The sequence below is a fragment of the Methanolapillus millepedarum genome, assembly GCF_032594115.1.
Lineage (GTDB): Archaea > Halobacteriota > Methanosarcinia > Methanosarcinales > Methanosarcinaceae > Methanolapillus > Methanolapillus millepedarum.
In genome coordinates this window covers 1,727,901-1,785,571 of the sequence record NZ_CP131060.1, presented here as the reverse complement: position 1 = coordinate 1,785,571, position 57,671 = coordinate 1,727,901, and the positions used below count along the sequence as shown (strand labels likewise).

Sequence of the window (57,671 nt, the reverse complement as noted above, 5' to 3'; positions counted from 1 at the left end):
GCCACCGTTGACCATTTTTGATGTTAAATTCACGGTCGAGTTTTCACCCACTTCAAACTTTACCGCGTTAGTTGCCTCACCGGAATAAGTAAATAAATAATCATTCAAAAAAGTAAAATTTGAATTATTTCCAACTATAAAATTATATTTGACTGAACCCTGTCCAACAAAAGGGTCTTGTCGAGAATAAATATCGTCCGGATGATGATAACTATAAATTTTAACATCAGCGTTATCACTCACTCTAATTGTACCGGCTTTCCATATTCGGAAAACACCAATATTAACCGTATCTCCGTTAAAATTTGACTTATAAATTCGAACTTTCCCTGACATCGTGGCATCGACCGTTTCGGCAGCTTCACCCCAATAACTGGTTCCATAAGAACGGTTGTCTGTCAAATTTAATTTTATAGTTTGTAGAGTTCCGTTTTCGTCAGTATAATTAATTTGGCTATTATTTTTGTAGCGGGGGTCATCAATGACAATTGTGACATCTTTGAAATTAGTAGTACCGTTAGCATTCCAAATAATTTGAGGACCAACATAAAATATATTTTCATAAGTATGGACATAGTTCGTGTTTACATACCCTGAACAGATGACACCATACCCATTCGCGCCAATGATGTATGTGTTTTTCCATGTAAATCCGGTAAGTGGCGCATTTGAATTATTGAATACGCCAAGCCCATCTTGCTCGTTTAAATGCATAACTTCAGTGCGAAGGGCACCATACATACCGCCAATGAAATATTGGACATACTTATACCAATCTTCTTCCGAAGAGCCGGGATTTGTCGGGTCTCTTGCGCCGTCAATGGTTAAACTTGGTTTTTTTCTGTTAATCCAGAATGTACCGTTGGGTCGGTCATCTCTTTGATTGATATCGGCACCCAACCGGACGTAAGTGATATGAGAATTGTCAAAATTGTTAGGACGTTCGCCGTCACCTGATTTCGCCATGACTTCAAACCAACCACGGCTGGTATAAACAATAACCTTGGAAGAATTACCGGAGGCAATTTCACTCGGAGTTTCCAATACATATTCCCAATCGGGCGGCGTAAAATAGAAACAAATCTCGCCACCCGGAGCGCCGTCGGTGTTAACGATCATATTGGCATTGGCAGCACCCGCGGCACCCTCGGCACCAACGGCAGTCGCGGGACGAACATAACTTTGGGCGAAAGTCCACTGATGGGTTGGATCTTGATTAATTTTGGCCACGTTCGGCGTAAAATCAGTCGAGTTGACCGTAACAGTAGTTCCGACCGGAGTTAACGGTTTTGTTTCAACCAAGGTAATTTCATCAACCATGGATGCCGGATTCGATGATGTATTCAATTTTTTTGTCACTTTATACCATTTGGCAACCCATACGTCGCCGCCGGGAATAAGGATGTCATCAGAACCGGAGGCAACCCATCCGTCACCGGCCCCCCCCCCAACGATGAGGTCATCCGAACCTGTTTTTGCCGTGATGTAAAACGTAACTTCCGAATTAAGTCCGTATGTAACGTTTAACATTCCGTTGGAAGAACCGGTCTTGGGGTCATCGGCCTTATAATCGTCCCACGAAAACCCGGATTGATTAAAGTTTTCCGAGAAAACAAAACCGTCGGAAATATCAAAAGCGCTGATTTCAGCCGTTCCTCCGCGAGGACCGCTGAAACTTTGAGTACCGAGTAATCGGGAAGACTCTCCGCCTTCCCCGTCATAAGTAACAAGATACCAAGTCGCTGTCAGACCGGGGTCTGAATCAGCTGCAACCACATCTGCCGTGACAATCGATCCTGTAAACAACAGGAAGACCATAAAAATGGATAAAATGTTCATATTTTTCATAGAATAAACTCCACACACATTAATAATAAAATGAGATAGATGTAATACTAATGATAGAATCGTATTAGATGCTATGTAGATTATTATAGAAATTTATTACTAATAAACTTTTCTAAATGAAAACAAATATTATATGATAAATATTCTTTGAAATAAATAATAATAAAGAAATAATTAAATATAAATAAGGATGAATATTTAAGAATCAATGGCAATGACAGTGTTGACTGTTTCAAGAAAAGATGAAAAAATAATGTTGTATAATTATTTCAAAATTAAATTTAAGAGTTAAAACCCGAATTAAAAACAAAAAATTGAATTTAACAACATACACCAACACAAAAATAAAATATCATCGTGCGTTTTTTGTCATCCATGACAAACATATGTGAAAATAAAGAGGGAACCAAAAATAAAGAAGAGAAAAATGAAGAATTATCTCTTCCGCGTATTCGTGTCGTTCTGGTGGAGCCGCTCTATCAGGGAAATGTTGGATCAGTTTGCCGCGTCATGAAAAATTTCGGATTTTTAGAGCTTTATTTGGTAAACCCCTGCCCGCTGGAAGGCGAAGCGCGCGCTATGTCTTCGCACGCAATCGATGTTCTTCAAAACGCAAAGATTTGCAAAACAATTGAAGAAGCGATTTTGGGTTGTGACGTTGTGATCGGAACAACCGGCTCACGCGCATTTAAGAAGTGCGATCATATTCGAACGCCGGCTTATTCGCCGCAGATGCTGAAAAAAAGAATGAGCGACTATCATCCGGAGACAAAATTCGCCATTTTATTCGGCCGGGAAGATACGGGATTCACAAACGAAGAACTTTCCGGCTGCATGATGATTGCCACCATTCCGACATCGCATATTTATCCGGTGATGAATTTATCGCATGCAGTCGGCATCATGCTCTATGAGCTTTCGGATTTGAAAATGATGGGAACCGTAAAAACCACCGATTTTGACAGTTTTGAGGCACTTTGCAATCATTTCGCTGATGTTTTAAAAGACATCGAATTCACCCCGCACAAACAAGACAAAATGGAACTCATGATGCGGCGCATTTTCGGGCGCGCCGACCTGACACTGTGTGAAGCGCAAACCCTTCGCGGCATATTCCGGGTGATTCAATACCATGCCAAAAAAGGAAAAGGCGAAAACATCGAAAAGATAAAAATTGAAATTGAAAATCAATTTGAAAAAGAAGAATTTACATTCTGAAATGATATAAAATGCGTGGCGGGAGAGGAATATCGACCATCTGAATCCTTTTAAAAGGCGGATGACAACCGTACAAACAGTCTTTTTGTTTTTATCCCACCACAAATTCCTATTGGAAAAAATAGTATAAAGAACTATTGTTAACCAAAATATTTTATGAGCAGAGAAAAAGACCTAAATAGTAAAAATTACAATTAGAAAATAACGTTGATAAAATTATATTAAGAATGATAAATACGAATCATACATTGAAATATAATTTTTGACAAATCAACACAAAACGGTTGGGCCAAAACAAGAAAGGATGACACAAAAACAAACCAACAATAAGCAAATTGATAAGTTTTTGAGTACACCCTGAAATGTTTAATTTTTGGAAAAATATAAAAAAGTTATTAGTTGCAGCGGTTGGACAGATCAAATATAAAAAACGACAAATATTAGAGTTAATATCATTTAAACAATTAAAAAGAGTTGATTTTGTCTGATGGAAAATGAGAAAATAAATAATAAAAAAACGCCGGTTTCAATATCAATCAGCGAAGATTTATTGGCAAAAGTGAACCAGTTGGTGGAAACGGAAGACTTTGCGTCAATCTCAGATATCGTCTTTACATCTTTGTGTTCCTTTTTCGGAAAAATCGCTGTTTATGAAAATAACCCGGATTTCGAATACAAAATGATTTTAGCCGCGTCAAAAGAAGACCGTTCTCCCAAAAAACAAATATCTGTCTCACTAAACCGGTATCTAATAAAAGAGTTGAGATTTTTGTCTCAAGTTTTGGAAAAAAACCAATCTTTTATCATCCGAATCGCCATCGTCGATTATATTGAAAGCTACACCACCACCCGGAAGCTGCGCGACAACACCCTGCAGCTATCCGTCAAATCAAAAACGGAAAAAATGGTTTTGATTTCGGAAAAGGAGTTGGAAAAAAGTATTCGGGAAATCATCGAAAAAATGTACAAAAACAATAACAAGTCGTAAAAGAACGAAAAAAACATCATAAAAACGAAAAAACCAAAACGAAACCGGAAAAATCATAAAAATATAAATAATTCAATTTGAAGAGGTCAGACTTCAAATTGACTATTTTCAATAAAATTTTAAACCAATCAATTGCCGGAAAAATCTTTAGAAATTCCGGTAAAGCATATAATCGGCGATGTCGAGCAGCACTTTTTTGGCATTACTGTCGGGCAGAATATCTAATTTAGATTTGCCTTCTTCAACATAAGAAACCGCCAGATTTTTCACGTAGTCCAAAGAACCGGACTTGGTCAAAACATCAATCGCTTCCTGAATTTCTTCCGGCGTCGCGTCGCCTTTTCCAAAAGCCTTCGGTTTTGCGCCGTGTTCCAGCGCGTGAATCATCAAAAGCGTGCGTTTTCCCTCAACAATGTCGCTTCCTTGCCGTTTTCCAAGAATCTCAGACGGCGTCGTCAAGTCTAAAACATCGTCATAGATTTGAAAACCCAATCCGGTTAAGCGCCCGAAATCATAAAGCGCTTGTCCGGTTTTTTCATCCGCGCACCCGAGAACCGCGCCGATTTGAGCGGCGGCGCCGAAAAGAACCGCTGTTTTTTTCTCAATCATTTCCAAGTATTCTTCCTTAAAAACCGAATCGCGGTTTTCAAAATCAATGTCAAGCCATTGGCCTTCGCAAACTTCCACACAGGTTTTCACCAAAATATTGGCAGCCTTTAAAAGCTGCTTCGGTTCGGCGTCCGATTCTGTAATGATTTCAACCGCTTTGGAATAAAGCGTGTCCCCCGCCAGAATACCGCCGGCTTCTCCCCAGATGGTGTGAACGGCCGGAAGTCCGCGGCGCACCGGATCATTATCCATAATATCGTCGTGAACAAGGGTAAACGTGTGCATGAGCTCAACCGCCACCGCCGCAGAAACGGCTTTGTCGGGATTTCCGCCAACGGCTTCGTTCGCCGCAAGCAAAACAGCCGGACGAAGGCGTTTGCCGCCGGCTTTGACAATATGGCGGGACGCTTCATAAAGACCGGGCGGATTTTTGACCGGAAGAAGCGTGTCAATGGCGTTGTCCACCGGAACAGACCTGTTTTTTATTTCATCAATAACCGTCATGGTAAAACATCCGATAAATCCGAGAATTGTCTTTTTTAAGGATTCTCAAAAAATGAAGAATCAAAACAATAAAAATGAAAAAACATTGAGCTTAGGGCTCAATGTATAAAATTTCTCCATTTCGGAGCAAGTGAACCGTTTCGCCGAGAACGTATCCGGCATCTTCCGCCATTTCGATGTAAGCGCTGTGCATCGCCAAATCGCCGTGGGCCGGAATGACGTGAACCGGCTGAACCATCCGGAGAAGTTCCCAGTGGTCTTCGCGGTAAGCGTGTCCCGATACGTGAACATCATCGTAAATTCTTGCGCCGCGCATTCTCAGTTTGGTTTCAAGCGCGTAGCGGTTGGCGCGCGTCATGGGACTTGGGATAATGTTTGCCGAGAAAATGACCCGGTCGCCGGATTCCACTTGGAAAGGCGTTTCTCCATTCGAGATCCGAACCAAAATAGATCCGGGTTCACCCTGGTGTCCGGTCACGACCGGCAAATATTTTTCCTTGCCTTCCGTCATGATTTTTTTAAGCGCCTTATCGATATCTTTTCTCTGCCCGTAGATTTCCACGTTTTTCGGCAAATTGATAAATCCTAAATCGTGAGCGGCCAAAAGATACTTTTCCATGGAACGGCCCATGAAAACCGGAATCCGGCCCATTTCTTCCGCGATTTCAATAATCGCGTTCAAGCGGGCGATGTGAGACGCAAAAGTCGAAACAATCATGCCGACATGCGATTCTTCCGTTCCGAGCAAAACGTCGCGGAGCATTTCTTTGGCGATGGTTTCCGACGGCGTCTTTCCGGACCGGCTGCTGTTTGTTGTTTCGGTGATCATGGCCAAAACGCCTTTTCGGCCGAGCCGTTTTAAGGCGCTGAAGTTGGGAGAATCCCCAATTGTCGGCGCGCGATCCAGTTTAAAGTCGCAGGCGTACATCACGGAACCGTACGGCGTATGAAGAACAGCAATCACACTGTCCACAATGCTGTGCGGAATCGGAATAAATTCAACCGTAATCGAATCGGTGATTTCATACGAATCACCGGCTTTAAGCGCCACCAGCGGGTTGTTCACTTTGAATTTCTTCTCTTCCTCAATCTGTCCGCGGATGAGCGCCGTTGTGTAAGGCGTTGAGATAATCGGCGCGTTGTAGCGGTGCGCCAATTTCGGAATCGCGCCGATGTGGTCCAAATGCCCGTGCGTACAAACGATGGCTTTTACCGTTCCGTTAATGTCGCGCATAATGGTGTCATCCGGAATCGCGCCCATGTCGATCAATTCAAGAGAGTGCATGCGGTCGATTTCCGCGTCTTCGTGGATCTGAACCCGGTCAAGACGGATACCCATATCTAAAATAACAATTTCGTCACCGACGACAACGGCCGTCATGTTACGGCCCATTTCATTATAGCCGCCAACGGCGACAATACCTATTTCTTCCATTTTTATTTTCCTCAAAAATACACAATTGTGTTTTATTTTTTTATTTGTTGGTTTTTTATTTTTTAATTATGATTATTTCTAATTTAAATTCCCGTTTTTTAGTTTTGTTATTTTTGTTAAAGATGATGTGATGAATATGAAATATTTTGGTTGTAAACACACCTTTAGGATTTAAAGCATCTCTTTGTTCGCGTAGTCACGGACATTAAATCCGCGCTGGTTCAAATACTCGTAAGTGCGCCCGGTAATGGCGATATTGGTTCGGGACAAATCCGCAACGGTGTCACAGCCGGTCAAAAACATGGCGGCTTTGAGTTCCTGACGGATGAGTTCCAATTTATTCAAAACAGCGTTTGGTCCCTCTAAGGCCGCGCCGACAAATGGAAGCGCCGCGCTTCCAACCGTCGCCCCAAGCGCAATCGATTTAGCGACATCAATTCCGGTCCGGATGCCGCCCGTTGCGATCACCGGCACCGACACTTTACATTCCACAATGCTTGACACGGTCGGGATTCCGAAATCCCAAAAAAGCTCGCCCAAATATTCACCAAGCGTGTCCGCTGTTTGCCGGGCCCGGTAAACTTCAACGCCTGCCCAACTGGTTCCGCCGACACCGCCAACATCTATCGCGCTCACGCCGGCTTTTTTGAGCATCAAGGCGTCTTCCCGGGAAATGCCGGCGCCGGTCTCTTTAGCAAAAACAGGGACGGATGAAACCGAACAGAGCTCTTCAATTTTCTCAAGGCAACCTTTTGCGTTTCGGTCGCCTTCCGGCTGAATCGCTTCCTGAAGGAAATTAAGGTGAACCGCAATCGCGTCCGCGTCAATCATCTCAACCGCGCTTTCGATTTTAGATAAACTGTATTCCAAAAGCTGGGCCGCGCCGATGTTGGCGTAAACAAAAGCGGTCGGCGCTTTCTCGCGGACAACTTTAAAAGAGGAAACTTGAGTTTTGTCATCAATGGCCGCCCGCTGGCTACCAACCCCGATTCCAATTCCGATTTTCTCGGCGGCTTCGGCCATCGCCGCGTTGACGGGCGCTGTTTCCGGGTGTCCGCCGGTAATCGACGCAATCAAAAAGGGAAAAGAAAGCGTTTTCCCGAAAAAATCAACGGACATATCAATATCATTCATGGAGATTTCCGGAAGCGCCCGATGAATCAGCATGACATCTTCAAAACCGGCGCTGACTTTTCGAGACTCGACATGGCTGTGTGCGCAAAGCTCAAGGTGCTCCATTTTCCGTCTTGATGTTTCATATTCCATTTTTGATGGCCCGCTTGTGTTGAATAAAAAGGATAAAAATAATGTAAAAACAGAACCGGAAAAAACTCCGGGTCAATCGCAACAATTCGATTCACTGAAAAAGAAAACCGAAATGCAAACTCAGATTCGCAGCGAATTTTTATTTAACCTACTCGGTAATAGTATATAAATAATTCATTTTTTGCTGCGCCTCAAAACCATTTTAATTGAGTCACGGACAAATAATTTTGTGAAAAATTCATTTCGACGGTTATGCTTTTAAGAAAAAGTCAGTTCCGAGAAATCCGCGTCCCGATTGTCTTTCCGTTTAAGTAATCCGCCACGTTTCCGGGCGTGTTCGCGTTAAAAATACAGGATTCAATCCCGGTTCGTTCGGCCAGTTCCAAAATTTCAGAGACTTTGCCCAGCATTCCGCCGGTCACGTCAGTCCCGGCCGAGCCGCCAATATGCTTTTTGACCGATTCGAACGTTTGGGGCGTAATTTGAGGAATGACTTGCCCGTTTGAATCCAAAACACCGTCTGCCGCCGACCCGAGGCCGACCCTTTTGGCCGAAAGCGCCGCCGCCACATACGGCAAAGATTGGTCCCCCGAAAGGATACAGGATCCGCGAACGGTATCCATGCAAACATCGCCATGGAGCACCGGCACGAGCCCGTGGTCTAACATCAACTCAATTTGCTCGACAAACATCGATTGAATCCGTCCGTCCGCGCATACGGAAAAGGCAAGCGGTTGAAGCGGAACAGCCGGGATGCTTTCTGCCCGAAGTCCTTTGACAATCATATCGTTGAGAAGGCGGACAGAGTCGTGCGTGATTAAAAAACCTTCTTTGTGAAAGCCTTTGTCAAGCCCGTATTCTTTCGCATACGTATGGCCGTACGAACCCGCGCCGTGGACAATCACCAATTTTCCCGAAAAGGTTGCGATTTCCTTAAAAATCCGGCGCATTTCCTCTTCTTTGGCCAACCCCGCTTTGGCGTTTTTGTCCGTCACGGCGCTTCCGCCGATTTTTAAAACCGTAATGCCGGCATCAGCATTTGATTTTTTGAATGTTTGCGTCATAAAAACAATCCTGAAAATGATAAAAATAATTCCGAAATTGATAAAAAAATGAAGGTCAATCTGACAATCTTATTTTGAAAATCTTATTTTTCCTTTTCCACACGGACACCCGAATTAGAAGTCCGGCAAATAAAAGAATCGCCGCCGGCCCGTTTGATAGAATGCGCCACCCGCGATAAATTTTTATGTTCGCACAGCGCAATCATGCAGCCGCCGCCGCCGGCACCTGTTATTTTTGACCCGAGAGCGCCCGCTTTTCGGGAAGCGTAGACGAGTTCAGACAGTTCGAAAGAGCCGACACCGATGGAATCCAAAAGTCCTTGGTTGATGTTCATGAGTTCACCGACGGTTGTAAAATCATTGGCGGTAACGTATTTGACGCCGGTTTCGGCAATGGTTCCGATGGTATCCATAATTTGATTGATCACTTGCGGATGGCGTTCTTTTAAAGAAGCGACGTTTGAGACTAACTTTCGAGTGGAAGAGAATTTGCGTGTGTTTCCAATCACAATCGGCGCGTCAAAAAAATCCAATTTGACGCGGTCCGGAATGCGGACAAGACCGCCGAAAGTGGAGACGAACGTGTCGGTCGGGCTGGCGCGTCCTTGGACTTCTTCTTCAACTTGATGCCCGAAGCGCGCGATTTCATCCGGCGACAGATGGGTGCCGTAAAAAACATCCAGAGATTTGAGGGTTGCAATCGTGACGGCAGACGACGATCCGAGGCCGGAGCCGACCGGAATTTCAGAATGGATGTCGATGCAAATACCGGAGCCGGACGCCGAAGTTGGGTTTTCGGGCGGCAAGTCCGCCAAATTTCGGAACTTTTCGACAGCGGCGTAAATGTACGGGTGTTTGCGTTGGTTGAGATCAACGTTGCCGCCCGGCCCTTTCATTTGAACCGCGGGGACATGAACTTCTTCCACCGTGACATGCGCCCGAATGTCAATCGCGCAGGCAATCGCCGTTTTCCCATAAACCACCGCATGCTCTCCAAACAAAAAGATCTTTCCGGGAGCCGAACACGTAATCATTGAAACACCATGATAATTGTAAGAATTGTCAACTTAATAACGAATAAGCTAAATATTGAATAGAAATTGCAAACTTAATTTATAAATCCATTCCCATGATTAAAAAATGAAGAGAACATGGATGGTTTTTTTCGGAGGTTTTTAACAAGATTATGATAACATGCTGACGCCGCCGAAATCAAAAATGAAGAAGAAAAAATTGAAATTTGAAAAATGAAAAATGAAAAGAAAAATGAAAAGAAAAATGAATTGAAAATTGAAAAAGAAAAATGAAAAAGAAAAATGAAAAATGAAAAAGAAAGTCTGAACTTGCTTTTTAATTTTTAATCACAGCTGCAATTGCAGTTGTTTTTATCGTTTAAAATAAAACTGAATGCGGCGTATCCGACAACATTTGTCCGGGATTCCGTTTCGTCGTTGCTGGTTGTGTATTTCAAGAATTTGGGCGTTGCCAAAACGGTTTTTGAAACCATCATCAGTGTGGCAATCGGACCGTAACCGCAAAGCGACGCATCCTCTCGTTTGAGAGTTTCATAAAAACCATCAACATCCATGTCTTCAATTTTTTGAATAACTTTTTGGTCGGCTGATTTCGCTTTTTCCGGCGAGACATAATGTGAGAAATCGCTGGAGGCGATCACGGCGAGTCTTAATTTTTCAGAGTAGCCTTTCTTTTGAATGGTAACGTCTTTGATGAGAATGTTGGAAATAATGGAAGCGACAAGAGTAGCAGCTTCCTTGCTTTGGTCGCCCATGCAAATGGATAAAATTTTGAACTTGCGACCTTTCATTTTGCGTTGCAAAAACGGTAAAATGACTTCAATGGAGTGTTCGTGCGTGTGGGCGGATTCGTCTTTGACGATATCGGTTCCTTCGAAATAGGAGGCCAAGAATTCATCTGATTCAACGGTTCCGAGCGGTGTTTGCCAAGAAGCGGTGGAAAGAGAAAGCGGGTGTCCGAGTCCTGTGTGGTTGGGACCAAGAATGATGTAAGTGTCGGCGTCCTACAAGGATTCAATAGCGAGCGCCGAGACTTTCCCGGAAAAGATGTAGCCGGCATGCGGGCTGATGGCGCCGAATGTTTTGTCGGACGAAGTCACTTCTTTTTGAGCGGCAGCAAGGGCGGCGTCAACTTCTTTGGTGAGCCCGTTGGGGTTTGCGTCATAAAAAAGACCGGAAACGGTCGGCTTTCTGAGTGTCAAATCAATTCCTCCGAATGGTTTTTTATAAATTGGATCAATTTTTTAAACATCTGCTGTCTATTCAACAAACAACATTGTATTATTTATTAAATAATATTCAAATATTTTTTTAATAATGACATAAATAATACAATATATATATAATTGAAAGAGTTTTATAAATAGTTTATTCTCCGTCCTTTTTCAAACCGGTCCGGTTTATTCATCCGGCTCTTCTTTAAACTCATCCAATCCGAACTCTGCCAATGCTTCTTTATCGTTTAAAACCTGAAATCCCATCGCGGAAATCATGTCAAAAAGACGCCTCCGGTCATCGCCTTTCATGGATTTTTTGTCAAAGAAAGCAACATTTGCGCCGGTTTTCAAAAACGCGTCTTTGACAACCGGTTCCGTCAAAAATTCCAACTGATGCTTCGGAAAAATGTGGCCGAAAGCCAGACGCGTCCGGAATAAATATTTTGTCGGACGCTGTGCATAATGCCCCCCGCCAAACCCGACCGCAAAAACGGGATCGGAAAGCAATGGAGAAAAGTCGTTCATTGGAACAAAATCAAAATCGGAAGATAGCGATAAAATGGATTTGGCGACAATTTCGCCGGCCAACGGAATTCCCCATTCGTTTTCCGTGCTTCCGATTTCTGCAAACATAGACGGGACAAGAAGTTCCGTCGGCCCGTGATGAGTAACTTCCATCGTCACATCAAATAAGAGACCAAGGCGCTGATTCAAATCGTTCAGAGCAAGAATCATTTTTTTCATTTCAAGCGGCATCGGAATGGACAAAGCCTTTGGATATCCGCCCAGCGCCGATTCTCCTGCGTTTCCGGTCGGGTGCACGGTAAGAGCTCTCGTTTCACTTTTGCTTCGGTGTTTGGACGCAAAAATAATCAGATCGGCCGGAATGTTCAGATGTTTCAACCGCAGATCCAATCGATCTTGAAAAATGTGTTTGCCGTCAAGAAAAATCAGCCGGAAAAGAAGGTCGGATGTTTGAAGTTCAAAAATTCCGGTCAAAAGGTTTGTTCCGGTCATTTCGTGCGCCGACGGCATGGAATCTTCGGACGGCGCCGTCGGCAAAAAGAGCGACAAAGCCTCCTTCATTCGTTCGGCCGTCGGCAATTCCTTCGGTTTCCAGTCTGCGATTTTGAGCAAATTGTCTTTGATGTTCACACTTGCCGCATCCGAAAGCGAACAAATAACGGCAACAGTTTTTTGATTTGTCATAAAATTCACCTGATAAATAAGAAAAGATGAAAATGAAATATAAAAAGAATTGCCAAAACGCCTTTCAAAACCACGATTTGAGACGAGTGATTTTACGGATCAAGAAAATCAAAAGCACCATCATCATCACGAAAAAGAAAAAAGTAAATTTTATGAAAACGGCACAAAACCAATTTCAAACGGACCGGAGTCGGAATTTGCCGGAACAAAACCAATCGGAATGCCGGTTTCCTTAAAATCGATAAGGACGCTTGATCCGACATTTCCCGACGAAACACAAGTTTCTCCAACCCGCTCATCGTTATAATAGTCGTAGATTTCATCCGCAGCCAGCAATGCAAATAAAATAATCAGAACAAGAACAACGACTTGTCCCATGGTTTTGGGTGTGATTTCCAAGTGAATTCCTCCGTTTTAACTTATTATGGTTCATATATATTAAAAAATATAAAAATGTAACTATAAGTATGAAATCAATTTATTTATTAAGAAAAAGAAGCCGCCAAATAAAAGAGAATTGCAAAAATGATTCGGGAAAGTAAAGCTAAAATAACACAGATCAACGCAACAGCATTATTGATTCTTCTTTTCTTTTTATCGTCTTCATTTTTGGCGGCAAACCAACCGGAAAGAGTAATGAGAAGAATCATTAGAAGAGAAGGGCCGCAGAAATGAAGAAAACGCGTGATTGAATCCCAAGGCATGAAAGGGTCGACTTCATCGAATGTTGCAAATGTTGCAATGCTGTAAACGCTTGACAGAACAAACCCGAGAAGAGCGGATTTTATTTGATCTTTGGATAACAAACCATAAATGAAACTGGCAAAAAAAGCCATCAATAAAATGAGAAAAGACCAGATGAAGCCGAACAGATCATATTGTAGCTCATGCGTGTTAATGTAAGAATTAATATGCGGCATCAATAGAACCATAAAAACAAATAAAGTAGAAATTCCAACGAGTAAAATAATATTGTTCTTCGAGGTTGGTTTGTAATACTGAGTCATTTTAACACCTTTTAATTTTATTGAGACTTATGAGATTAATGATATAAAATATTTCTTGCAACTAAAATAAAAAGAGAATAATTTTAAATGAATAGTATATTTTTAGTTTTAAAAAAAAATATTAATACAATAAAAATTATTTTTGCTACCGCTTCATGCTTAAGTTATACAAGTCCGTTGTTTTAAAATTTGTTTTTTTGGGTAAAAATCAAAGCGTAAACGGAATAAATGCAAATATTTATATGAATTTAGAGTATCTGCACACTCATATTTCTGTATATTTTCGTTATTTTGAAAATTTTATAATGATAAGAATCCGGTGATTTAAATGCAGGAAAAAATTGTTGAAATTGCCAATCGCATTCGGGAACTGCGCGAACTTTCGGACGTGTCTCCCGAAGAACTCGCAGCGGCGATTGGAGTATCCGTTGACACTTATTTGAAATACGAAACCGCAAAAACCGACATTCCGGCCAGCGAACTTCTTGAAATTGCCAATTTCTACAAAGTCGATATGTCTCTTCTGCTGACCGGCGAAGAGCCCCGGATGAATGTGTTTACGGTGACACGGTCCGGAAAAGGCGTGAACGTCGAGCGCCGCAGCCAATACAAATACCAAAATCTGGCGGAGAAATTTATTCACAAAAAAATCGAACCGTTTATCGTCACGGCCGAACCCAAAGAAACCGAACCGTCGCTTCATTCCCATCCGGGACAAGAGTTTAACTACATTTTGGAAGGCAGCTTGAAAATTTACATTCACAACAATGAAATCATTTTGGAAGAAGGCGATTCCATTTACTTTGACTCGAACTATCCGCACGCGATGAAGGCTTTAAACGGTAAGCCCGCAAAATTCCTGGCGATTATTGCCTGAAAAGGCAGCGTTAAACTATTCATCCAAATCCTTTTGCAAGAACCTAAATTCGTTCTGCAAAATTAAATTTCAAGATTGATTGTCGTTATTGGTTTATTTGTTTCAATAATTTCAACACGCTTTTCATTCGACCGTTCAAAAGAATATCAAAATTCATTATCCCGATTATCATTTCATTTGAGAGAATATTATGAGTACAAATCATGAAACTGACGCGGACCAAGGCGGAAACTTGGTTCATCGTTTTGTCCAAAAAACAAAATTTGAGTCCTACGAGGATTTCAGAGACAATTTTAAAATCAACATTCCGGATGATTTCAACTTCGCGTACGATGTCGTCGATTGGTACGCCGCAAACGACCCGAAAAAAATCGCAATCGTCTGGTGCGACGATCAGGGCGGGGAAAAAATCTTTTCATTTGCCGACCTGAAGCGCGAGACGGACAAAGCCGCCAACCTTTTCGTAAAACACGGCGTCAAGAAAGGGAGCGCCGTCATCTTAACCTTGAAAAGCCGCTATGAGTTTTGGGTTTGTTTGGTCGCGCTTCACAAAATCGGTGCGATTGCCGTTCCCGCCACGCATATGCTCAAAAAGAGGGACATTATTCACCGGTTAGAAAAATCAAAGGCTTGCGCCATCGTCAGCATTTCCGAAAGCGGGCTTGACTTGATTTTTGACGAAGCGGCCAAAGAAGCCGGCCTATCCAAATTCAAAAAATTCATTGTCGGAAAAAGTTCAGCCGGTGCCGTGGACTGGATTGATTACGATAAAGAAATGGCGGAAGCGTCCGATGCCTTTTCCCGTCCGGCGGGAAAAGACGCAGTGACGGCCAACGATGACATGCTTTACTACTTTTCCTCCGGAACCACCGGATTTCCGAAAATGGTCGCCCACAAATACGCGTACCCGCTCGGCCACATCATCACCGCCGGCTATTGGCAAAACGTTCGAAACAACGGCCTTCATTACACGATGGCCGACAGCGGCTGGGCAAAATGCGTCTGGGGAAAAATCTACGGCCAATGGATTTGGGGAACCGCCGTTTTCGTCTATGATTTCGATGAATTCGACGCGAAAAACATGCTCGAAAAAGTGTCCAAATACGGCGTCACCACCTTTTGCGCGCCGCCGACCATCTACCGATTCTTCATCAAAGAAGACCTTTCCCAATACAATTTCGGAACACTTCAATACTGTACCGTTGCGGGCGAACCCTTAAATCCGGAAGTTTATGAAAAATTCCTGCTCTACACCGGACTTCCGCTCATGGAAGGATACGGGCAAACCGAAATTATCGCGTCAATCGCCACTTTCCCGTGGATTTCCGCAAAACCCGGATCCATGGGAAAGCCGGCTCCCGGTTATGATGTTGTACTCATCAATGTTGACGGCAGAGAATGCGACGTCGGTGAAGAAGGCGAAATTGTCATCCGAGTCAACAAAGATGCCGACAAATCCAGGCCAAGCGACCTGCCGCCCGGATTTTTCGCCGGTTACAAGTACGACGATGAAAAAACCAAAGATTCATGGCACGACGGATTTTACCATACCGGCGACACCGCTTGGAAAGACGAAGACGGCTACTACTGGTTTGTCGGACGAACCGATGACATCATCAAAAGTTCCGGCTACAAAATCGGTCCGTTTGAAGTTGAAAGCGCGCTCATTCAACACCCCGGTGTTTTGGAATGCGCCATTACCGGCGTTCCCGACCCGGTCCGCGGCCAAGTCGTAAAAGCGACGATTGTTCTCACAAAAGATTACAAGAACAAAGCGTCCGACGCTCTTAAAAAAGAGCTTCAAGAGCATGTCAAAAAAATAACGGCGCCTTACAAATATCCGCGTGTCATTGAATTCGTGGATGTCTTGCCAAAAACCATCAGCGGAAAAATCCGGCGGGTAGAAATCCGGGAGCAAGATAAAGAGAGAAAATGATCATTCGCCAATAACAGCCTATTGGATATTATCTTAATTTTTAAGATATAATTCAAACATATTTAAAAAGTATTAAATGCAAAAACAACAAACTCCATTGTTGCCGGATTATGACCATGGAGTTTTCAAATCTTTTTTTTGAAAATTTTCCAGCTCCGGTGCACGGAGGAAAAATGTTGCAAACACTGTGGGCATCTGCCAAATTCAATTTGTTTTGTTTTTTCCTTCTGATTTTGTCCGCATTGATATCCGGACTGATTATTACAATTATTGCAGCGATGGATTATATGATTTTAGCCATCATGATGTTTTTCGGACGAGAGAATTCTCTGTTATGTTTGGCGTTAAGAACATCATCCGATGCAGGTCTTGTAATTGTATTCATATTTACAGTATACTACACAGCGCTTTCATCTGTCAAAGATATGAAAAAAGAATTTGAAAAACTAAATTAAGAGGAAATAGAGCAAACAAAAAAATGATAAAAATATAGATAGCGAGGAGATGATAAAAATATGGAGAACATGATAATGAAAAGAGAGATGGAGGAAAGCATAGAGAAAAATGCAGCGAACACTGTTTTTAACACATTTTTACTTGCAGTCGCCATCATGACGATTTACCTGTCCGTCGTCTTCATAATCTGTTATTTTGCTGCCGTTATTTTAGCGGTCGTTTTAATTACCGTCTTCGGTCCGGCTGACCCGCAATTGAGTGTAACGGTTGCCGTATTGATTTCATTTTCAATTTTGGCCGGTCTTGATATGTACCGGGCATTTAACGAAAAATGGTCACCGGCAACATTTCTAATGTCTGTCATCGTTTTTGCCGGAAAGTTATCGAAATCCATTCTCAGCGGAAATAAGACGTTTGATTATAAAATCAATCGTCCGCCCGAAATCAGAAATGCGTTCCGGAACTTGAACACAAGATTGCATTAAAAAAGCAGTCAGTAAAATGACAGATATTCAAAAACAACAAATGAAAAAAATTAAAGATGGAACAAGAAAAACAAAAAACGTTGAATAAAAACAAAAAGAGAAAAGAAAAGAGTAGAATTTACTCTTCCGCTTTTTCCTCAGCCGGCTCAAGTCCAAGGAGTTTTTCAACGGTTGCGTCGCCGAATGTGGTCAATTTCGCATTGACTTGAATTATGTCGGAGGAAACTTCGTTGCCGCGGATGAATTTTCGTCTTCTTTGACCGTTGATCTTTGGTGTAAATCCGACACCGGTCGCATCCAAAATTTTTCGTTTAGCCGGTCCCGGAAGGTCGGCACGCATCACGAAGCCGCTTTTGTCGCATCCGCCGGTGATTTTAAATTTGTAGCCGGGAAGGCCGACAAAAAGAGCGTCCATTTCGGTTCCGATTGTCTTTCCGACAATTGCTTTTTCTTTTGTTGCGTCAAAATCGATCTTGTACGATTTACCTGTTCTCGGGTCAGCAAGGACCATTTTAATTGCCATAATTATTCTCCTGAATATGAATTGAAAAATATAGATAACATAAACAGATGCGTGAGGCCGCCGCCGTTAAACTTTAATCGTTTCGTTTTTTCGAGTCGCTTTTAGTCCGTCATCGTGTAAGGCTACCATAAATCCCGTTATAGTTTATAAATCTTATTCGTGAACGACATATTTAAATGAAAATTGAAAAAAATCACCCGTGTTTTGGACGAAACATGCAAAAATGACCGCTATAACGCGCGCATCGGCGCCCGCCTAAAAAAGAAGAGGAAAAATAACAACGTTATTTTCCCCAAAACGGTTTATCTTTCCGGCGAATCGCCAAATACTTTTCAAGCGTTTCTTTTTCATCGTTGGAAAGCGTGTCAAAAATTTCAAATTCAAGAACTTTTGAATCATGCTCCGGAATGTGAACATACAAAATATCTTCTTCTTTGATTTGGCGGCCGACCGTCACACCATCAAGCGCCATCGCCACTTCCATACCGACCGTTGCTTTTGGAATTTTTTTGCCGTTATTTTCAATGCCTTTCACGGTTCCGACCACCGTTCCGTCCGGCAGCATCACGTCCGTGTTGTTTTTGACAACGCCGCCCAAAATGCGGACGCCGACCACAGCCGGTTTGCTTTGCCGAAAGACGCAGCCCGGCAAAATCTTAAATTGACCCGGCTTGATAAGGGTGTCCGCCCGAAGCTTTTCTAACTCTTCTTCCTGCGATTTTACATAATCTTTGTAATCATCCAAAATCCGGTAAATCACATCGTTGGTAAAAACACAGACATCCGGCGTCGTGTCTAAAAGTTCAAGCGCGTCCGGCGTTGTTTTGACGTTAAACGCCAAAATGACGGAGTGCATCGGGTCTCCGATCGTCGACGCTTCCATGATATCACGTTTTGAGACGTCGCCAACTTCGGCTTTTCTGATTTTGATGTCGGCCTTTCTGAATTCATGAACCATCGCTTCCAGGGAGCCGAGCGTATCGGCTTTAATCATCACGCCGTCCGAATCGGTTTGGATTTGGACGTCCGCAATTTCTTTTTTGACTTTTTCAAGAACGGATTCAATGGTTTCCGTCGTTGCCTGAATCACGGGAGATCCCGCAAGCGCTTCTTCAATTCCCGGCGCCGAAATTTTAACACCGCAAGCGGCAACGGCTTTCGGCACTTGCTTAAATTTGCTTTCGTACCGGATTTCGCTGAGTTCACGCGGTTTTAAAAGAGCCCGGATTTTGGTTTCAATCGGTTCGCCCAATCGGCCGACAACGATCGTGTCACCCTTCTTGAGCGTTCCGTCGTATAAAATCACGTCAATCGTAATTCCAAGACCCTTTTCCTCTTTAACTTCAAGAACCGTACCGACTCCGGGACCGTTGACATCATAGTGCAGCGACGATTCCAAGAAGCGCTGCGCCAGACCCAAAAGGATCATGAGAACGTCTGAAACACCTTCACCGGTGAGACCGCTGATCGGAACAACACCGAGCGTTTTTTGAAAATCCGTAATCCGGTCAAAACGGTCAGCGCTAAACCCTTGTTCATAAAGGCGACCGACAACTTCGTAGAATTTTGTCTCAAAAAGAGCCTGCGTTTCCGGCGTTTGTTTTTTATAAGTCGATAAAAACGATTCGCCTTTGTGGGATTTCCAGCCGTAAAGCTTATCGATTTTATTGGTGACGACGATAAACGGTGTTTTAAACCGCTTCAAAATGTTTAAACTTTCAATCGTCTGCGGCTTAAATCCTTCATTGATGTCGACGACCACGACCGCTAAATCCGCAAGTGACCCGCCCCGGCTGCGCAATGTCGTAAATGCGTGGTGCCCCGGCGTATCGATAAACAAAAGTCCCGGAACAATAAACTTGTCGCGCAAGCGTTTATCGCCGCACCGCTCCACAATCACATCAATCGGAACTTCGGTCGCGCCGATATGCTGCGTAATCGCGCCCGCTTCTCCCTTAACAATCGCAGTCCCTCTGATTTGGTCAAGGAGCGTCGTTTTTCCGTGATCGACGTGTCCCATCACACAAACAATCGGTGTTCTGAGATTCTTCTTCTCATTCTCGCTCATAAAAATCACCCGTCAAAATGAAAACTAATTAAAATTATAATGAAAAACAAATGAAATGATACGACATGACCACATATGAATTCCATTATAAAAATATGTTTCCTCACGGTCGAACGTATTTTTTCAAATCATTGAATTGAATAGGTTAGAATGGATTCATCGAACACTTGTTTTCAAAAAAGAGATGTAAAAGACCCAAATCAACATTTATAAATGATCGAATCATCTAAAAATTGACCATTCTCGGCGAGTATATACATTTCGGGAAGCGTTTCTCCGACACCGCCGGATTCGGGCGGAACCCATTTTTTAGAATAAAAAACAACAGGGAGATTTTCAATACCGTTTTCTTCCGCCTTTTGTTCAATAATTTGGACAATCCGTTCTAAATCTTCTGCCGTTAAGTTATCCTGTTTTTCAGAATTAACATAAATGACCATAAATCCGAAAGAAGAAACTTCTTCCCCGATAATCGGACCACCGTTTTCTCTTGAATAATGAGTCAATTCGTAACCCGTATTCACGAGGCGGGCCGAAGTCCACCAATGATATAAATCTTCACCGGTTTTGGGAGAAAGTTTCCCAAAAACCGCAAGAATATTCTTGTTTGAATGAGGACCAAATGCTTCAGGGTCATTCTTCCAGCATTGATATATTTCAACTTCTTCTTTTGTCAAATAGACATAATTGTTTTGAATATACCGATAAAAACAATTGCAATCGACATTATTGTCGGATCTTTTTTGAATAATTGAAGGAATCATCATGACACTTAAAATAACAAATACTATAAAAACAAATGAAAGCATGATCTTTGTTTTTTGATTCATTCCGATTCCTTCTATTATTGAATGCTCCGATCATTTGTTTAAGTTAATCCATGTTTTTGTCGGTTTTGGTGTTCAGTTTTTATATTTATGAATAACAGAATCATCTACAAAATGACCATCATCGGTGATGATGTAATAACCAACCAAGTTATCAAAAATATCCCTAGGTTCATATTTTTCAGAATAAAATATGATTGCTAAAGGTTCAAGACCATTTTCAATTATGGTTTTTTCAACGTGATCTGTAATTATTTTAAAATCCCTTGACGACAACTCATTGGATTTTTCAAGATCTACATATATAATTATAAATCCAAAAGAAGAGAGAGAATATCCCGTGATAGGGCCGCTATTTTGCCTTGAATATTCTTTCAATTCATTATTGAATAAATCTCCAACACTATGATAGGAAGAATTTTTCCACCACTCATATAATTCGTCGCCTGTTTTTGAATTGAAGTCTTTAGAAACGTAAAGAACATTCTCATCAATGCACTTGTTCTTGAAATCAATTGGATTTTCCTTCCATTTTTCATAAATTTTAACTTCATTCAGAGACAGAAAAACAACTTCATTGTGAATGTACCGGAATAATGCCTCATTCTTATCCGGCTGTTCTTCATGGATTATTATTGGAATATTTTTTATTCCCTCTTTTAGAGCATATTTTTCAATGATTTGTTTTATTTTTTTGAAGTCTTTTTCCATCAATTTACTTTTTTGAGATGAACTGATTGTAATATTCATATATCCGGAGGCAGTATCGCTGAAAAATGTAATGGGCCCACCATTTATATCTAAATATTCTTTGAGAAACGGATCTTCGCGAGCATTGGATGCAACTGTATGAATTTGAACACGCCATTCATAAGCTTCTTGTCTGTTTAATTCAGGAACAAAACCGGCATGATAAAGGGTGGAGTCTTCATGAATATTTTTTTCAAAAAACGAGGGATTAATTGGCGGCTCTTGATCGTAGATCTCTTGCATTTCTGTATGAGTTAAATTCAAATCATTTGGTTTTCGGATATCTTCCGTTTTATTAAGGACAAAGGGAACTATTGCAATCCCTGCAACTATTACAATTATAAAACAAAGAAAAAGAACCATTTTTGATTTTGGATTCATACAATTCCTCATTGAAATGAAAGATAAGATGAATATAAGAATATATTGGAATGAATTTAAATTCATCTATATAGCATGATTTTATAATTCAAAATTCTAAAAAACAATTTTATTTAAGTTAAATGAATTAGTGTTCATTTAAAAAATAAAAATATACAATAATTATTAGAATTATTCTAAAATTAAAAAAGCAAAGCTGATCAATCAACAATAAAAAAAGAAACGAAGCCGGAAAATCCGGCTGAATATTTAAAATTAAGTCTTTTGTGTCGGAATTATACTTGACAGAGTTAAATCACTCGTACAAGTAAGCGTCCTCAGAGCGCTTGTATTCCAAAATTTTGTCGTTTCCGAAGTGGATTTTAATTTCACGTTCGGCCGCTTCCAAAGAATCGGAGGCGTGAACAATATTTCGGCCGGTGTCCATCGCGAAATCGCCGCGAATGGTTCCGGGCGCGGCTTCGGCCGGCTTTGTGGCGCCGTTAATGGCCCGCATAATTTTAATCGAGTCCCGGCCTTCGACCACGAGGGACAAAGACGGAGCGGACGTGATAAACGACACAAGTCCCGGGAAAAACGGGCGTGCGGCGTGTTCGGCGTAGTGCTCTTTGGCTTTGGACTCTTCCATCACGGCCAACTTCATGGCGGCGATTTTCAGTCCTTTTTTCTCAATCCGGGAAATAATTTCTCCCATGAGTCCGCGGGCAACGCCATCGGGTTTAATCATGACATACGTGCGTTCCATGACAATCCCTTACTTTCTCTTTTGTTCGGCGCGTCCTTTTTCGGTCCAAATGGTTTTTCTCGGAAGACGTCCGAGGTCCAAGTTGCTTTGGCACTTGGAGGAGCATAAGTAAAACGCGGTTCCATCTTTCTTAACATAAAGACGTCCGGTTCCGAGTTCGATCATTTTTCCGCAAAAACTGCATTTTTTCTGATCCATTGCAATCACCGGTTTATCTCATCGTTAATTTCTTGGCTTCACGCGATGTTTCAATCAACATCAAAATGTCGCCGACTCTGACGGGTCCCACGCAGTTTCTCGTGATAACCCTTCCCTTGTCACGGCCTTCCAATATTTTGCATTGGATCTGCTTGGCCTCACCATGCATTCCGGTGTTTCCGATGATTTCAATCACTTCGGCCGGAAATCCGTTTGTGTTATTTTCGTCTGCCATTATTTCTCTCTCCTCAATCGGTTAAAATTAGTTTTTGAGAGCGGCAAGTTTCTGAGCGAGGTCGGATAACATCTCGGAAGCTTTTCCGGCATCTGCGACGGCAACAGCCGCACAGCCGACGGAAAGGCCGCAAGCGGCTCCGAGCTCCTTTTGCTCATTAATAAAAATATATGCAGCGCCCTTTTCTTCACAGAGAGGACCCAAGTGGGCAATGATTTCAGCCGGTTCCACGTTTTTCGCGATGACGACGAGTTTGGCGGTGCCGCGCTCAATTGTCTTTGTGGCTTCGTTGGTTCCTTTCTTAATCTTTCCACTGTCTCTTGCGGTTTCAACAACATCAAGAGCGATCTTTTGAAGTTCTTCGGGGGCGTCGAATGTAGCGAATTTTGCCATATAAATCAATCTCCTTCAAGTTTGGCCGGCACGGATTTAATCGGCGCGTCAAACCTTCATTATTCATAGTTGTTTTATGACTCGCTTGAAAAATATCGGAATCAGTTTTTGAATTAATGAATCGGTTAATTTAAAAAATGATTAAAGGTCAAGTCTGAGCTTAAAACAGACCATAGAGGCAAATATAGGTTATAAACCTTTTTATGCGTTTTTTGATGACGATTACCGTTTGGTTCATTTCGTTTTTGTAAAAACCGGCGGATTGGGATAACGCGCGTAAGCGGCCGGCGATGAAAAACCGACAACATTCATTTTGTTCTCATTTTATTTTTGTTATCTTAATGGCTAATATTTATTATTCAAAAAAATAGCCTTTTATTCTTTGTTGCTGTTTAGAAAAACTTAATTTGATTTGCAAATCCGATAAAAAGCAAATCAATCTCTTTGAAAACAAGTTTATTTGACTAAAATATTTAATATTTTAAATTTTTATTAATATTTTTCGATATATATTAGTAATTCATAAAATTGAGGGAAATACACGATGAAAAAAATAAATACTTTTTTTGTATTGCTTCTGCTACTGTTTTCTATGATTCCAATGACAGGACTTTCTGTTGCGGCCGGCGATAGTGAATGGAACGGTTATACACTCATCGCAAAAACAACAAGTAACGACAGCGTTGCAAGCCCGAATTATAAGTTTGAAAATGTTCCGGCCGGAAAATATTTAATCGTTGCACGATCGGTGATGGGATCGACCGAATATGTACAAGCCGCTGAAATAACAATCACTGATAATGCAACAGCTTCTGATATTCATGTTTTAAAACTCGCCGACAACCCCGGTCTTCAACCTTATTTTGATATTTACACCAACACCAAAGATTTATCTCCTGCCGGAGGCGGGTCTTTAGCGGTGACAGGTGCGATATTTCGATCAGATTCGATTCGAAAAGATGCGACCGTTCTTTTACTTAAAGAACCACCAATTATTGACATCAGCAATTACCGCTTGATTTCAGTCACCGAAAGTACAGAGACCAATCCGGGACCAAACTTCGAATTTAAGAATGTTCCGGACGGAAAATATGCGATTGTTTCTTACTGGCTGATGGGAAGTACGCCTTACGTCCAAATGACCGAAGTAACGGTCTCTTCATCAAGCGTCACCACAGAGGACATTATCATTAAAAAAGCGGCCGACAACGGATTAATGCCGGTTTGCGACATTTATACCGCCGCCAAAGACCAAACGCCGGCAGAAGGCGGTTTATACAAAATAAATGGTACAATTAAAACATCGCCGACGGCAAACCCCCGAAAAGAAGCAAAAATGCTTTTGCTTCAAGGGCCCGTTGTGACTGATGTTTCCGAAAAAACAGAAGACACAACCTCAAAAATAAACGTCACCGTGTTTGGCGACGAATCCGTGACCATTTCATATACCGATAAAAATGGACCGGCGACGTCGACAAAAACTCCGGATTCAAAAACAAATGGAGTCTACACATTTGCAATCGACAAAACCAATCTTCCATACGGACGAACGGACGTGACAGTCACCGCCAAAAGCGGCAACTACATTTCAACCAAAAAAGTCTCCGTTGTGAACCCGGACCCGGCGCTCACGGACGTTCCGCGAAAAGTCGTTATCATCAGCGGTTATGAAACGCACAATAAAATCATTCAGGAATTAGCGGCCGATTACGCCGGTAAAAATGTCACATTAATGTCGATTGAAACCAAAAAAGTTCCAAGCATGACTCAATCGGAAATTGATTCGATACTAAACGGCGCCGATGTGATCACGATTCACATGGTTTCGACAACACCGACTTGGAATCAATTGGAATCCGCCATCAAAAACCAAACAAATAAAGGCGCGGTCATCACCCTTTTTGATGACAACGCCACACGTTTTGGAGCCTCATACGGGACGTATCAACGAAAAAGCATTTCCGGAATTTCAGACACAACCGACAACGCCAATAAGTATCAAGCCAAAATTTCGGATTATTGGTCAAACACACCCTACGACCATTCCAACTTGGAACAAATGGTCAACATGATTTTGATTGACTTTTACGGGCGGTACGATTTACCGCTTCCGAAAGAACCGGTGACTCTGCCAATCAAAGCCATTTACCACCCGAATATGGAATTGCAGATGGGATCCGTTTTTGAATCCAACTACACAGCCTACATCAATTGGTACAAAACAAATACAGTTGCATGGGACGGTGCGGACAATCCGGTTACTTACGACCCGGCAAAACCGACCGTCGGCATTACTTTTTACAAATCGTATTTCCCGGACAAAATGGAACCGATCGCCAAGTTGATCGAAGAACTTGAAAAATCCGGCGTCAATGTCATCGCCACCTACTGCGAAGCACCGACTTATTTCGATACGGCCGACGGCGGAGGCGCTTACTTTATTCCGGGGGAAATTGACATCATTTTGAACTACCGTTACATTGGCGAACACCGCTTTAACCAAACCGTCTTGGATGTTCCGGTCTTCAACATTTTGATTGTGGACACGGCGGCGGCTTGGGAAGAGTCGACGCACCCGCTCGGGAACAGCACCACAAAGCTGATCAACCAGGAACTTCAAGGATTTATTGATCCGATCGCGGTTGTTTCCACAGAAGTTATCGACGGTGCCACCGTCACGAAACCAATGGTGGAACAAATCGACTGGTTTGTCAGCCGCATCAATGCGCAAATCAATCTTCAACAAACAAGTAACGCCGACAAAAACATCGCGGTCGTTTACTACAACCACGGCGGCGGCAAAGGAAATATCGGCGCTTCTTATTTGAATGTCCCGAACAGTACCATCGAATTGTTAAAAGGAATGGAAGCGGGCGGCTATAACATCGACCTGTCCAAAACACCTGACGCTGACGCGTTAATCGAGTCCATGACCACTCAAGGAATTAACGTTGGCGGATGGGCGCCCGGCGAACTCAAAAAGTTAGTCGGCGACGTCAACATTCCGGAAAATGCCGAAATTTACGACAACGGAAAAGCCGTTTTTATTTCCAAGGATCTTTATTTGGAATGGTTCCGCGATGTTTATTTAGGCGACTGGTTTGAAGCGACGATTGCTGATTTAGACTCGGCGGATCAAGATGCAAAACGAGCAGATCAGGAACAATTGTACCAAAAGAAGCTCAAAGAAGTCGAAGACCTTTGGGGAACGGCGCCCGGAAACATCATGGTATACCAAAACAAATACATCATCATTCCCTACATTGATGTGACCGACGATTCCGGTACCGATGCCGGACGTATTATTTTAACACCGCAGCCGTCGCGCGGAAACGCCGAAAGCATCGAAGCGATGTATCATGACACCAACATCCCGCCGACTCACCAATACATTGCTTTTTACCTCTGGCTTCAACATAAAAATGACCCGCAAGCAAGTCCGGCGGAACTCGGATTTGACGCGGACGCCATTATTCACTTGGGACGGCACGGTACCCAAGAATGGCTTCCCGGAAAAGAATCCGCGCTTTCCCGATACGACTGGCCGGCCGTGATGGCAGGACATGTTCCCATTATTTACCCGTACATTGTTGACGGCGTCGGAGAGGGAATGGTCGCCAAACGGCGCGGAAATGCCGTCATCGTCGACCACATGACGCCGCCGATTGTCTACGCCGAACTTTACGGAGACTATTCAACGCTGAACAGTAAAATTCTGTCATATCAAACGCTCTCCGACGGGGATACCAAGAACGAAACAAAAAGGACAATTATCGGTCTTTTGAACACCACCGGTTTTGATGTCCGCCTGAACGTGACAACGACGCAGCTGAATACAATGAATGACGGCGATTTCGACAAAATCCTGGAAAAAACAGACGACATCTTAGAAGATTTAAAATCAAGCTATATGCCATACGGCCTTCACGTTCTTGGAAAGCCGATGGAAGGCGAAATATTATTGGAAATGGTTGAAGCGATGATGGGCGCCTCCTATCTGACCGACGCTTCTGCTGCCGGGTTATCGGAAAAGCAAGCCTATGACTTGCTGGAAGAAGCCGTTTTAGATGGCGGTTCCCCGAAAAGCTTGGTCAGCAGTATATCCGCAACAAGCGACAAAAAGTTGGTTTTGATTAAAGATTTAAATCGCGGAAAAGAATACGCGAATTATCTGGGAAAGCCATTGTCCGATTCCGAATCTGTGGAAGTTATTTTTTATAAATTAGATGTATCAGATACGGAATCATATATTAAAAACGCAACAACTGCCGGCTTGACGGAAAGTAACGCTTACAGTGCGTTGGAAGAGGTCATTTCAAACGGGAAAACGCCGGAGGAAGCCCTTTCCGTTTTTACGCTCACAGCGGCTCAAAAAACGGATTTGGCATCTTACTTAAAGACCGGAATCAAATACAAAAATGATTTTGAAAAGCATGACCGAGAAATTGATCAAATCTTGAAAGCTCTTTCCGGCAGATTTATCGAACCCAAAGTCGGCGGCGACCCGGTTTCCCGCCCGCACGTGATGCCGACCGGCGGAAATTTCCAAACCATTGATCAGCGGCTTGTGCCGTCCAAGGAAGCGTGGGACGTTGCCGTCAGGTTAACCGACGAACTCCTGGCGAAATACTATAACGAACACGGAGAGTGGCCGAAATCGATGGCATTCGTTCTTTGGGCCGGCGAAACCACACGTCACGAAGGCGTGATGGAAGCTCAAATCATGTACCTCTTGGGGATTTCGCCATCATGGGACGCCAACGGAGTTGTCAGCCCGACGAAGTTTAATGTGATTCCGGCATCGGATCTGAAAGTCGATTTGAACGGCGACGGTACCAAAGAAACGGTTCGCCCGCGCATTGATGTTGTTGTTGAGATTTCCGGCCTTTACCGCGATACGTTTCCGGACAAAGTGTTGATGCTTGACCGGGCGGTCCGGCTGGCTTACGACCAAGACGGGGTCAATTACATCAAAGAAAACGCGGATAATTTGATCAGCAAAGGTTATTCCAAAGACCAGGCGCTTTCCAGAATTTTCGGACCGGCGGCGGACACCTACGGCGTCGGCATGGAAACGGCGGTCGGTTCGACCGAATCGTGGTCCGACAACAACAAATTGGCGGAATTTTTCATTTCCCGGATGGGATATGTTTATAACAGCATCGGCGGCTGGGGAACGCAAAACAATGAACAGTTATTCCGAGACAACCTGGCAAATGTGGACGTGACCGTTCACAGCCGCTCGTCATCGCTTTACGGTGTTTTGGACAATGACGACGTCTACCAATTTTTGGGCGGACTGAACTTGGCGGTTGAAAAATCAAGACCGGACGGGAAAAAACCGGACTCTTACATCACCAACCTCCAAAAAGCCGGCGGCGCTGAAATGACCTCTTTGGACAACTATCTGGCCAATGAGTTAACGGCACGGACGCTCAATCCGAAATGGCAAAAAGGAATGCAAGACGCCGGCTACTCCGGCGCCCACGAAATCGCCAAGATGATTGAAAATTTGTGGGGTTGGGCGGCCATGGATCCGGATTTGGTGACGGATAAAATGTGGAACGATATCTATAACTCCCTCTTAACCGGAGAGAATGAGGAATGGTTTAAAGATCCGAACAACGCTTACAGCTATCAATCTATTGTCGCGCGCATGATCCAAACCGCTGCGAAAGAAGATGGTAAATATTGGAACGCGGACAAAGACGTCATGAACGACCTGGTCAACCAATATATTGATTCCGTGATTGAAAGCGGCGTCGCCTGCTGCCATCACACCTGCGGAAATCCGTTCTTTGACAGTTTTGTCGCAGGACAGATGTCGGTCGCCGGCGTCAGCGAAGAAAAACAAAAGCAATTCTTGGACATTTTACAAACCGCAACCGAGCGTCCGGTCGAACCGGCAAGCGACGGCGTGAAAAATTCCGGCGGAAGCGGCGGCGGATATGGAACCGTCTCTGTTGTCAGTGGCGACAGCGGCGAACCCAACCCGTCAGAAGCCGGGGATGCCGGAGCCGGTTACGGAACGGACCTCGGGCAAAAAGCCGGAAATGTCGAAGGATACCAAATGGTTGAAAAAATTTCAAACGGACCGGCGTCAGCCATTCGGGATTTCATGGAAAATCCGACGTTTTCGACATCCAGCTTTGTTGCCATCGCTCTTGTGGTGATCATCATCGGCGCGATGTTTTACGGCTACCGGAAGAAAAACATTTAATGCCCATGAAATCAAAATGAAAGGAAAAAATCAGTCCCGACTGATGAAATCCTTTCATATTTATTTTTTGCGCTGACAGCCCGGTGCGCGCGTTACAGCGACACGTTTTCATTCGCGTTTTAAAAAACCGGAAACTTTTTTTATTTCCTTTTCACTCGGATTTATTTTATACTATTTTGTCAATTTTACTTGATTTCCAATTTTTATTTTCGAATTATTTGAATAATCCGGTATGACTTGTTTTGAAAAAACAAACAGCACAATGGTATCTAAAATGGTAACATATGTATTCCATTTGGATAGATATATATACTTTTGACAGTATTAGTTGATTACAAGTTGTGTTGATTATTACTCTAATGGCCGACACAATTCATTTTTGAACCTAAAAACAGTTTGTTGAGTTTTCTTTTTTCTCAACTCTTTTTGTTGGCATGCGATCGTTCGTTCACCATATCATCACCGTGCCGCTTTTTGTTTTTCAAAAAGCATAAACGGCGGTTCAACCCCGCCGAGCGGCAGATCTGGCACCCATTTCAGAAAAAAAACGAACCACAGCAAAAAAACGACAACAACCAGTACCTCAATCAAAACAGATTCGGGAATCCCGGCCGCGCGGCAACGCAGCCGAGACATGACCCCAAATGCGCTTGAGAAAAGAATGCTCCGAAGCGTAAAGAGGCAAGTTCAATTATCGGTCGGTTCGGATATAACCTTTCCGCCATTCTCCTCTTTTGCTTTTTCATCTTTTGCGCACCTTTGGGTCACCCATTCCACCACGAGAATATTCCCGAATCTGTTGCCAAATTTCGCCGGTGTTTGACTCCAAGATTCGTTCACAAAACCTTTCAAAACCTGAAATATCTCAAAACAGACCTCAAACATCGTTTAAAACCGACAACAGACCCTAAAACAATCCGGTCAAACCCTATCCTTTTTCAAAAACCGGCGAAATTTGTGTTCAAGCAAAAACGCAGAGCGAAAGCAATCAAAAAATTCGATGTCGAAAATCAACCGTCAATAATCAACAAAATCGTGTGCCGCTTCATGAAACCGCTTTTCGGCGGAAAACGGATCAAAACCGTTTGGCGGCAAAAATGAAATCACTTGAAAAATTAAAAAATCGGATTCCGGTCATGTTCCCGCATGACCGAAACAAAATCTCAAGATTTGAGATTGAGAAATGCATTGTCGAATAAAAATGAATTCCTTTTCAGGAACGTAATCCATTGAATGATTTATTGGTTAATAAATCTATCTTTGAGTTGTAAATTTTTATTTGATTAATATAATTCATCAACTAAGAATCTTTTGATTTTGTTTTATACCGTCGCATGGCGGAATTTGGATTTTCGGTTTTTGGTCCGTTCGGCCGAAAGGTCGGAGGGGGGTTTTGAAAAGGGATTTCAAGAATCGATACGTGAAAACGTGAACAGATAAGAAAATTAAAAATCAAAAGGTGATTTTAAAATGTTAAATAAAAAAGTATTAATGGTCGCCGTTGTAGTCATGATGGTCCTTGCGATGGTCCCGATGGCAGCAGCAGCCGATAATTATAAAGGTTCGGGCTTTACAACCGTACCGATTGTAAACAGCGGAAACGGAACACAAGCAAATCCCTACACCGTGTTGTACGTCGGTTGGAGTTGGTCGTACCCCGGATGGGGCAGCGGCACCGCCATGGGTAATGGTTCCGGCCACACATCCCCGTGGACCAGCGTGACATCATACACCAACGCAACCGGCTACACATACACCAACATTACCGACATCCACACGTCCGGTAAAATCAATGTCACAAACGGAACCGGTCAAGATGTTTGGTACATTTACATGTACATCGACCTGGACACAATGAACTATACCAACACAACCGGAGTTCCGGCTTATGTGACAGACATTGTGAAAGAAAAGGGCAGCAACTTTGACTACATCATCGTGGACATGTTCTTTTCACCGATTATGAATACGCAAAACCAGGCAAATGCCAACTTTGTTTCTGCATTCAGTTCCGTGAACGCAACTCATACGAAAATGGCTTCCATCTTTTCTGAGAACTACACGACCGGTGTGTCTTCCGCTCCGTCAAACTTTGGATATCGAGACACATTGAGCCAATCCTCACCATCGACGTTCGCAAGAACATTTAACAAGGCGTTGGCAGACTCCGGTGCGACCGTGAGCGCAGCTGAGTTCAAGGATTACTTGGAACTTTTGAGCGGGTTGAACTAAATTTTTAAAAATTGACGATGAGCTCAAACTCATCGTTTTTTATTTTTTAAATGTTATTTCGGATTTTTCTAAATTAAATTATTGATGAGGATAATTTCCAGGGATGAGATGGAGCTATTTCGTGGAGTGTTAGATTATGGTAAATAAAAAAATATGGATGTTTTCTCTTTTATTGATTCTTACTTTTGTCTTTTTCCAAACCGCCGCCGCTTCAAATGAGGCTGTAAATATTACATATATCGGCTTTAATCAAGCTGACAGTATCTCTGCAATAGAAGTTTTGTCCGAGAAATACGTGAAAAATTTGCCGCCGACATATAATGTCAATTATAATTACATTTATGCCTATGACGATTCTTGGGGACCGAGTCAAGAGCTTTTAGACTTTGTCTCGTTCAGCGGTGATATTGTTCATCAAGATATTGTGGTTTTTGACATGATTTTTGTAAACGACGTCATTTCTGATGAATTAAAAACCGCAAAAGTTGCAAACCCAAATTTAAAATTGATTCAAATTCAAGCCAATGAACAAAATGTTGGCGACATATTTGATGTTCAAGAAGACTCCGAATTAATCTATTTTGTGACGGTACCCTATTATCATTTTACTCCGTTTGATCCTAAGGACTGGGAGGGTTGGATAGAATATTACAAGGGGGAAGGTTTGAGCGATGAAGAAATTGAAGAAGAGATAATAGGTTCAGAAAAAGTTGAAGGACGTGATTTGAGTCACCTGATGATTAGTCACCTTCTCAAAACTTATGCTCCCGCAGATAAAATATCCGGAATGAATTTTGACAGAACTAAAATCTTGTATGTTGGATATGATATCGGAGAGCAAGGCTCCCGCTATTCCGGCATTTTTGGGTTTAACTTCCAAAAACAAAACCTTGAAAAGACATTTTATTCACGTTATTTTGAAATGGAGTCTGTTTCTTATGGATCAACGCCGGATGGAACCGTTTTTATTTACCCGTTGACAGGAGGCTGGTATTCCGTTAGCAATTTAAGAACAAACATGAGTTCTCAAAACATTTCTTTTGAAGAATATGATATTGTTATTTTCGATGGATTTTTTGATAATAATATGCTCCTTGATTTTAAGCCGATATTTGATGAAGTTGATACAGCCGGCGCAAAAATTGTGTTTTATAACCGATATAAGAATGAGACACAAAAAGAAACAACTTTTTCAAAAACGGGATTAGATAATTATCCTGACTCTGCCGTTCTTTATGATTTTGGAGGGAATCTCCCACTAAATACAAATCCGACCGCGATTAAAAATATGTTTCGCGCTTATTTACAACTAAATAAATATGGGACAGATTTGACGAAAGACATGAGAGTTCCGGTTAATGCCTATTTAACCATCCCATCCGGAAACATTTTCCATCCGGCGGCCGGCCAATACTTCAAAACGATGGACGAATACATGGCTTGGCATCAATACAGCGTTTATTACCATCCCGGAAAACCCTACATCGGTATTTTCGGCTTTTCTTCTGTTTACGGCCCGCAAATGAAAGAGCTCACCAAAATCCTTGAAGACAAAGGATACAACGTCGTGGTCGGCGGCGGCGACGCTGTCGGCGTTTACGACGATATGACCGGTTCTTTTTTGGACGCAAACGATGACTGTTACGTGACTTGTTTGATTTCCATGAAAAACTGGGCGATGAATTACGGCAACCAACAGGAAGGCGTTTATCAACTGGAACAGCTGAACGTTCCGGTGATTAAAGTCATCGGAAGTCAGGGCTGGGGCGCAACAACCGGTTATGACGCGAATTCCGGAATTCCGGCCAGCACATTTACCTGGATGGCGGCGTCCTCAAATGTGGACGGCATGATTGATTTCATCGGCTACAACGACGAAAACAAAGAATGGATCGCTGACCGCGCGATTGCGTGGGCAGAATTGAATAATACAACCAATGCCGACAAAAAAATCGTATTCATGTACTACAACTATCCGCCCGGAAAAGAAGAAATCGGCGCCAATTATTTGAACGTCATGAGAAGTTTTGCGGGCGACGGCGCCAAAGCGCGCGTCACTGCCGGAAACTCAACGGTCCCGATTACGGAACCGGTTTATCAAGGAATTCTCCGAGAACTTCGAACGGACGGATACGACGTCCGGACCGGCAAATTGCCGTTTGTGACCATTGGGAAAGGCGGAGAGTATCAGTTTGATTACACGGTTTCCGACGAAAAATTAATTCTGAACGAAGAAAACCTCATCAATTTGATTTACGCCCAAGGAATCAATGTCGGCGGTTATGCGCCGGGCGTTCTTGACAAAATGGTTCAGCAGCGCGTCGATTTCATCGCGTCCGGGGGCGATCCTGACGACTGGTGGGGTTGCGAATTGATTCCGGTCAGCGATTATTTGGAATGGCTGGAACATGAAACCACGCCAATATCCGAAGGCGGAAACGGAACGATGGATCCGAAATTGTACGACTCTTTGGTCAAAACGTGGGGAACGCCGACTGCGTTCGGATCGATTCCGGGCAACAACGCATCTGACGCGGCTTGGGGCGGCATGATTTGGAACGACAAAGACAACAAAATCGGCGGCGGTGCTGACCGGAATTACATTGTTGTCCCGATGGTAAAATTCGGCGGCGTCCGTATGATGCCGGAGCCGAACCGGGCGCTTGCGAGCGACAAAGCACTTGATTCCGCCACCTATCACAGCGGCGATTTGCCGCCGACGCATCAGTACGTCGCCACTTATTTCTGGCTCAACCGCGGAACAGGCGACAGTACCGGCGCCGGAACCACCGGATTTTACAACGATGAAGATTGGAAAGCTGATGCGGTCGTTCACTTCGGAACACACGGAACACAGGAATGGCTGCCGGGAACGTCCGTCGGACTTTACCGAACCCATGACTGGGGGCCGGTTCTGCTTCCGGAAATTCCGAATATTTACCCCTATATTGTCGCCAACGTCGGCGAAGGCTTGACGGCAGAATACCGCGGAAACGCCGTGATTATTTCGCATTTGACGCCGCCGATGGTCAAAACCCGGCTTTACGACAACATCATCGACATGGAAACCGCCATTCGCGGTTATCAAAAGCAAGTTTCAAGCGGCATGACTGATACGGCGATTTTGGGCGCTTACCGCCAAATCATCATCGAAGACGTTTATGCGCTGGGATGGAACGATGCTTTCCCCGAACAATTCAGCGCTTACAAAAAAGAAATTGCGGCGGAAAAATACCGCGGCGGCAATATCAGCAAAGTCACTGCGGCTGATATTAAAAGCGTCACGGACAAAGATGTTTCAGACTATTTGGTTGCCAACAAAGACGGTGTTTTCGATCTTTTCCTTGAAAACCAACTGCACAATTTCGTGGAATCCATTAAGGAAAACAGTTTGTCTTACGGGACTCATACTTACGGAACGTTCAATACCGAACAGTTGTCGCCAATGGTTTGGAACATGTGGAGCCGGCAAGGATTTGACGATGTTTTGCTGGACACTTACTTTGATGATGTGACAAGCATTCCAACCACCAACAAGGGATTAACTTACCCGAACGGAACCGCGATTCCAAGTGATGACATCAACTCCAAATATACGGAAGATGACGTTTTAGAGCTTGTGGAAAAAATGATGGCTTACGGAACAACAACGCCGACCGCCGATCAAATTCGGGCAGATTTGAAAACAGTATTTGATAAAGAAACCGGGACCGCCGATGAAATAAAAGCCAAGGAGGATAAAATCATTTACTTCCTGCTCGGACCGGCCGGTTACATTTCAGATACAGCGAACTATGCGACAGCTGAAGATGTCGTTACCGCTTGGGAAAATACGTATGTTGACAACCACAACATGTATACGCTCTTGAAAGGAGAACTCTTTGAGTTTTACTTCTACTTCTCTGTTCCGGACCGGCTGGCCACGGATGACTCAAACAAAGGAACTTACCAAGACACAAACGGCGTCTATCTAAACGACGTTGAAATGCGAAAAGCGATGGTCCAATTTGTGACGGATGTGCGAGACAACGGAACAGTGTCATACGAAACGGTTGAAAAGGCGCTTTCGAAAAACTTCATGTCCGCCGATGGCAAAACAATCGACGTCGGAAGACCGTGGAACAATGACCGGATGACTTACATGATGCTGGCCAACAACCGTATTGATTACGGAAACGCTTTGGAATCCTGCGGCGACTCTGAAATGAACGCGCTGAAAAACGCGCTGTCCGCCGGATACATCGCCCCGTCTTCCGGAAACGATCCGGTACTGAACCCGAACGTTTTGCCGACCGGGCGCAACTTCTACGGTATCGACCCGTCCACTTATTCAACGCCGGCCGCCTGGCGCGTCGGTCAAGCGATGGGCGAGCAGCTTTTGATTGATTATTATCAGAAGTACGGCGAATTCCCGAAAACGGTTTCATTCATGCGTTTCGGCGTGGATTTCATTCAGGATGAAGGAACGCTGGAAGCCTGTTTGTTCTATTTGCTCGGCTGCGAACCGACTTGGAACGCGCAAGGCGTCTTTACGGGCGCAAAACCGGTTGTTGTCGGCGATTCAAATTACGACCAAATGTTCAAATTGACCTTTAAAGACGGAAAAGGAAATACCATTACGGTTGACCGGTCGCGTGTGGATGTGGTGTACAATTCCGCCGGCATGCGCGACGGTTACGGCAGTATGTTGCGTTACATTGACCGGGCGGTCAAAGATGTGGCGAAACTGGATGATTCCGCGGACCGTCCGACCGTCAAAAACAATGTCAAGATCAATGTTGAAGACTTGATTAAGATCCTTGAAAAAGCCGGACTTTCACGAGCAGAAGCCGAAAAATTAGCAACTGCTCGCGTTTTTGCGCAAGAGCTTGGAAACTATGAAATCGGAACCGGAAATCTTGTCAGCGCCAGCGGAAATCTGGACCCGAAATCGCCGACATATCAGGACGATTTAAAATCGATTACCGATTTGTATTTGGCAAAAATGGGTTACTTGTACACAGAAGACAATTGGGGTGAAAGCAGCGAAGCCATTACAAAACTGCTTCAAACACTTCTCGGGCGGACGGACGCTTCGATTTTCGCGAGCGCCGGAAACCTGTACGACTCCGTTGACAATGACGATGTTTACCAATACTTCGGTATTATGAATATGGCGTCATCCATGTACGATAAAGACGGGAATTACATCAAAGATATGAAACAATGGAAGGTTCCTCAAGAATATATTGCGGATACCAGCAACATCCACAATTACAAGGACGGCGACAAAATTGTGTATACGGCAACCGAATACATTGAGAAGGATATTAGTTCAAGGCTTTTGAATCCGGAATGGATTAAAGGTCAAAAGGAAGCCGGCTACAGCGGCGCTATGATGATGGCTGAATATATTGAAAATCTCTACGGTTGGTCGGTGGCCAGCAATGGTGAATTAATCGGCCAAAGCACATGGGATCGGGTTTTTGAAGCATTCGCGAATGACCCGGAAATGGTCGAATGGATGTCAACCACCTCCCCGTACGCGCTCCAATCGGTAACGGCTCGGATGATTGAAGCGTCTCGAACCGGATACTGGGACGCGAATAACGAGCAGATGCAGCAGTTGATGGAAACGTATGTCAAAGATGTCATCGAACATGGCGTCGCTTGCTGTCACCACAGCTGCGGCAACCCGTCTTTGGACAAGTTCATCGCCGGACAAATGTCGGTTCTCGGCCTGACGCCGGATGAGGAAAAGGCGTATTGGGATGCTGTTAAAGAAGCGACCGAACGTGATAAACCGTCTGCCAATTCACAACCGTCAACCTCCTCCGGCGGCGGTTTCGGAACAGCGGCGGTTTCAAGCGGTCCGTCGGAGTCTTCCGATTCCGGTGAAACACCATCCGACGGAACGGATGTCGGCGGCGGTTACGGAACGGACGGCACTACTCCGGGAACACCGGGGGCTCCTGTGTCCGGATATGAAATGACCACCTCCATTCAAAACGCTGCAAATTCCGTTCGCGACTTTATGGCAAATCCGACGTTTTCATCGTCCAGCATTTTCGCCATTGCAATTGTGGTGATCATCATCGGCGCGATGTTTTACGGCTACCGGAAGAAAAACATTTAATGCCCATGAAATCAAAATGAAAGGAAAAAATTCAGTCTCGACTGAATGAAATTCCTTTCATATTTATTTTTTTGCGCCGACAGCCCGGTGCGCGCGTTACAGCGACACGTTTTCATTCGCGTTTTAAAAAACCGGAAACTTTTCTTATTTCCTTTTCACTCGGATTTTTATCAATTTTACTTGATTTCCAATTTTTATTTTCGAATTATTTGAATAATCCGGTATGACTTGTTTTGAAAAAACAAACAGCACAATGTTATCTAAAATGATAACATATATATTCCATTTGGATAGATATATATACTTTTGACAGTATTAGTTGATTACAAGTTGTGTTGATTATTACTCTAATGGCCGACACAATTCATTTTTGAACCTAAAAACAGTTTGTTGAGTTTTCTTTTTTCTCAACTCTTTTTGTTGGCATGCGATTGTTCGTTCACCATATCATCACCGTGCCGCTTTTTGTTTTTCAAAAAGCATAAACGGCGGTTCAACCCCGCCGAGCGGCAGATCTGGCACCCATTTCAGAAAAAAAACGAACCACAGCAAAAAAACGACAACAACCAGTACCTCAATCAAAACAGATTCGGGAATCCCGGCCGCGCGGCAACGCAGCCGAGACATGACCCCAAATGCGCTTGAGAAAAGAATGCTCCGAAGCGTAAAGAGGCAAGTTCAATTATCGGTCGGTTCGGATATAACCTTTCCGCCATTCTCCTCTTTTGCTTTTTCATCTTTTGCGCACCTTTGGGTCACCCATTCCACCACGAGAATATTCCCGAATCTGTTGCCAAATTTCGCCGGTGTTTGACTCCAAGATTCGTTCACAAAACCTTTCAAAACCTGAAATATCTCAAAACAGACCTCAAACATCGTTTAAAACCGACAACAGACCCTAAAACAATCCGGTCAAACCCTATCCTTTTTCAAAAACCGGCGAAATTTGTGTTCAAGCAAAAACGTCAGAGCGAAAGCAATCAAAAAACTCGATGTCGAAAATCAACTGTCAATAATCAATAAAATCGTGTGCCGCTTCATGAAACCGCTTTTCAGCGGAAAACGGATCAAACCCGTTTGGCGGCAAAAATGAAATCACTTGAAAAATTAAAAAATCGGATTCCGGTCATGTTCCCGCATGACCGAAACAAAATCTCAAGATTTGAGATTGAGAAATGCATTGTCGAATAAAAATGAATTCCTTTTCAGGAACGTAATCCATTGAATGATTTATTGGTTAATAAATCTATCTTTGAGTTGTAAATTTTTATTTGATTAATATAATTCATCAACTAAGAATCTTTTGATTTTGTTTTATACCGTCACATGGCGGAATTTGGATTTTCGGTTTTTGGTCCGTTCGGCCGAAAGGTCGGAGGGGGTTTTTGAAAGGGATTTCAAGAATCGAGACGTGAAAACGTGAACAAATAAAGAAATTAAAAATCAAAAGGTGATTTTAAAATGACAAAAAAACTTTTAGCAATTTTTGTTGCATTGGCAATGATGCTCGCACTTGCAGGCATGGCCAGCGCAGAAGAGGCCGATATTGATGTTGTTTGGTACGGCTACAACTATTCCGGATACTATGACTTTTCGACGAATGTCAACGGCGTTTATGATATTGGTGACTACAGCATGAATTATGTTGGATATGCACGCACAAGCGCTGTTATTCCGAATGCGGGAATCACATTAATGAATTCCAATCCGGATGTTGTTGGTTTTACGATGCTCTTTTCTGACGACCTCAACCCGTTAAATGAGAATCTGATATCCTATTTGGATACCAAATATAATGTCAGTTCTCCTTCTGCAATTACGATTTCTGTTTTTGCTGAGGACTACCCCGACGGAATCTCCGCGGCTCCTGACTACTTTACAATTCGTGACACATACGACAACAACAACACTGTAACAAGTGACGTCGCAGATGCATGGTTTGGAGCAATGGATGAAAATGAAATCGATGCTTGGGCTTCAACATGGAGCGACTTCTTGATCCTGATGGAAGCCATTGCGCCGCACGTATAATTTGAAATTTGTGACGGCAATTGCCGTCACTTTTAATTTATTCACAAATCCTAATTTTTTACAGGTTTTAATTTTTTCACAGGTTTTAATTATTTTAAAGATGATCCGGACATTTTAAATTCCGCTTGGGGGAAACGGTATGTTCAAAAAAAAAAGAGCAAGTTTAGTTTCAAGTTTACTTTTAGTTCTGATTTTATTGACGGTCTTAACAATTCCAATGGCTTCTGCAGATGATTCCATCAACATTACTTATGTCGGATTTGAGCCGTCTACATTATCCCTTACAACAAGTTGTTTCGGGCTTTGGATGGAAAAGCATGCGAACGTTTATTATGATAACGTCAATTACGTTTATATTGATGGGTACAATGAAACGGAATTTGGAGAATTTATAGATGGTGCGGCTTCATCTCAACACATTATTGTTCTGGATATGATTATTCTCAGCGATGAAAATAACAGTAAACTTTTGGATATAAAACAAAATAATGATGAATTGACTATTGTTGGTATATCCGGTTCATCCGGATCATGTATTGACCTTACGGATAATGAGTTGCAACGACTTTTAACTTACAGATACAGGGTTCCGACATCTACCAGTCAACTTAATAATCCGGAGAATGTTGTACAACTAGACATTCGGTCTCTGACTTATTTGGTAATTAGTCATCTTCTTGACAATTATACCGAACCCGAAGGCGGCACTTCTTATGACTTTTCTAAAACCAAGATTCTTTATGTCGGTTATGATACGGGAGAGATGGCTTCCAGATTATCGGGCACATATGGTTTTAATATCACCAAAACAATGCTTGGAATGACTTTATATTCTGAATATTTTGATTTGGAAAACAGTACTTTTGTTTCTTACGGCACTGTTCCTGAAGATGACAAAGGGCAAATCTTAGACCTTCCTTTTTTAAATGACAACACATGGCATTCCGCAAATCAACTCCGTGCGAATATGACGGCACAAAACATAGATTTTAATGACTATGATGTTATTATTTTTGACGGATTTTTTAATAATACAATGATGTCGGAGTACGCAGATATATTTGAGGAAGCTTCGAAAACGAATGCAACTCTTTATTTTAACGCTTATGCGAATATGTCCCGGCGTCCTGCTACAGACCCTGATTATGGGGGAGGAATTACCGGAGTAACATTCAAGAAGACCGGTGAAAACGGAAACGGAACTAGAATTTTAAATTATCCGGATGTTGACAATTTGGTTCTTCAGACATCATCATCACATTTCGATATGGATACAGCGACAGCCAATATTAAAAGACAAATAAACGGAACATTTTTGTATCCTGCGTCTAAATATGGGAAAAATTTTGCTCAGACCGGCATTATTCCATTGAACACAATGAATCTTCCTGAAGGCGATGTTTATCATCCTTCAGCCAATAAATATTTCAAAACCGTAAAAGAATATATGAACTGGTATAAGGGAAGTGAATATTACACGCCCGATAGACCTTTTATCGGAGTTTTCGGATTTTCCACATATAAATCAGATATTTCTAAAATCGCCGATGAATTGGAAAACAAAGGATATAATGTGGTTGCGGTTTCAACATCTGCGGACCATAGTATTTACAGCCGACTTGATACAGAGTTTATGGATGAAAACGGTGACTGCTATGTTTCATGTTTCATTTCCATTAAGAATTGGGCATTGGCTTATGATAACCAGCCGGACGGCGTCAGGCAGCTGGAAGAATTAAACGTTCCTGTGATTAAATTGGTCGGCTATCAGGGATGGTCCATTGAAACAAAGTATGACGCCAATTCAGGTTTCCCTGAGGATACCTTCTCATGGATGGTTTCTTCGTCAAACCTTGATGGTATGACGGATTTTATCGCTTTGAATCCGCATCATGTCGGATGGATCGCTGACCGCGCGATTGCGTGGGCAGAATTGAATAATACAACCAATGCCGACAAAAAAATCGTATTCATGTACTACAACTATCCGCCCGGAAAAGAAGAAATCGGCGCCAATTATTTGAACGTCATGAGAAGTTTTGCGGGCGACGGCGCCAAAGCGCGCGTCACTGCCGGAAACTCAACGGTCTCGATTACGGAACCGGTTTATCAAGGAATTCTCCGAGAACTTCGAACGGACGGATACGACGTCCGGACCGGCAAATTGCCGCTCGTGGCCATTGGAAAAGGCGGAGAGTATCAGTTTGATTACACGGTTTCCGACGAAAAATTAATTCTGAACGAAGAAAACCTCATCAATTTGATTTACGCCCAAGGAATCAATGTCGGCGGTTATGCGCCGGGCGTTCTTGACAAAATGGTCCAGCAGCGCGTCGATTTCATCGCGACCGGAGGCGATCCTGACGACTGGTGGGGTTGCGAATTGATTCCGGTCAGCGATTATTTGGAATGGCTGGAACACGAAACCACGCCAATATCCGAAGGCGGAAACGGAACGATGGATCCGAAACTGTACGATTCTCTGGTCAAAACGTGGGGAACGCCGACTGCGTTCGGACCGATTCCGGGCAACAACGCATCTGACGCGGCTTGGGGCGGCATGATTTGGAACGACAAAGACAACAAAATCGGCGGCGGTGCTGACCGAAATTACATTGTTGTCCCGATGGTAAAATTCGGCGGCGTCCGTATGATGCCGGAGCCGAACCGGGCGCTTGCGAGCGACAAAGCACTTGATTCCGCCACCTATCACAGCGGCGATTTGCCGCCGACGCATCAGTACGTCGCCACTTACTTCTGGCTCAACCGCGGAACAGGCGACAGTACCGGAACAGGTTCCACCGGATTTTACAATGACGAAGATTGGAAAGCTGATGCGGTCGTTCACTTCGGAACACACGGAACACAGGAATGGCTGCCGGGAACGTCTGTCGGTCTAAGCCGTACGAAGGACTGGGGGCCAGTTTTGCTTCCGGATATTCCGAACATCTATCCCTATATCGTTGCCAACGTCGGCGAAGGCTTGACGGCGGAATACCGTGGAAACGCCGTGATTATTTCCCATATGACGCCACCGATGGTGAAAACACGGCTTTACGACAACATCATTGACATGGAAACGGCGATTCGCGGCTACCAAAAACAAGTCTCCAGCGGCATGACCGACACGGCCATTTTGGGCGCTTACCGCCAAATCATCATCGAAGACGTTTACGCGCTCGGTTGGGATGAAGCTTTTCCAGAACAGTTTTACACCTATAAGAAGGAAGTTGCAGCGGAGAAATACAGAGGCGGTGATCTCAGCAAAGTGAAAGATGCCGATATCAAAAAAGTAACGGAAAAAGACATCATAGACTATTTAGCGGCAAACGAAGACGGCGTTTTCGATCTTTTCCTTGAAAACCAACTTCACAGCTTCGTAGAATCCATTAAGGAAAACAGTTTGTCTTACGGCACTCATACTTACGGCACTTTCAACAGCGAACAACTGGCGCCGATGGTTTGGAACATGTGGAGCCGACAAGGTTTTGATGACATTTTGCTGGATACTTATTTCGATGATGTATCAAGCATCCCGACCACTAACAAGGGATTAACTTACCCGAACGGAACCGCGATTCCAAACGACGACATCAATTCCAAATACACAGAAGACGATGTTTTAGAGTTTGTGGAAAAAATGATTACGTACGACACTGCTCCCGGAGCCGATCAAATTCGAACGGATTTACAAGCGGTGTTTAATAAAGAAACCGACGATGCGAAAACCAAAGAAGACAAGATCATTTACTTCCTTCTCGGTCCGACGGGTTATATTTCGGACACAACATCATATCCAACTTCTGAAGAGGTGGTGACGGCGTGGCAAGAAACATTCATCGGTAATGAAACGACCCCGACAACTAAAAATTTGTATTCTCTGATGGTTGACGACCTCTTTGAGTTTTATTACTATTTCAGTATCCCATCAAACTTGGCAACAGACACACCGGGAACATATCAAGATACAAACGGTAGTTATCTTAACGAAACCGAAATGCAAAAAGCCATGATTCGATTTGTCTCTGATGTTCGAAATAATGGTCCGATTACATATGAAAATGTTGAAAAGTCGTTGGCAAAAAATATTGGAATGACCAACACCATCCGCCCGTGGTATAACGACCAAATGGTATACATGATGATGGCCAACAACCGCATTGATTATGGAAATGCCCTTTTGGAATGCGGTGACTCCGAAATGAACGCGCTGAAAAACGCGCTGTCCGCCGGATACATCGCCCCATCTTCCGGAAACGATCCGGTACTGAACCCGAACGTTTTGCCGACCGGACGCAACTTCTACGGTATCGACCCGTCCACTTATTCAACGCCGGCCGCCTGGCGCGTCGGACAAGCGATGGGCGAGCAGCTTTTGATTGATTATTATCAAAAGTACGGCGAATTCCCAAAAACGGTTTCTTTCATGCGTTTCGGCGTGGATTACATTCAAGATGAAGGAACGCTGGAAGCTTGTTTGTTCTACCTGCTTGGCTGTGAGCCAACTTGGAATTCGCGTGGCGTTTTCACGGGCGCAAAACCGGTTGTTGTCGGCGATTCAAACTATGACCAAATGTTTCAATTAACCTTTAAAGACGGGAAAGGAAAAGCGGTCACCGTTGACCGGCCGCGTGTGGACGTTGTTTACAATTCCGCCGGCATGCGCGACGGTTACGGCAGTATGTTGCGTTACATTGACCAGGCAGTTAAAGATGTGGCGAAACTGGATGATTCCGCGGACCGTCCGACCGTCAAAAACAATGTCAAGATCAATGTTGAAGACTTGATTAAGATCCTTGAAAAAGCCGGACTTTCACGAGCAGAAGCCGAAAAATTAGCAACTGCTCGCGTTTTTGCGCAAGAGCTTGGAAACTATGAAATCGGAACCGGAAATCTTGTCAGCGCCAGCGGAAATCTGGACCCGAAATCGCCGACATATCAGGACGATTTAAAATCGATTACCGATTTGTATTTGGCAAAAATGGGTTACTTGTACACGGAAGACAATTGGGGTGAAAGCAGCGAAGCCATTACAAAACTGCTTCAAACACTTCTCGGGCGGACGGACGCTTCGATTTTCGCGAGCGCCGGAAACCTGTACGACTCCGTTGACAATGACGATGTTTACCAATACTTCGGTATTATGAATATGGCGTCATCCATGTACGATAAAGACGGGAATTACATCAAAGATATGAAACAATGGAAGGTTCCTCAAGAATATATTGCGGATACCAGCAACATCCACAATTACAAGGACGGCGACAAAATTGTGTATACGGCAACCGAATACATTGAGAAGGATATTAGTTCAAGGCTTTTGAATCCGGAATGGATTAAAGGTCAAAAGGAAGCCGGCTACAGCGGCGCTATGATGATGGCTGAATATATTGAAAATCTCTACGGTTGGTCGGTGGCCAGCAATGGTGAATTAATCGGCCAAAGCACATGGGATCGGGTTTTTGAAGCATTCGCGAATGACCCGGAAATGGTCGAATGGATGTCAACCACCTCCCCGTATGCGCTCCAATCGGTAACGGCTCGGATGATTGAAGCGTCTCGAACCGGATACTGGGACGCGAATAACGAGCAGATGCAGCAGTTGATGGAAACGTATGTCAAAGATGTCATCGAACATGGCGTCGCCTGCTGTCACCACAGCTGCGGCAACCCGTCTTTGGACAAGTTCATCGCCGGACAAATGTCGGTTCTCGGCCTGACGCCGGATGAGGAAAAGGCGTATTGGGATGCTGTTAAAGAAGCGACCGAACGTGATAAACCGTCTGCCAATTCACAACCGTCAACCTCCTCCGGCGGCGGTTTCGGAACAGCGGCGGTTTCAAGCGGTCCGTCGGAGTCTTCCGATTCCGGTGAAACGCCATCCGACGGAACGGATGTCGGCGGCGGTTACGGAACGGACGGCACTACTCCGGGAACACCGGGGGCTCCTGTGTCCGGATATGAAATGACCACCTCCATTCAAAACGCTGCGAATTCCGTTCGCGACTTTATGGCGAATCCGACGTTTTCATCATCCAGCATTTTCGCCATTGCTCTTGTGGTGATCATCATCGGCGCGATGTTTTACGGCTACCGGAAGAAGGGAATTTAAACCGTCCAAATTTAAATCACCCAAAAATTAAAAATAAAACCAAACTCAGAAAGAGTGAAATTAAAAAAAGAAGAATTTACCTTCTTCGATTTTTTCTGTCACTTTTTCTGTTCATTTCTTTTTCTGTTCATTTCTTTTTCATTGACACTGCTTGCGCACGTTATAGGGGCCCGTTTTTGATAAACTTCAATGAATTCGTCCCTATTTTTTAGATTTACATTTTTATCGTTATTTGTTATCCTTTTAAATAATAATTATTATCAAAATACATTTGTTTTTATTTGATTAAAGCTCATAAAAATGCAGAGTTTGTTTTGTGAAAATTTCAAAATAAACCGAAGAATTGGCTTTTTGTTTAACTTTTTTCAACTAAAATTAATTGATCAACTGAATGGGAAAAACTATGAGATTTGTAAAATTAAACACCGTACTTATACTACTGCTTTTGTTTTTTTCAATGATTCCGCTTTCTGCGGCAGATCCGTCTCCTCATATTTCGGGATCGGATGATAAAATTGATGTATTGTATATCGGAAATACCGGTTATTTTGACATGCCGGTTTCATTCGGTATGGAATCGTCCATGGTTTACGGAGACGATTTTAACATACAAACGATTGGAATCAATTATCCAACTATGGCTGATTTGACTTCTTACGACTTATCTTCTTTTGACTTTATTTTCTTGGACATGGCTTATTACGGAATTAATTCCCAAGATTGGGGCCTGTTTGAAGAGGCTCACGACAATGGTGTGACGTTGATTGCGTTTATGAACGATTGGAGCGGCTCTACACAAACACCGGACTATTTCGATTTCCGGGACACGCCTGACTTTACAACAAGCACAACTTATTCCGGTGACGCTGTCAAAACATTCTTTTTAATGTTTAACGACCAAAAAGACAACTATGCAGCGGAATCTGATGAACTCAAACAGGATTACGCCGAAAACATTCTGATGTTTTTAGCTAAAGAGCGCAGTAAAACCGATACAAAATGTGCGGCGATTACAAATGATTGGGAAACGGTCAAAATCGCTTATCTCGGCTTTTCCGGACAAGAAAATTGGGGATTGGTTAATGCTTATTCTTCATTTATGGATGTGACGTTTTTACCGGACTATTGGACCGAGGCCGGAAACCAAGCAATTGTTGATTTTGGTAACGCCGGAGGTTTTGCCAATCAAAATGTAATTCTTCTGAATATGATTACGGATTCATATTGTCAAGGATTTGATGATCTCATCACAACAAGTAACTACAAATTGGAAAATGTCGCCAAAACAAAACCGGTTTTAATCTTCAATACCGGAGGATATGGACCCGACTACGCGGAAGAAATCGACGACAAAGACCATCCGCTTTCCATTGACGTTCAAATCAATGAACAAATTTTAGTTTTGGCGGGACGGGAATTCGGTTCCACGAATCCGGACCATTTCACCAAAGATTGGATCCTCAAAAGCGCGTCTCCGGCTTACGGCATTTACCACCCGGATTTACCGGATAAAACATATGCAACTCTTGACGATTATTTGGCAAATTACTCCACTGAACCCGGCCCCTATGACACCCCGCACCATGTTTATAATTCGAGCAACGTAACGGTTGGATTGTGGTTCCACAAAGAATATTTCTCCGACGGGCGGCTTCCGATTATTAATGCCGTCATCGCTGATTTGGAATCAAAAGGCGTGAACGTCATCGCAACCTATGATATTTTCAGAGAATCAGATGACGGCAATGGAAACCCGATCAATCCGACCATGAAGTATTTCGCGGACAGCAACGGAGATGTTTTGATTGGAGCCGCCATCTCCATTAAGGATTTTTCTTTTAATTACGACGATTATGAAACCGGTCTCGAGTGGCTTGATGAATTAAACGTCACGGTTTTAAAAGCCGTTACAACGGCGTCAAACGGACAAATCTCCAAGGATTCTCTGGTTTATTCCACCGTTTCTCCAAACCGCGACGGCATGTCCGACTTTATTTTAATCGGCGGACCGGTGACGGACGGCAGCGCCATCATCTATCCGGAACAAATTAATTGGCTCAACAACCGTGCGATTGCTTGGGCGAATTTAAAAGCCAAAGACAACGCGGATAAAAAAATCGCGATCATCTATTACAACTATCCGCCCGGAAAAGACGGTGTCGGCGCCAACTATTTGAATGTCATGAGAAGCTTTGCGGGTTGTGAAACAACGCAATTCCCGGGACTTCTCCGCCAATTGAAAGATGAAGGGTATACAGTTTCATTTGACAAAGTTCCGGTCTCGGAATCCGGCTTAAATGAAACCAATCTTTTGGATTTGGTATTCCGTCAAGGAATTAACGTCGGCGCGTACGCCCCCGGCGTTTTAAACACAATGGTCGACGAACGTGGAAATACGGCGGATGCGGACTGGTGGGGCTCAACGATGGTTCCGGTTGAAACTTACCAGGAGTGGTTTGACGCAACCGTCACCAATACCACCATTCGAAATGGAATTATTGACTCTTGGGGGGAACCATGGAACTACTCAAAACCGCTCTCTAAGGACCAAAGCGGCATGATATGGCAGGATTCAAACGGCAAACGTTTCATTGTGATTCCAGCCATCCGGTTCGGAAATGTGTGGTTGACGCCGCAGCCTGACCGCGCACTTTCAACCGATAAAGCGTTTTCCTATCACAGTGGCGACATTCCACCCACTCATCAATATGTGGCCTACTATTTGTGGCTTCAAAATGAATTTAAGCCGGACGCGATCATCAATTTTGGAACGCATGGAACTCATGAATGGTTGCCCGGGTCACCGCACGGCATGAATGCCGAAGATGACCTGAGCCCATTGCTGCTTGGCGATATTCCAAATATTTATCCCTACATTGTTGCCAATGTCGGCGAAGGGCTTACGGCCGAATACCGTGGAAATGCCCTGATTATCGACCACATGACGCCGCCGATGATTCGATCGAATTTAGATTCTAACGCCGATTTGGAATGGCTGGAAAAAGAAATTCAAGCCTACTTTATCGCGCAAGCAGGCGGCGATTCAAGTACAAACGCTCAGCGGCAAAAGGACATTGTCATCCGTATGTTCGCCGCCGGAATCGATGATATTATCGGCATGGAAAAATACAAACGCCTTGTCAACGAAACAAATCCGGAAAAAGTGACGGATGCGCAGCTTCAAACCTATTTGAAAGGCTTGCCGCAAGACGACTTTTCCAAATTCCTCAAAGAAGATTTGTTTGATTACGTCGAGTCTGTTAAAGAAAACAGTTTACCCTATGGTATGCACGTTTACGGGCAAAGCCCGACGGACGAACAAATCGGAGCGATGCTGCGTAACATGTGGGGACATGGATTTGACAACGCGCTTTATGAAGCATATTACAAAGACCTCGGCTATTTGAGTATTCCATACGCGGATGAGGAAATAATTCACCAAATGGTCGTTGACTTGGCGGATGCAACAACCAAAGATGAAATGATGAACATTCTGGACATTTATTATCCGGCTGACCGTTATACGGACACCGACCATGAAATTGTCGTCCGGTTCATTTTGGGTCCGGCAATGTACATGGAAGAAGCCGCCGACGCCGATGGCGTCATTGCCGAATGGAATTCAATTCAAACCGGCGAAGATTCAAATGGAAATCCGGTAACGGTCATGGATGAAATTCGAGAAGAAGTCGTCTTTGCCTACTATTTCTACTCGGATGTTCCAAGCAAAGATAAATTGAATACCAGCATCAGAAACGTAACAGCATATTGCATTCACATGCGTGACGACCACTCCAGAATGATTGACGCGGACCTGATTGATGAAGCACTCTCTTTTGAGTTTAACACGCAATCCCATCAAAATAAAGGCGTTACCTCCTATCTGACCGGATACGGACGATTGGATTACGCTCAAAATTTGAAAGATTGCGGCGATTGCGAAACAGAAAGTTTAATGCGCGCGCTTTCCGGCGGTTACATTTGGCCCAACGCCGGAAACGATCCGATTCAAAATCCAAGCGCGCTTCCGACCGGCAAGAACTTCTACGGCATTGACCCGGATAAGTTCCCGACAAAAGCCGCCTGGGAAGTCGGAAAGTCTTTGGCGGACCAGTTGGTCATTGATTACTATAAAAAATACGGTAAATTCCCGGACACAGTTTCATTTTCAAGGTTCGGCGTTGAATTTATCCGTGACGAAGGCGCCCTTGAAGCCTGCGCGCTTTATCTGATGGGCGTTGAGCCGGTTTGGGATGTCAATGGAAAAGTGGACCCGAAATCGGTCAAAGTAATTCCGCTCAGCGAACTCACGATCACATTCTATGATGAAAAACAAAAGAAAGAAGTAACCATCAACCGTCCGAGAATTGATGTGGTGTACACGACCGCCGGCATGCGCGACGCTTTTGGCGACAAGTTGAAATTGATTAACGTTGGCGTGAAAGCTGCCGCAACTCAAGATGAACCAAACGAATGGAATTACGTTAAAAAGAATTCCGAAAAATTAAAAGCGGCCGGCCTTGAGAATATGATGTATTTCCGCTGTTTCGCCAATGAGCCCGGGAACTATGAAATCGGAACCGGAAATTTGGTGAGTGCAAGCGGTTCGTGGGATGATCCGCAAGCGATTGTAGATATGTATTTGAAAAACATGGGCTATGTTTACGGTGACGATTCGACATGGGGTGCCAGCGCTCAGGATTTACTCAAAGCGCTTCTTAAAAATGTCGACGCGTCTGTTCATGCAGATTCGTCCAATTTGTACGACACTTTGGACAACGATGATTTCTTCCAATACTTTGGCGCGCTGAACATGGCGACAAAGTATTTGCGCGACGACAAGAAGATGCCGGAAATGTACGTCGCCGACACGAAAAATGTCGGGCAAGACGCACGTACAAGCAGCGGAAAAATGTACGGTATGAAAGAATACATCAACATGGACCTGGAATCCCGTTATCTCAATGAGGAATGGATTAAAGGCATGATGGAGTCCGGCTATTCCGGGTCGACCATGTATTCAGAGTTTGTGGAAAACTTGTTCGGCTGGGCAGCGACATCGGACGGCGAGTTGATCAGTTATGAAAACTGGAAAAAAGTCTATGATGTTTATGTGAATGATTCGTATGAATTGGGACTTGATGATTATTTCAAAGAAAACCCATACGCTTACCAATCGCTCACCGCCCGGCTGATTGAAAGTATGCGCAAAGACTATTTCACCGCCCAAGATTTAAAAGAAACCGATCCGGTTGCTTACAACGAAAGGATGAAAGAGTTCCAAGCCATGCAAAAAGCATTGATGGAAAAATATATGGATTCCGTTATTCAAAGCGGTGTCGCTTGCTGTCATCACACTTGCGGTAATCCGTCTCTTGACAAATTCATTGCCGGACAAATGTCTGTTCTTGGAATTAATCCGGATGAATATGAGGATTATTGGAAGAATGTAGAAGATGCGACAGAGCGCGAAAAGCCGTCTATCTCTCCAAATCCATCAACCTCCTCCGGCGGCGGTTTCGGAACAGCGGCAGTTTCAAGCGGTCCGTCGGAGTCTTCCGATTCCGGTGAAACACCATCCGACGGGACGGACGCCAGCGGCGGTTACGGAACGGACGGCACCACCCCGGGAACACCGGGAGCGCCCGTTTCCGGATATGAAATGACTTCAACCATTCAAAACGCTGCGAATTCCATTCGCGACTTTATGACAAATCCGACGTTTTCATCGTCCAGCATTTTCGCCATTGCAATTGTGGTGTTGGTCATCGGCGCCGTATTCTACGGCTACCGGAAGAAAAATATTTGAAACTGCCGGAGTTTTAAAAAGTTGCCTTTTGGCAACTTTTATATTTTTTATGTTTATTCAAATAGGTGTTAAAATGATTGGAAAACAGAAAAAGTATGCATTCACCTTTTTGGTTTTAGTTCTTGTTATGGCTGTTGCATTTATTTCTATTTCTGCATTTGTCAACAATCAAACAATTAAATCATTTGACGATGTTCCCGGAAAACATCTGAATTTCAGTTTTATTAACGCTAGAGATAGTGTTCATTATCTTCCTCCGGGAACGGATACAATTGCTATTACGTCGGTTTCACCGGATGGCGACTATTTGTGGGATATAGCTCATGATCGATACCCGAATGCAAATACGACAAAAATATTAATCAGTCGAAACCCTGCAGGGCGAATTGAATATTATTTATTGAATGATGTCTCTAACATATCATTTAATACAACATCTCTTCCGCTTCAAATTGAAAAAAAATATGGTTACACCTTTATAATTGAAACGGATACGCGAAAAATGCTTGTTGGAAATCCTTTTGCTCATATTATTTCAGATTCTAATTCTTCTGAAAAGTTGGACCTGATTGTTACGGACATTCTTTCCGGAAATATTTCAGGAACAAAAGAGTTTGACGAAATATTAAGCTACACAGATGACGTTTCGGGCTATGCCGAAATACTCGTTTTTAAAGCAGAGAATCAAAGCAAATTTGATCAATATTACCAACGAATAACAATAAATGAAGACGGAACAATTCAATTAGAGGCTGTCATACTTCATCCGACCAAAGATGTAGAATATGACATGATCGGACTTTCGGAAGGTGCCAATGACGGCGTTTCATACACAATCGTGCCGTTAGATAATTCTGCTGTAAAGATATACCTTGAAGCTGAGAATGGAGGTGCTTTTATAACAGAACGTTCCAAATATAATCGTATTATCAAAAGTTATACAAATTCGTTGGAATGAATTTAAGACAAAGAGAGAAAGTTCCTTTTTCCCATTTTTTCATTATCCTTATTTTTGCGCCGTCGCCTCGCGCGTCATAATAACGCTTTTATTAAAAGTTAAAATGACAAGAGGCTGTTTTTGAACTCTAAAACATCTCCTTCTGAAATTATTTCAAATTAAATCATTAGCTTTAAAGATAACAATTGTAATCCAAAAACTATTCTTTATATAAGTTCCACCGCTTATATTTCCCTTCATGGAAGCAATGGCATTTCTGATTGTGGTGGGTATTCTGTCGAGTGTTTTTATATTCGGATTGAAGACCGGTATGGGCTGCGGATTTTCAAGTGTTAAATGGCCGGTGGTATTCGGGCTTTGCGCGCTTTACTTTGTGATTGCGCTTGTCGCCGGATATTTCATGGACGCGATTGACGTCACATCTTTTATGAGTTCACCGCTGGCGACCGGTATTCACATCACGTTGGCTTTATTCTTGGTTTTCGGCGGCATTTACACCATGAAAAAATGGAATGCCGGGTGCGATGTTTCCAAAAAGACGTTTTTAATTTTAGTTTTCCCATGCCCGGTTTGTATGGCGGCGCTCTTGGTTTCCTGTGTTGCGCTGTCCACCGTCGTCACCATTGACGGCGTTTTAATCGGCGCAATTGTCGGAATCGTCTTTATCATTTCAATTATTGTCTCAACGTTTTTCATGAAAAACTTGGGCAAAATCTCAAGCTATATCGGTATTCCGATTTCCGGAACACCGGACACGCTCGGATCTGTAATGGTTTTTATCGGACTTTTCTATTTGGCGGCCGCTGCCATGATTCCGGCGTACATCAGCGCCGGGGCGCAATCTTCCACGACGCCAACACCGTTTGGAACCGTGGAAATGGGTGCGCTTGCCGCAGCCTTTTTGTTGATTTTGTTCGGCGCGGTGATTACCAAAGCGGCGGACGGACAAATCAAAAAAAGCCGGTCCAAAACAAAAATGTCCTGACAGGACAAACGTTACGAATCAGCATTTGATGATTCCCAAATGATCAAATCAAATTCTCAATTTTAATCAATTTTATTTCTAAAAATAAGGCTCTCAATGATTCATTTGATTTGAGATCCTCATTTTGATTTTTATATATATGTTTATAGTAGACAGGGTTTTTTCAGGTAAAAAAAGATCAAAAACAAGTTTAGGTGAAATGAATGGAGATTAATTTTTTAACAGATTTCGGTTCCGCGATTTCGTACATCATGTATATTTTTTCAAATGCGCTTCTTTACCCGGTTATGATTTTGTTGATGCTTTTGGTCGTTGTCATTTTAATGATGACCGGCGAATACATCACGGAATATACTCGCCGCCACAAAGACGGAGTTGCATTTGAAAAAACATTAAACACTTTGTCAAAAGCGCTTAAAGAACCAAACGGAAATGAAAAAGCCGCCGACATTTTAAGAAACATGGAAGGGCAAGCCCAACTGGTGACTTCGTTTTCAAAAAATATTGCGGATTATGTGAAAGACGGTAATACTCTATCGGTCGGACGTTTGGCCGACGATTACGAAACTCGAATGGTGAAACGAACGGAGAAAACCAGAATCATTACAACTGTCGGCCCGATGCTTGGACTTATGGGAACGCTCATTCCACTAAGCCCGGCTTTGATGGGTCTCACCTCAGGAAACGTCGAAAACCTTGTGTCTAACCTCGTGATTGCCTTTGCAACGACCGTCGTCGGCTTATTCTCTGCCGGAATCGCTTATTGCTTAACCGTCGTTCGGTCCAGATGGTACTGGCAAGATATGATTGATATCGACTACATTATAGACGTTTTAGAGGCGAAAGAATGAGCCGCCGGTCAAGAAGAGGAGGGCGGGGCTCATCGTTTTCAAGAACAGAAGTTGAGAACCCGATGTCTTTTGTCGGCAACGTTTTTGATATTGCAATGGTTTTCTCAGTAGCCTTGCTGGTCGCGCTTGTGATGTCGTTTGGCATTTCGGAGCTTTTGACCAACGAATCCGTGACAATTGTCAAAAACCCGGGACAAGACAACATGCAAATCATCACGAAAACCGATGAAGGCATTGAAATCATGGAGATCAATGCCGAACAGCAGATCGGCGGCGGAATCGGCGATATTCTCGGAACAGCTTACCGGCTGGAAGACGGGCGTGTGATTTATGTCCCGGAAAACAATTCGTCAACACCGGCCAATATGACCAACAGTACCGGAAATAATACGGCAGGCACGACAAATAACAGCAGCGCGTCCTAATAATTTTCAGATTCAAGGGTTGAGATTCAACCTCAATCTTTGAATTCGTTTTCTTTTTTGAACATTTTTCATTTCTTTTTGATTTGATCAATTTGCCTGACAGCAAATTCAGTTATTATTACCCACTCAGATAATAGATATTATCAAAAAGAGTGCATATATATTCTAAAAATTCAATTATAATACAAGTTTGATTGTTTTATTTAATTTTATAAAAACATATCAAACGAAGTTATGATAAAGTAAAAATTATTATTTTCAAATATTAAATATTTAATTCCAGCAAAATAAACAATTTAAAAGATTAAAAAACAAAAACATTAACATTGTGGGATAAAATGATGAAAAAAATATTGACCCTATTCATATTGGTTCTTTTGTTCGGATCGATGATTCCGGCAATGGCCGACCCGGCGCCGCCGGAAAAAGTAAAGGTGGCTTACGTTTCTTCAAAAGACCGGAACATCAAAATGGCAGAAGCCATTCTGGCTGAAAACGCAACGATTGCGCAATATATCGAACTGACCAACTTTACCGGGACGACGTACGGCCCGGACGTCAAAACATATGATTTAAGCGGCTATGACGTTATTATTTTGGAAAGCTTGGTTGATTCTGTTTTTGCGGACTTAAAACCTGAACTGAACGATGCCATCGCAAATGGGACCGTGATTCTTGTACAAAGTACGACGGACCCGAAAACAACCGGAATGAACTGGCTTAACAAAACGGTCTATGAAGATTGCTTTAAATATCCGTTCAAAGGCAATTTTGAAATTCTCCTTCTCCAGTTGGCGAAAGATTACGGCGACTATACCAACGCTATTCCCGCCGTGGACAAAACATCTGTTTACGGCGTTTACCATCCGGACTACTACGCCGACAACCAGATTTTGTTTAAAAACGCGAGTGAATATTTGGCGTGGTATTCAACAGACCGCGGAGACGGATCTCACATTTATGACCCAACCGTCCCAACCATCGGCATTATGCCGTCCAGCAATTTAAGCGCGCTTGACCGTGACGGCCCTATTCTTGATTATTTGGTTCGCGAAATCGAAGCTCAGGGATGTAACGCTTTGGTCGGCACATTTGTCTCCAACGCAACAACCGATGTGAGTAAAACAGCGAATCATGAAAATTACATGATCAATGTTGTTGCTGATGGGGGCGGAAACTTCGAAAGCGGCGAAGTCATTGTCGATTCAGTGATTTCTCTTTGGCGCGGCGCCCGTCTGTTTTCATTAAATAACGAACTCGGACAGCAACAATTGGAATCTCTCGGCGTTCCCGTTTTAATCGGCGCCCAACTTTATGAAAACAAAACAAAAGAAGAATGGGAGAACTCCCCCTATGGAATTTTCCCGACGCAGATCGCGTATTTGGATTTAGCGGAACAAGACGGCATGATTGAACCGATTGTTATTGCCGCCAAACCCAAAGACCAAAATGGTTTCACAATCGATCGGAACGATCCGATTGATTATCAAGCCGACTGGATGGTACAGCGTGCCATCGGCTGGGGAAAACTGTCGCATACCGATAATGCCGACAAAAAAATTGTCATTCCGTATTATGCCGCCGAAGCCGGAAAAGCCAATATCGGCGCCGATCCGGACTACTATATGGACGGACCCGGAAGTATTCTGGAAATTTTAAAAGCGTTAGAAGCAGCCGGCTACGATGTCGGAAATGATCCGCTTCCCGCAAAAGAAGAATTAACCGACCTCATGGTCAACTATGGTTACAACGTCGGCACTTGGGCGCCGGGGCAGCTTAAAAAAATGGTTGACGACGGTTATGCCGTTATGCTTCCGGCGGACGATTACATCGCCTATTTCAACACGCTTGACACCGACAAAAAACAGGCTGTCAACGATTTGTGGGGCCCGGCTCCCGGAAACATCATGGTCTATGAAAACGAATCCGGAAAATATGTCGTGATTCCGGCACTTACCTTCGGAAATGTGATGATCACCCCGGCGCCGCTTCGCGGACGTGACCAAAGCGAAGCCGCGATGGCCAACACCAAAGATTACCCGCCGACGCACCAAATGCTTGCCGCTTACTTCTATTTCAGGGACGATTCCCAATATAATGCCAACGCTTTGGTACCGACTTGGTCCAACTTGGCGACGCTTCCCGGAAAGCAAACCGGACTTTCCGCCAAAGACTGGGCGGCGCTGATGATCGGAGACATGCCAATCATTCACCCGCTTCCGATGGACGCGACCGGCAAAACCGACAAAAGACGCGCGAACATGGCGGTTATTACATTCATGACGCCGGCGATGGTTCCGGGCGGCCTTTACGGCGATTTGGAATCCTTGGACGCCGAAATACAAAGTTACAAATCCGCCGGAACGGATGACGTTAAAGCGGCCATCCTCAATGAAATCATCCGATATTCCGGAAGTTTGGGATTTGATGCAAGTTTAAACATCAGCTGGAACAACATCAAGAATGATTCAGTTGCTGTTGACAAAACTCTGACGCAAATCGAAAAGCATATCCGAACCATTGAAAAAAGTTATATTCCGTACGGCGACCATACCTTAGGTATTGCGCCGACCGGAGATGAATTTGATGAGATGGTCGCCTCAATGGTGGCTCAAAACCCCGGTTTAACGGAAAACGAAGCTGAAAATAAAATCAATCAA

At 43.5% G+C, this 57,671-nt stretch carries 36 protein-coding genes and 1 pseudogene (2 of these 37 cut by a window edge); 17 read left to right on the top strand and 20 right to left on the bottom strand.

Annotation, left to right across the window (positions count from 1 at the left end; translation table 11 throughout):
- Window positions 1-1,848, bottom strand: the beginning of a protein-coding gene (locus tag MsAc7_RS08075; protein WP_338102403.1) for a hypothetical protein. It extends 20,451 nt beyond the left edge of the window; 1,848 of the gene's 22,299 nt are visible here — the first part of the coding sequence; its start codon is at window positions 1,846-1,848; its stop codon lies off the left edge, out of view.
- A 375-nt stretch (window positions 1,849-2,223) separates the two neighbouring features.
- Between MsAc7_RS08075 and MsAc7_RS08070 the strand changes: the two genes are divergently transcribed.
- Together MsAc7_RS08070 and MsAc7_RS08065 are read left to right on the top strand one after the other, a co-directional pair.
- Window positions 2,224-3,066, top strand: a complete 843-nt coding sequence (locus tag MsAc7_RS08070; RefSeq protein ID WP_338102402.1) for an RNA methyltransferase — start codon at window positions 2,224-2,226, stop codon at window positions 3,064-3,066.
- A 550-nt stretch (window positions 3,067-3,616) separates the two neighbouring features.
- Window positions 3,617-4,054, top strand: a complete 438-nt coding sequence (locus tag MsAc7_RS08065) for a hypothetical protein (RefSeq protein ID WP_338102401.1) — start codon at window positions 3,617-3,619, stop codon at window positions 4,052-4,054.
- A 147-nt stretch (window positions 4,055-4,201) separates the two neighbouring features.
- Here the strand turns inward: MsAc7_RS08065 and MsAc7_RS08060 are convergent, their stop codons facing one another.
- The 9 genes and pseudogenes from MsAc7_RS08060 to MsAc7_RS08020 all read right to left on the bottom strand — a co-directional run bounded on the left by MsAc7_RS08060 (window position 4,202) and on the right by MsAc7_RS08020 (window position 13,399).
- Window positions 4,202-5,167 (bottom strand): polyprenyl synthetase family protein, encoded by a 966-nt coding sequence (locus MsAc7_RS08060; RefSeq protein ID WP_338102400.1) that lies wholly within the window; start codon window positions 5,165-5,167, stop codon window positions 4,202-4,204.
- A gap of 91 nt (window positions 5,168-5,258) precedes the next feature.
- On the bottom strand, window positions 5,259-6,602 hold the full coding sequence (locus tag MsAc7_RS08055; protein WP_338102399.1) for an RNase J family beta-CASP ribonuclease: 1,344 nt from the start codon (window positions 6,600-6,602) through the stop codon (window positions 5,259-5,261).
- A 171-nt stretch (window positions 6,603-6,773) separates the two neighbouring features.
- Window positions 6,774-7,868, bottom strand: coding sequence for a type 2 isopentenyl-diphosphate Delta-isomerase (gene fni / locus MsAc7_RS08050; protein ID WP_338102398.1), 1,095 nt, complete (start codon window positions 7,866-7,868; stop codon window positions 6,774-6,776).
- Between the two features lie 269 nt (window positions 7,869-8,137).
- The gene (locus MsAc7_RS08045; protein WP_338102397.1) at window positions 8,138-8,932 is read right to left on the bottom strand and encodes an isopentenyl phosphate kinase; all 795 of its coding nucleotides are present in this window, start codon (window positions 8,930-8,932) and stop codon (window positions 8,138-8,140) included.
- Window positions 8,933-9,015: 83 nt separating this feature from the next.
- The gene (gene mvk, locus MsAc7_RS08040) at window positions 9,016-9,966 is read right to left on the bottom strand and encodes a mevalonate kinase (RefSeq protein ID WP_338102396.1); all 951 of its coding nucleotides are present in this window, start codon (window positions 9,964-9,966) and stop codon (window positions 9,016-9,018) included.
- A 323-nt stretch (window positions 9,967-10,289) separates the two neighbouring features.
- Window positions 10,290-11,168: pseudogene (gene amrB, locus MsAc7_RS08035) on the bottom strand (AmmeMemoRadiSam system protein B).
- 198 nt (window positions 11,169-11,366) lie between these two features.
- Window positions 11,367-12,392: a D-aminoacyl-tRNA deacylase gene (locus tag MsAc7_RS08030; RefSeq protein WP_338102395.1), complete on the bottom strand. Its 1,026-nt coding sequence runs from the start codon at window positions 12,390-12,392 to the stop codon at window positions 11,367-11,369.
- 150 nt (window positions 12,393-12,542) lie between these two features.
- Complete coding sequence (locus MsAc7_RS08025) at window positions 12,543-12,791, bottom strand: hypothetical protein (protein ID WP_338102394.1); 249 nt, start codon at window positions 12,789-12,791, stop codon at window positions 12,543-12,545.
- An 86-nt stretch (window positions 12,792-12,877) separates the two neighbouring features.
- Window positions 12,878-13,399: a hypothetical protein gene (locus tag MsAc7_RS08020; protein ID WP_338102393.1), complete on the bottom strand. Its 522-nt coding sequence runs from the start codon at window positions 13,397-13,399 to the stop codon at window positions 12,878-12,880.
- A 328-nt stretch (window positions 13,400-13,727) separates the two neighbouring features.
- Between MsAc7_RS08020 and MsAc7_RS08015 the strand changes: the two genes are divergently transcribed.
- The 4 genes from MsAc7_RS08015 (at window position 13,728) to MsAc7_RS08000 (ending at window position 17,153) form a co-directional block, all read left to right on the top strand.
- Window positions 13,728-14,276 carry a helix-turn-helix domain-containing protein gene (locus MsAc7_RS08015; protein WP_338102392.1) on the top strand — a complete coding sequence of 183 codons (549 nt, stop codon included), beginning with the start codon at window positions 13,728-13,730 and terminating at the stop codon, window positions 14,274-14,276.
- Window positions 14,277-14,466: 190 nt separating this feature from the next.
- On the top strand, window positions 14,467-16,212 hold the full coding sequence (locus tag MsAc7_RS08010) for an AMP-binding protein (RefSeq protein WP_338102391.1): 1,746 nt from the start codon (window positions 14,467-14,469) through the stop codon (window positions 16,210-16,212).
- 110 nt (window positions 16,213-16,322) lie between these two features.
- Window positions 16,323-16,667: a hypothetical protein gene (locus MsAc7_RS08005; protein WP_338102390.1), complete on the top strand. Its 345-nt coding sequence runs from the start codon at window positions 16,323-16,325 to the stop codon at window positions 16,665-16,667.
- A 60-nt stretch (window positions 16,668-16,727) separates the two neighbouring features.
- Window positions 16,728-17,153: a hypothetical protein gene (locus tag MsAc7_RS08000; RefSeq protein ID WP_338102389.1), complete on the top strand. Its 426-nt coding sequence runs from the start codon at window positions 16,728-16,730 to the stop codon at window positions 17,151-17,153.
- Window positions 17,154-17,271: 118 nt separating this feature from the next.
- On the opposite strand, the gene MsAc7_RS07995 is transcribed toward MsAc7_RS08000, so the two are convergent.
- From MsAc7_RS07995 to rpl7ae, 8 genes are all read right to left on the bottom strand, one after another.
- Window positions 17,272-17,679 (bottom strand): 30S ribosomal protein S6e, encoded by a 408-nt coding sequence (locus MsAc7_RS07995; RefSeq protein WP_338103484.1) that lies wholly within the window; start codon window positions 17,677-17,679, stop codon window positions 17,272-17,274.
- A gap of 280 nt (window positions 17,680-17,959) precedes the next feature.
- Window positions 17,960-19,744 carry a translation initiation factor IF-2 gene (infB, locus tag MsAc7_RS07990; RefSeq protein WP_338102388.1) on the bottom strand — a complete coding sequence of 595 codons (1,785 nt, stop codon included), beginning with the start codon at window positions 19,742-19,744 and terminating at the stop codon, window positions 17,960-17,962.
- Window positions 19,745-19,944: 200 nt separating this feature from the next.
- Window positions 19,945-20,574 carry a hypothetical protein gene (locus MsAc7_RS07985; RefSeq protein ID WP_338102387.1) on the bottom strand — a complete coding sequence of 210 codons (630 nt, stop codon included), beginning with the start codon at window positions 20,572-20,574 and terminating at the stop codon, window positions 19,945-19,947.
- Between the two features lie 72 nt (window positions 20,575-20,646).
- A complete protein-coding gene (locus MsAc7_RS07980) occupies window positions 20,647-21,702 on the bottom strand; it encodes a hypothetical protein (RefSeq protein WP_338102386.1) in 1,056 nt (351 codons plus the stop codon).
- 295 nt (window positions 21,703-21,997) lie between these two features.
- Window positions 21,998-22,447 (bottom strand): nucleoside-diphosphate kinase, encoded by a 450-nt coding sequence (gene ndk, locus MsAc7_RS07975; protein WP_338102385.1) that lies wholly within the window; start codon window positions 22,445-22,447, stop codon window positions 21,998-22,000.
- A 9-nt stretch (window positions 22,448-22,456) separates the two neighbouring features.
- Window positions 22,457-22,645 (bottom strand): 50S ribosomal protein L24e, encoded by a 189-nt coding sequence (locus tag MsAc7_RS07970; RefSeq protein WP_338102384.1) that lies wholly within the window; start codon window positions 22,643-22,645, stop codon window positions 22,457-22,459.
- Between the two features lie 13 nt (window positions 22,646-22,658).
- A complete protein-coding gene (locus tag MsAc7_RS07965) occupies window positions 22,659-22,880 on the bottom strand; it encodes a 30S ribosomal protein S28e (protein WP_338102383.1) in 222 nt (73 codons plus the stop codon).
- Window positions 22,881-22,907: 27 nt separating this feature from the next.
- Window positions 22,908-23,273 (bottom strand): 50S ribosomal protein L7Ae, encoded by a 366-nt coding sequence (gene rpl7ae / locus MsAc7_RS07960; RefSeq protein ID WP_338102382.1) that lies wholly within the window; start codon window positions 23,271-23,273, stop codon window positions 22,908-22,910.
- 601 nt (window positions 23,274-23,874) lie between these two features.
- On the opposite strand from rpl7ae, the gene MsAc7_RS07955 reads away from it, so the two are divergent.
- Window positions 23,875-29,493 (top strand): cobaltochelatase subunit CobN, encoded by a 5,619-nt coding sequence (locus MsAc7_RS07955; protein ID WP_338102381.1) that lies wholly within the window; start codon window positions 23,875-23,877, stop codon window positions 29,491-29,493.
- Window positions 29,494-29,952: 459 nt separating this feature from the next.
- Here MsAc7_RS07955 and MsAc7_RS07950 read toward each other — a convergent pair whose 3' ends face one another.
- Window positions 29,953-30,129 (bottom strand): hypothetical protein, encoded by a 177-nt coding sequence (locus MsAc7_RS07950; RefSeq protein ID WP_338102378.1) that lies wholly within the window; start codon window positions 30,127-30,129, stop codon window positions 29,953-29,955.
- A gap of 834 nt (window positions 30,130-30,963) precedes the next feature.
- Between MsAc7_RS07950 and MsAc7_RS07945 the strand changes: the two genes are divergently transcribed.
- Entirely contained in the window at window positions 30,964-31,725 is a 762-nt protein-coding gene (locus MsAc7_RS07945) for a hypothetical protein (RefSeq protein WP_338102380.1), read from the top strand.
- A gap of 136 nt (window positions 31,726-31,861) precedes the next feature.
- Window positions 31,862-37,840 (top strand): cobaltochelatase subunit CobN, encoded by a 5,979-nt coding sequence (locus tag MsAc7_RS07940; protein ID WP_338102379.1) that lies wholly within the window; start codon window positions 31,862-31,864, stop codon window positions 37,838-37,840.
- Window positions 37,841-38,290: 450 nt separating this feature from the next.
- Here MsAc7_RS07940 and MsAc7_RS07935 read toward each other — a convergent pair whose 3' ends face one another.
- Window positions 38,291-38,467 (bottom strand): hypothetical protein, encoded by a 177-nt coding sequence (locus MsAc7_RS07935; RefSeq protein ID WP_338102378.1) that lies wholly within the window; start codon window positions 38,465-38,467, stop codon window positions 38,291-38,293.
- A gap of 873 nt (window positions 38,468-39,340) precedes the next feature.
- Here MsAc7_RS07935 and MsAc7_RS07930 point away from each other — a divergent pair.
- The 8 genes from MsAc7_RS07930 to MsAc7_RS07895 form a co-directional block, all read left to right on the top strand.
- Entirely contained in the window at window positions 39,341-39,871 is a 531-nt protein-coding gene (locus tag MsAc7_RS07930) for a hypothetical protein (protein ID WP_338102377.1), read from the top strand.
- Between the two features lie 217 nt (window positions 39,872-40,088).
- A complete protein-coding gene (locus MsAc7_RS07925; RefSeq protein ID WP_338102376.1) occupies window positions 40,089-45,983 on the top strand; it encodes a cobaltochelatase subunit CobN in 5,895 nt (1,964 codons plus the stop codon).
- 457 nt (window positions 45,984-46,440) lie between these two features.
- A complete protein-coding gene (locus MsAc7_RS07920; RefSeq protein ID WP_338102375.1) occupies window positions 46,441-51,792 on the top strand; it encodes a cobaltochelatase subunit CobN in 5,352 nt (1,783 codons plus the stop codon).
- A 73-nt stretch (window positions 51,793-51,865) separates the two neighbouring features.
- Complete coding sequence (locus MsAc7_RS07915) at window positions 51,866-52,750, top strand: hypothetical protein (RefSeq protein WP_338102374.1); 885 nt, start codon at window positions 51,866-51,868, stop codon at window positions 52,748-52,750.
- 247 nt (window positions 52,751-52,997) lie between these two features.
- Window positions 52,998-53,735 (top strand): DUF2162 family putative transporter, encoded by a 738-nt coding sequence (locus MsAc7_RS07910; protein ID WP_338102373.1) that lies wholly within the window; start codon window positions 52,998-53,000, stop codon window positions 53,733-53,735.
- A 203-nt stretch (window positions 53,736-53,938) separates the two neighbouring features.
- Entirely contained in the window at window positions 53,939-54,586 is a 648-nt protein-coding gene (locus tag MsAc7_RS07905) for a MotA/TolQ/ExbB proton channel family protein (protein ID WP_338102372.1), read from the top strand.
- Entirely contained in the window at window positions 54,583-55,011 is a 429-nt protein-coding gene (locus MsAc7_RS07900; RefSeq protein ID WP_338102371.1) for a DUF2149 domain-containing protein, read from the top strand. The genes MsAc7_RS07905 and MsAc7_RS07900 overlap by 4 nt, the downstream gene beginning before the upstream one ends.
- 338 nt (window positions 55,012-55,349) lie before the next feature.
- Window positions 55,350-57,671, top strand: partial view of a cobaltochelatase subunit CobN gene (locus MsAc7_RS07895; protein WP_338102370.1) — the 5' portion only. It continues 1,851 nt past the right edge of the window; 2,322 of the gene's 4,173 nt are visible here — the first part of the coding sequence; it begins with the start codon at window positions 55,350-55,352; the stop codon falls past the right edge of the window.

Excerpts from the sequence above, each read along its gene's own strand:
- MsAc7_RS08070 (WP_338102402.1), top strand. The coding sequence starts at position 2,224 with ATGACAAACATATGTGAAAATAAAGAGGGAACCAAAAATAAAGAAGAG.
- MsAc7_RS08060 (WP_338102400.1), bottom strand. The coding sequence starts at position 5,167 with ATGACGGTTATTGATGAAATAAAAAACAGGTCTGTTCCGGTGGACAAC.
- MsAc7_RS08055 (WP_338102399.1), bottom strand. The coding sequence starts at position 6,602 with ATGGAAGAAATAGGTATTGTCGCCGTTGGCGGCTATAATGAAATGGGC.
- fni (WP_338102398.1), bottom strand. The coding sequence starts at position 7,868 with ATGGAATATGAAACATCAAGACGGAAAATGGAGCACCTTGAGCTTTGC.
- MsAc7_RS08045 (WP_338102397.1), bottom strand. The coding sequence starts at position 8,932 with ATGACGCAAACATTCAAAAAATCAAATGCTGATGCCGGCATTACGGTT.
- mvk (WP_338102396.1), bottom strand. The coding sequence starts at position 9,966 with ATGATTACGTGTTCGGCTCCCGGAAAGATCTTTTTGTTTGGAGAGCAT.
- MsAc7_RS08030 (WP_338102395.1), bottom strand. The coding sequence starts at position 12,392 with ATGACAAATCAAAAAACTGTTGCCGTTATTTGTTCGCTTTCGGATGCG.
- MsAc7_RS08020 (WP_338102393.1), bottom strand. The coding sequence starts at position 13,399 with ATGACTCAGTATTACAAACCAACCTCGAAGAACAATATTATTTTACTC.
- MsAc7_RS08015 (WP_338102392.1), top strand. The coding sequence starts at position 13,728 with ATGCAGGAAAAAATTGTTGAAATTGCCAATCGCATTCGGGAACTGCGC.
- MsAc7_RS08010 (WP_338102391.1), top strand. The coding sequence starts at position 14,467 with ATGAGTACAAATCATGAAACTGACGCGGACCAAGGCGGAAACTTGGTT.
- MsAc7_RS08005 (WP_338102390.1), top strand. The coding sequence starts at position 16,323 with ATGACCATGGAGTTTTCAAATCTTTTTTTTGAAAATTTTCCAGCTCCG.
- MsAc7_RS08000 (WP_338102389.1), top strand. The coding sequence starts at position 16,728 with ATGGAGAACATGATAATGAAAAGAGAGATGGAGGAAAGCATAGAGAAA.
- infB (WP_338102388.1), bottom strand. The coding sequence starts at position 19,744 with ATGAGCGAGAATGAGAAGAAGAATCTCAGAACACCGATTGTTTGTGTG.
- MsAc7_RS07985 (WP_338102387.1), bottom strand. The coding sequence starts at position 20,574 with ATGAATCAAAAAACAAAGATCATGCTTTCATTTGTTTTTATAGTATTT.
- MsAc7_RS07980 (WP_338102386.1), bottom strand. The coding sequence starts at position 21,702 with ATGAATCCAAAATCAAAAATGGTTCTTTTTCTTTGTTTTATAATTGTA.
- ndk (WP_338102385.1), bottom strand. The coding sequence starts at position 22,447 with ATGGAACGCACGTATGTCATGATTAAACCCGATGGCGTTGCCCGCGGA.
- MsAc7_RS07970 (WP_338102384.1), bottom strand. The coding sequence starts at position 22,645 with ATGGATCAGAAAAAATGCAGTTTTTGCGGAAAAATGATCGAACTCGGA.
- MsAc7_RS07965 (WP_338102383.1), bottom strand. The coding sequence starts at position 22,880 with ATGGCAGACGAAAATAACACAAACGGATTTCCGGCCGAAGTGATTGAA.
- rpl7ae (WP_338102382.1), bottom strand. The coding sequence starts at position 23,273 with ATGGCAAAATTCGCTACATTCGACGCCCCCGAAGAACTTCAAAAGATC.
- MsAc7_RS07955 (WP_338102381.1), top strand. The coding sequence starts at position 23,875 with ATGACAGGACTTTCTGTTGCGGCCGGCGATAGTGAATGGAACGGTTAT.
- MsAc7_RS07950 (WP_338102378.1), bottom strand. The coding sequence starts at position 30,129 with ATGTCTCGGCTGCGTTGCCGCGCGGCCGGGATTCCCGAATCTGTTTTG.
- MsAc7_RS07945 (WP_338102380.1), top strand. The coding sequence starts at position 30,964 with ATGTTAAATAAAAAAGTATTAATGGTCGCCGTTGTAGTCATGATGGTC.
- MsAc7_RS07940 (WP_338102379.1), top strand. The coding sequence starts at position 31,862 with ATGGTAAATAAAAAAATATGGATGTTTTCTCTTTTATTGATTCTTACT.
- MsAc7_RS07935 (WP_338102378.1), bottom strand. The coding sequence starts at position 38,467 with ATGTCTCGGCTGCGTTGCCGCGCGGCCGGGATTCCCGAATCTGTTTTG.
- MsAc7_RS07930 (WP_338102377.1), top strand. The coding sequence starts at position 39,341 with ATGATGCTCGCACTTGCAGGCATGGCCAGCGCAGAAGAGGCCGATATT.
- MsAc7_RS07925 (WP_338102376.1), top strand. The coding sequence starts at position 40,089 with ATGGCTTCTGCAGATGATTCCATCAACATTACTTATGTCGGATTTGAG.
- MsAc7_RS07920 (WP_338102375.1), top strand. The coding sequence starts at position 46,441 with ATGATTCCGCTTTCTGCGGCAGATCCGTCTCCTCATATTTCGGGATCG.
- MsAc7_RS07915 (WP_338102374.1), top strand. The coding sequence starts at position 51,866 with ATGATTGGAAAACAGAAAAAGTATGCATTCACCTTTTTGGTTTTAGTT.
- MsAc7_RS07910 (WP_338102373.1), top strand. The coding sequence starts at position 52,998 with ATGGCATTTCTGATTGTGGTGGGTATTCTGTCGAGTGTTTTTATATTC.
- MsAc7_RS07905 (WP_338102372.1), top strand. The coding sequence starts at position 53,939 with ATGGAGATTAATTTTTTAACAGATTTCGGTTCCGCGATTTCGTACATC.
- MsAc7_RS07900 (WP_338102371.1), top strand. The coding sequence starts at position 54,583 with ATGAGCCGCCGGTCAAGAAGAGGAGGGCGGGGCTCATCGTTTTCAAGA.